The 57,671-nt window shown below is 43.7% G+C and carries 39 protein-coding genes and 1 pseudogene (1 of these 40 cut by a window edge); 21 read left to right on the forward strand and 19 right to left on the reverse strand.

Going from position 1 to position 57,671, the window contains the following annotated elements:
* The 3 genes in view from QUA54_RS05170 to QUA54_RS05180 are tightly spaced (at most 58 nt apart) and all read left to right on the forward strand, a layout consistent with a single transcriptional unit that may run on beyond the window.
* Positions 1-202: the 3' end of a hypothetical protein gene (locus QUA54_RS05170; RefSeq protein WP_333413665.1), read on the forward strand. The gene continues 410 nt to the left of window position 1, outside the view; only the last 202 of its 612 coding nucleotides appear in the window; its start codon lies beyond the left edge, outside the window; it ends in the stop codon at positions 200-202.
* A complete protein-coding gene (locus QUA54_RS05175) occupies positions 199-960 on the forward strand; it encodes a DUF1822 family protein (RefSeq protein ID WP_333413666.1) in 762 nt (253 codons plus the stop codon). Before QUA54_RS05170 ends, QUA54_RS05175 begins: the two co-directional genes overlap by 4 nt.
* 58 nt (positions 961-1,018) lie before the next feature.
* On the forward strand, positions 1,019-5,956 hold the full coding sequence (locus QUA54_RS05180; protein WP_333413667.1) for a CHAT domain-containing tetratricopeptide repeat protein: 4,938 nt from the start codon (positions 1,019-1,021) through the stop codon (positions 5,954-5,956).
* 422 nt (positions 5,957-6,378) lie between these two features.
* On the opposite strand, the gene QUA54_RS05185 is transcribed toward QUA54_RS05180, so the two are convergent.
* Entirely contained in the window at positions 6,379-7,353 is a 975-nt protein-coding gene (locus QUA54_RS05185) for a tyrosine-type recombinase/integrase (protein WP_333413668.1), read from the reverse strand.
* 734 nt (positions 7,354-8,087) lie between these two features.
* Between QUA54_RS05185 and QUA54_RS05190 the strand changes: the two genes are divergently transcribed.
* A complete protein-coding gene (locus QUA54_RS05190) occupies positions 8,088-8,291 on the forward strand; it encodes a hypothetical protein (protein ID WP_194008883.1) in 204 nt (67 codons plus the stop codon).
* 1,164 nt (positions 8,292-9,455) lie between these two features.
* On the opposite strand, the gene QUA54_RS05195 is transcribed toward QUA54_RS05190, so the two are convergent.
* Both QUA54_RS05195 and QUA54_RS05200 read right to left on the reverse strand, forming a co-directional pair.
* Positions 9,456-9,731, reverse strand: a complete 276-nt coding sequence (locus QUA54_RS05195) for a hypothetical protein (protein WP_333413669.1) — start codon at positions 9,729-9,731, stop codon at positions 9,456-9,458.
* The gene (locus QUA54_RS05200) at positions 9,713-12,694 is read right to left on the reverse strand and encodes a DUF3987 domain-containing protein (protein WP_333413670.1); all 2,982 of its coding nucleotides are present in this window, start codon (positions 12,692-12,694) and stop codon (positions 9,713-9,715) included. Before QUA54_RS05200 ends, QUA54_RS05195 begins: the two co-directional genes overlap by 19 nt.
* A 290-nt stretch (positions 12,695-12,984) precedes the next feature.
* Here QUA54_RS05200 and QUA54_RS05205 point away from each other — a divergent pair, with 290 nt between their 5' ends.
* On the forward strand, positions 12,985-13,350 hold the full coding sequence (locus tag QUA54_RS05205; protein WP_333413671.1) for a helix-turn-helix transcriptional regulator: 366 nt from the start codon (positions 12,985-12,987) through the stop codon (positions 13,348-13,350).
* Positions 13,351-13,697: 347 nt separating this feature from the next.
* Here QUA54_RS05205 and QUA54_RS05210 read toward each other — a convergent pair whose 3' ends face one another.
* The 12 genes from QUA54_RS05210 to QUA54_RS05265 form a co-directional block, all read right to left on the reverse strand.
* Complete coding sequence (locus QUA54_RS05210; protein ID WP_333413672.1) at positions 13,698-14,042, reverse strand: hypothetical protein; 345 nt, start codon at positions 14,040-14,042, stop codon at positions 13,698-13,700.
* An 11-nt stretch (positions 14,043-14,053) separates the two neighbouring features.
* Entirely contained in the window at positions 14,054-18,808 is a 4,755-nt protein-coding gene (locus QUA54_RS05215) for a CHAT domain-containing protein (RefSeq protein WP_333413673.1), read from the reverse strand.
* Between the two features lie 20 nt (positions 18,809-18,828).
* Complete coding sequence (locus QUA54_RS05220) at positions 18,829-20,106, reverse strand: hypothetical protein (RefSeq protein ID WP_333413674.1); 1,278 nt, start codon at positions 20,104-20,106, stop codon at positions 18,829-18,831.
* On the reverse strand, positions 20,103-21,023 hold the full coding sequence (locus QUA54_RS05225) for a MoxR family ATPase (RefSeq protein ID WP_333413675.1): 921 nt from the start codon (positions 21,021-21,023) through the stop codon (positions 20,103-20,105). The genes QUA54_RS05220 and QUA54_RS05225 overlap by 4 nt, the downstream gene beginning before the upstream one ends.
* On the reverse strand, positions 21,008-21,985 hold the full coding sequence (locus tag QUA54_RS05230) for a hypothetical protein (protein ID WP_333413676.1): 978 nt from the start codon (positions 21,983-21,985) through the stop codon (positions 21,008-21,010). The genes QUA54_RS05225 and QUA54_RS05230 overlap by 16 nt, the downstream gene beginning before the upstream one ends.
* A gap of 152 nt (positions 21,986-22,137) precedes the next feature.
* Complete coding sequence (locus tag QUA54_RS05235; RefSeq protein ID WP_333413677.1) at positions 22,138-23,229, reverse strand: hypothetical protein; 1,092 nt, start codon at positions 23,227-23,229, stop codon at positions 22,138-22,140.
* A 3-nt stretch (positions 23,230-23,232) separates the two neighbouring features.
* Entirely contained in the window at positions 23,233-25,647 is a 2,415-nt protein-coding gene (locus QUA54_RS05240; protein WP_333413678.1) for a serine protease, read from the reverse strand.
* A 55-nt stretch (positions 25,648-25,702) separates the two neighbouring features.
* Positions 25,703-29,200 carry a CHAT domain-containing tetratricopeptide repeat protein gene (locus tag QUA54_RS05245; RefSeq protein WP_333413679.1) on the reverse strand — a complete coding sequence of 1,166 codons (3,498 nt, stop codon included), beginning with the start codon at positions 29,198-29,200 and terminating at the stop codon, positions 25,703-25,705.
* Positions 29,201-29,202: 2 nt separating this feature from the next.
* Positions 29,203-32,139, reverse strand: a complete 2,937-nt coding sequence (locus QUA54_RS05250; RefSeq protein ID WP_333413680.1) for a CHAT domain-containing tetratricopeptide repeat protein — start codon at positions 32,137-32,139, stop codon at positions 29,203-29,205.
* A 26-nt stretch (positions 32,140-32,165) separates the two neighbouring features.
* Positions 32,166-35,306 carry a CHAT domain-containing tetratricopeptide repeat protein gene (locus tag QUA54_RS05255; protein ID WP_333413681.1) on the reverse strand — a complete coding sequence of 1,047 codons (3,141 nt, stop codon included), beginning with the start codon at positions 35,304-35,306 and terminating at the stop codon, positions 32,166-32,168.
* Positions 35,303-38,530 (reverse strand): CHAT domain-containing protein, encoded by a 3,228-nt coding sequence (locus tag QUA54_RS05260; RefSeq protein ID WP_333413682.1) that lies wholly within the window; start codon positions 38,528-38,530, stop codon positions 35,303-35,305. The genes QUA54_RS05255 and QUA54_RS05260 overlap by 4 nt, the downstream gene beginning before the upstream one ends.
* A 56-nt stretch (positions 38,531-38,586) precedes the next feature.
* The gene (locus tag QUA54_RS05265; RefSeq protein WP_333413683.1) at positions 38,587-39,129 is read right to left on the reverse strand and encodes a CHAT domain-containing protein; all 543 of its coding nucleotides are present in this window, start codon (positions 39,127-39,129) and stop codon (positions 38,587-38,589) included.
* A 425-nt stretch (positions 39,130-39,554) separates the two neighbouring features.
* On the opposite strand from QUA54_RS05265, the gene QUA54_RS05270 reads away from it, so the two are divergent.
* The 13 genes and pseudogenes from QUA54_RS05270 (at position 39,555) to QUA54_RS05330 (ending at position 51,961) form a co-directional block, all read left to right on the forward strand.
* Positions 39,555-39,905 carry a hypothetical protein gene (locus QUA54_RS05270; RefSeq protein WP_333413684.1) on the forward strand — a complete coding sequence of 117 codons (351 nt, stop codon included), beginning with the start codon at positions 39,555-39,557 and terminating at the stop codon, positions 39,903-39,905.
* Positions 39,895-40,191 (forward strand): helix-turn-helix domain-containing protein, encoded by a 297-nt coding sequence (locus tag QUA54_RS05275; protein WP_333413685.1) that lies wholly within the window; start codon positions 39,895-39,897, stop codon positions 40,189-40,191. The genes QUA54_RS05270 and QUA54_RS05275 overlap by 11 nt, the downstream gene beginning before the upstream one ends.
* Before the next feature lie 925 nt (positions 40,192-41,116).
* Entirely contained in the window at positions 41,117-41,587 is a 471-nt protein-coding gene (locus QUA54_RS05280) for a hypothetical protein (RefSeq protein WP_194060234.1), read from the forward strand.
* A gap of 10 nt (positions 41,588-41,597) precedes the next feature.
* The gene (locus QUA54_RS05285; RefSeq protein WP_194060235.1) at positions 41,598-42,062 is read left to right on the forward strand and encodes a hypothetical protein; all 465 of its coding nucleotides are present in this window, start codon (positions 41,598-41,600) and stop codon (positions 42,060-42,062) included.
* Positions 42,062-42,859, forward strand: coding sequence for a hypothetical protein (locus tag QUA54_RS05290; protein WP_333413686.1), 798 nt, complete (start codon positions 42,062-42,064; stop codon positions 42,857-42,859). The genes QUA54_RS05285 and QUA54_RS05290 overlap by 1 nt, the downstream gene beginning before the upstream one ends.
* A gap of 133 nt (positions 42,860-42,992) precedes the next feature.
* Positions 42,993-43,349 (forward strand): DUF3768 domain-containing protein, encoded by a 357-nt coding sequence (locus QUA54_RS05295; RefSeq protein WP_194060237.1) that lies wholly within the window; start codon positions 42,993-42,995, stop codon positions 43,347-43,349.
* On the forward strand, positions 43,339-44,127 hold the full coding sequence (locus QUA54_RS05300) for a hypothetical protein (RefSeq protein ID WP_333413687.1): 789 nt from the start codon (positions 43,339-43,341) through the stop codon (positions 44,125-44,127). The genes QUA54_RS05295 and QUA54_RS05300 overlap by 11 nt, the downstream gene beginning before the upstream one ends.
* Before the next feature lie 44 nt (positions 44,128-44,171).
* Positions 44,172-44,804, forward strand: coding sequence for a Mov34/MPN/PAD-1 family protein (locus tag QUA54_RS05305; RefSeq protein WP_333304813.1), 633 nt, complete (start codon positions 44,172-44,174; stop codon positions 44,802-44,804).
* Positions 44,776-45,681 carry a ThiF family adenylyltransferase gene (locus QUA54_RS05310; RefSeq protein ID WP_333413688.1) on the forward strand — a complete coding sequence of 302 codons (906 nt, stop codon included), beginning with the start codon at positions 44,776-44,778 and terminating at the stop codon, positions 45,679-45,681. The genes QUA54_RS05305 and QUA54_RS05310 overlap by 29 nt, the downstream gene beginning before the upstream one ends.
* A 655-nt stretch (positions 45,682-46,336) precedes the next feature.
* A pseudogene (locus QUA54_RS05315) lies at positions 46,337-46,462 on the forward strand (IS1 family transposase); the annotation flags it as partial.
* A gap of 139 nt (positions 46,463-46,601) precedes the next feature.
* Positions 46,602-47,150, forward strand: a complete 549-nt coding sequence (locus tag QUA54_RS05320; protein ID WP_333413689.1) for a GIY-YIG nuclease family protein — start codon at positions 46,602-46,604, stop codon at positions 47,148-47,150.
* Positions 47,151-47,379: 229 nt separating this feature from the next.
* A complete protein-coding gene (locus tag QUA54_RS05325) occupies positions 47,380-48,699 on the forward strand; it encodes a response regulator (protein WP_333413690.1) in 1,320 nt (439 codons plus the stop codon).
* Positions 48,700-48,790: 91 nt separating this feature from the next.
* Positions 48,791-51,961, forward strand: a complete 3,171-nt coding sequence (locus QUA54_RS05330; RefSeq protein WP_445301527.1) for an ATP-binding protein — start codon at positions 48,791-48,793, stop codon at positions 51,959-51,961.
* A 22-nt stretch (positions 51,962-51,983) separates the two neighbouring features.
* Here QUA54_RS05330 and QUA54_RS05335 read toward each other — a convergent pair whose 3' ends face one another.
* From QUA54_RS05335 to QUA54_RS05350, 4 genes are all read right to left on the reverse strand, one after another.
* Positions 51,984-52,895 (reverse strand): SDR family NAD(P)-dependent oxidoreductase, encoded by a 912-nt coding sequence (locus QUA54_RS05335; protein WP_333413692.1) that lies wholly within the window; start codon positions 52,893-52,895, stop codon positions 51,984-51,986.
* 35 nt (positions 52,896-52,930) lie between these two features.
* Positions 52,931-53,890: a pyridoxamine 5'-phosphate oxidase family protein gene (locus QUA54_RS05340; RefSeq protein WP_333413693.1), complete on the reverse strand. Its 960-nt coding sequence runs from the start codon at positions 53,888-53,890 to the stop codon at positions 52,931-52,933.
* A gap of 33 nt (positions 53,891-53,923) precedes the next feature.
* On the reverse strand, positions 53,924-54,523 hold the full coding sequence (locus tag QUA54_RS05345) for a glutathione S-transferase (protein ID WP_333413694.1): 600 nt from the start codon (positions 54,521-54,523) through the stop codon (positions 53,924-53,926).
* A 66-nt stretch (positions 54,524-54,589) separates the two neighbouring features.
* On the reverse strand, positions 54,590-55,342 hold the full coding sequence (locus QUA54_RS05350; RefSeq protein ID WP_172191177.1) for an SDR family oxidoreductase: 753 nt from the start codon (positions 55,340-55,342) through the stop codon (positions 54,590-54,592).
* A gap of 277 nt (positions 55,343-55,619) precedes the next feature.
* Between QUA54_RS05350 and QUA54_RS05355 the strand changes: the two genes are divergently transcribed.
* The 3 genes from QUA54_RS05355 (at position 55,620) to QUA54_RS05365 (ending at position 57,302) form a co-directional block, all read left to right on the forward strand.
* Positions 55,620-56,093, forward strand: a complete 474-nt coding sequence (locus tag QUA54_RS05355) for a hypothetical protein (RefSeq protein ID WP_333413695.1) — start codon at positions 55,620-55,622, stop codon at positions 56,091-56,093.
* Positions 56,094-56,175: 82 nt separating this feature from the next.
* Positions 56,176-56,538, forward strand: a complete 363-nt coding sequence (locus QUA54_RS05360; protein WP_333413696.1) for a hypothetical protein — start codon at positions 56,176-56,178, stop codon at positions 56,536-56,538.
* A gap of 221 nt (positions 56,539-56,759) precedes the next feature.
* On the forward strand, positions 56,760-57,302 hold the full coding sequence (locus tag QUA54_RS05365; RefSeq protein WP_333413697.1) for a hypothetical protein: 543 nt from the start codon (positions 56,760-56,762) through the stop codon (positions 57,300-57,302).
* Positions 57,303-57,671 lie beyond the last annotated feature (369 nt).

Below are 57,671 nucleotides of genomic sequence, written 5' to 3' on the forward strand. Positions count from 1 at the left end.
CCCTCGCTCTTACCCGGAGTGCAACTGCCAATTCCTCAGCAAAAGAAGAGTGTTAAAAGACCCTCCTGACAAGTTTCAAGACTTAGCAGAAGAGTTAAACGTTAAGTATACAACCCTGAATTCTCACTGGAAGAGAAAATGCGAACCATCGTTGCAAGAAATAGCTCGCACTCTAGGATATAAACAGGAACCACAACCATGAACATCGCAGAACTACCTCTGTTAACAGTACCGCTAGAATTAAAAGCTCACGAAATGGCGCGACAGTTGGCAGCCGTTCAAAGTACAGTCCAAAAAGGAAAACGAGTTTACTTGAATGCACTGGCAGTTTACGCTGTTCACAGCTATTTAAAATGGCTGCAAATTGAAACAGATTTGAATTCTTCCGATAGCTTCAATCCCGCCAAAACGGCGCTAGCTAATGTCGCTGACTTGGTAATTCCTGGCATTGGCTCCTTAGAATGCCGCCCAGTTTTACCTGGTGAAACAACCATTCTATTACCCGAAGAAGTAATAGAAAATCGGATTGGATATGTGGGAGTACAGTTTAGCGATCGCCTTGACTCCGTGCAACTATTGGGATTTGCTCCCAGCTTAGATAGCTCAAATCCACCGCAACAAATAGCAGTAGCAGAACTGATGCCCATTGACGCTTTAATTGAACAGATTACTCGTTTAGAAGAAGCGATCGCCTTCTTAGAAACAGACGATCCAGTGGCGGTACAGGTACGCTCTACGATCCACACTCAATCGCAGAGCAATATTGTTGCCCAATTAGAGCGTATTTATCGAACTTGCGACGAGTACGAGTGGCGGTACGCAGGGGGAGAGATGTTAGCCGGGAGTACCGCAGGAGGGGAGTTTACTCGTGAAAGTGCCGATAGCGCCGACACTGATTTACAAGATTTAGCCGAAGCACTGCTGGAAAAGTTAGCAGAAATATGGAGGGATGCTGCGTAATTTTGGAATGAATAGCTGATGTGTATATGTAGTATCCCCTTCGTAACCTGTAAAGAATATGGCAAAAGGATTCGGCCCAGCGGTGAAAACTCCCCCAGCGACAAAACGCCAGAAAGCTTATTTCAAGCTGATTCAAGCGCTCCTCCAATGTCCTCGCGGTAAGGAACTGAAGATTTTAAGGAAGCACCCGGACTTGGTGGATGTTGGTTTGGTGGAAATGATGGAAATGGTAGCTACAATTCTGGTAGCACAGAGGGAGATTTCTGGTGCTAATTTGCTAATCGATTTGGCTGATTTTTTATACAGGTCTTACATAGGAGCAGATGGCTCACCAGTAACAGGCACTTTTGTTAAAGCTCCGGCTTTATTGTGGGAAGTATTGCGGACAATTTTATTAAAAGGGGATGAACAAACAGCTTACCAGATACTAGCAATTAACTCAGACAAACTCAATGAATATTTTTTGCTGCAATTTCGCCTCTGGATAGATTGTACGCTCCTGAGAACCCAGCAAAAACTAAAAAAACCGCTCGCACTTTTTCTGATATCTTTCTGCAAAATGCTCTGGCTGTTTCCACTGGGCAACCGAGCAATTAACCTGGAAATTGCCATTGCCGGTTTTGAAGGAACTGCCAAGATTTTGACTCGTGAGGTTTTACCCCAAATTTGGGTGCAAATCCAAAGCGATTTAGCCCCAGCATACCGCAATCGGATTTGGGGCGATCGCTCCGAAAACCTTGAAAAAGCCCTAACCGCTTGCACCAATGCTTTGCAAATTTTCACTCGCGATACTTCTCCCCAAGAGTGGGCGATGGTACAAAATAACCTCGGTCTTGTTTACAGTGACAGAATCGTCGGAGATAAAGCTGAGAATTTAGAAAAGGCGATCGCCTGTTATGAAACAGCCTTACAAGTTGTTAGCCGCGAGCGAACTCCTGAACTTTGGGGAACACTGCAAAATAACCTGGCACTTGCTTACACTCGCCGAGTTGAAGGATCTCGCGCACAAAATTTCGAGCAAGCGATCGCTTGTTATCAAGTTGCCTTAAAAGTTCGCACTGATTCCGATTGGGCTAGCAGCCAATTTCACCTCGGTCTTGCCTATAGCGAAAGGATTTTAGGGGACAAAATCCAGAACCAGGAACGGGCGATCGCAGCCTACCAAGCAGCCTTACAAATTTATACTCCCGAAACCTATCCAGAAAGATGGGCTAAAACCCAGTTAGATTTGGGTTTTGCTTACCGGAAATTGGCACAAATTGCTAATGCTTTAACCTGTTTTCAAGCTGCCTTAAAAGTCTTTACACCTGCTTCATTCCCTAGAGAGTGCATCGAAACCGGACTTGAGTTGGGAAAGGTAGCATTTGCTACTGGCAAAAAGGCAGAAGCTTTTGAAGGTTTTGAGACTGTAATTGAAGCTGTAGAGATGCTCAGCCGTTGGGGTGATTCTGAATCTTTACATCAAGAAATTCCTGCAAAGATTTCGGCTTACACACAAATAGTAGCGCTTTGCATGGACTGTGGAGAACTAGAAAAAGCCAGATCATATGCTGAACGCTCAAGTTCTCCTGTTATTTTAGACCTACTAGAAAATGTTCAGATCCAGCAAACAACTTCAACTTCACAGTTTCTTATTAAAGTTTTAGACACCGTTGCCCAAAGCGAAAATAATTCGCAAGCTTTGTACCAGCTTCTAGAAGCCAACCTAGATAAACTGGACAACAGTTTTGTGGAAAGATTAAACCTAATAAAGTTTGATATATCTCAATTAGGACCAGGGGAAGCAATCAATTTAGCGGCAAGAGTTCTCAACTTTAGCAGCCTGATTGAAGATTTTCCCGAAGGCAATGCAGAAAACAACTGGAAGATTGCTAAGACAGGCTACGAAGTTGCTGCTACTGTTTTTACCGAAGAAGACTTCCCCGAACAATGGAATTTTATTCAACATAAAATCCGCCCTAATTTACCATTGGAATTATTGGAAGTTATTTCCGAAACTCAAGGTAAAATTCGAGTTGATACTTTACTTGAACATGAGCGAGAGCAACTTGAAAAGTATTTTGTTAAAATAGCGCAAAAACTTATATCGTTGAAAGCTGATCCAGAACCCATAGACGAACTTTTGATCAAGTGGGTACAGAAAATATTGCTTGACGCTAACCAAGAGCAACTTGACGAAATTTTTGTTAAGGAGATGCCAGATGAAGCCGATGCTATGCTATCTGAAGTCCCACCTGAAAAAAGAAAAGAAATTGCTTCTGGTATTTTGGCTTTAAGTTTGCACATCCACCAATTAAAAAAAGGGAATGAGGCTAATAATTTAGAAATTGCGATCGCAGGTTACGAAATTGCTTCCACAGTCTTTACTCGTGAAGCTTTTCCAGAAGAGTGGGCATTTTGTCAGATGTTCCTCGGTAACACTTGCTACCGTCGTTTTAAGGGCGATCGCGCCGACAATCAAGAACAAGCGATTGCTTACTGTCAAGATGCCCTACAAGTATATACCCGCGAAGCTTTTCCGATACAGTGGGCAATGATTCAAAATACATTGACTCTTGCCTATGACAACCGAATTCGAGGAGATCGGTTAGAGAATGCAGAATTAGCGATCGCGGCTGGCGAAGCTGCAATGGAAGTTCGCACCCGCGAAGCAATGCCTGAAGAATGGGCGGAAGTGCAAAACAATTTGGGCATCGTTTACTGTGATCGCATCTACGGCAACAAGGTGGAAAACTTGGAACAAGCGATCGCTTGTTATCAAAACGCCCTGTTATTCCGCACCCGCGAAGAATTTCCTCAACTTTGGGCGCAAACTCAAATGAATCTTGCCTCTGCTTACCGCCAGCGACTTCATGGCGATCGGGTAGAAAATGTTGAAAAGGCGATCGCAGCTAACAAAGAAGCATTACAAGTTTACACTCAAGACGAGTTTCCCGTAGATTGGGCTAGAGTAAAAATGAATCTGGCTAATGCTTATTTGCATCGACTTCAGGGCGATCCAAATGAGAATTTAGAAATAGCTATTGCCACCCATAAAGCTGCCTTACAAATCTTTAACCAGGATGAGTTTCCTACAGAGTGGGCTATGGTTCAAATGAATCTGGGCAATAGCTACCTCAGCCTTGAGCGAAACGAAGAGGCGATCGCCTGTTATCGAAAAGCAATGGAAGTCTTCACGCCAACAGCTTTCCCATTTGAGTGCCTGAAGACTGGAGAAATGCTAGGAAACAGAGCATTTGTAATGGGAGATTGGCAGTTAGCCATTGAGGGATACGGTATCGCGATCGAAGCCGTAGAAACCAGCCGTACTTGGGCAACTTCTGAATTTCGCCGCCAAGAAATTATAGCAGAGGCGATCGACATTTATGCAAACATCGTGCAAGCTTGCATCAATAATAAGCAGTTAGATAAAGCTGTTGAATACGTAGAGCGCTCGCGCTCTAAACGCCTCGTAGACTTAATGGCAAGCAATGATCTCTACTCAAGTGCAGAAATTCCTGCTGAAATTCAAGAGTATTTACAGGATTTTGAACGCCTACAGCAACAAATTGACAAGGAACGAGGGCGCAATCAACCTAGCAACGACTTTGATAATAGCAAACTTGATAACAGCCGTGCAGCCCTAGCAGCTTACAATCAAACAATAGCTGATCTGGAAGCTGAAAAACTCCTAATTTGGGAACAACTCCGCCGCCTAGATCCGGTGCTTGCGGGTCAAATTCGAGTCAATCCTCTCAAAATCCCATCCATCCAGCAGCTTATCGACAAACCCACCACTGCAATTATTAGCTTTTACACCACTGTTAGCGACACCTTTATCTTCGTCGTGCGGCAAAACGAGATTACCCTGCAAAGTTGCGCTGATTTAGGATTTGAGACTTTGCACGGATGGATTTTCCAAAATTGGTTAGGACAATATGTTGAAGATAACAATTCTTGGAAAGAAGAGTTCGTTGGGATGTTAACTAAACTGGCACAACAGTTAAATTTAAACGATCTAATCTTATGGCATTTAGAAGGAATTTCGGAACTGATTATAGTTCCTCATTTTGCCCTTCACCAAATCCCCTTCGCTGCACTACCCATTGGAGACAACCGATATTTGGGTGACAAGTTTTTGATTCGTTACGCACCTAGTTGCCAAGTGCTAGAGTTCTGTCAGCAGCGCCCTTCCCCCGGCAATAACCTAAACTGTGGCACTATTGAAGATGCGACGGGCGACTTGCCTTGCGCCAGCTTTGAAGGAGAGCAACTGGCAGTTCTTTATAGTATCCCAGACAATCAACGCTTAAAAGGTCGCCGTCAAGCCACGGTTAGTAACTATCGAGAACTGGCGCAAACCGTCCAAATCCTCCACTCTAGCCACCACGCCCAGTCGCGCTTTGACAATCCCTTTGAATCGACATTAATTTTAGGAGATGGCTGCATTACTTTAGGTCAGCTAATGACTCCTGCATGGCGTCTCCCTCAGTTGTCGGATGTATTTCTTTCCTGCTGCGAAACAGGATTGGGATTGAGTGAAATTACTGGTGATATCCTCACTTTTTCAACTGCTTTTTTGTCGGCGGGAGCCAGAAGTGTTATCAGTACGCTTTGGGCTGTCGATGATTTAGCTACGGCGCTTTTCTCCATTTTTTACTATCAAGAGTGGCAGCAGGGAAAGAATCGCCCAGAGGCTATTAGACAAGCTCAAGTTAAGTTGCGAGAGCTTACGGGCAATACCTTAGCTGCTAGTTATAAACCCCAACTCACAGAACTTTTGAAACAGAAACGTGAAGAAACCCACACGCTCCGCAAAATATCCGAGGCAGAACGAAAAGCTTGCTCCTCCGGTTCCTCAGAATATCAGCAATGGGATGAAGAATACAAAAAGTATGATAAAATTGGCAAACAAATTTATCTATCTCTCAAAAATTTAGATAAATATTGTCAAGAATTAAAGCCTTTTTATCACCCTTTTTACTGGGCCGCTTTTACCTGCACTGGGATTCGGTAAAATAGACTATTAAAGAGGAATTTAGCCACACCTGAATAAACCAGTATAGCAGTTCGAGCATTAGTTAGGAAAGTTCAACTAATTCCGCAGGAGCCTCACGTCTCACCGCAACGGGAGAGTGTGAGAGGAATGAGGGTAAAAGTTGGGGGTTCGATACCAGGTGCAGGTTTGGGTTCGACTGCTTTAACAGTAGTGAGAGGAATGGGGATAAAAGTTGGGGGTTCGATACCCCCAACTTTTACAATTTCTTAGCTAGTATTCGCAGATAATCTCGCTCACAAATCATTTTGAGTCCTAAATACTGTATCGCAGTATTTCAACCATATTTCCTTGGACTAGGAGTGTGAGACGAGAGTTAACAGTTTCGGTAAGTTTCCCCATAGTCTTGTATTCGATTATTATCCGAACATATAAATCTAAACTTAGCGCACTAAACTAGCCAGGAGTCCCGACGCTTCCCGCTGCAAACTCTGGCGATTATCATCGTAGCAATTAAGGACGTTCGAGCTGGTATGGCGACTCAACTTCTGCGCCATTCGCGTATTACCGTTGCTTGCATCTAACAGCGTCGTAATTGCAGCGTGGCGTATTCTGTGCGGGCTGATTCTTTTAGGAATTCCCGCAGCGGAGCAAGTTGAGAAAACAAGCTTGTAAATAGCGTACCCGCTCAACCTCAACCCATATTCCCGCTTTGTCAAAGCAATAAATAAAGGATCGAGGGGCATTGCAGTTCCCCGCACGCTCAGCCAATCAGAAATCGCATCTGCCGTCGCGCTATGCAAGTCAATTAGCTGCGCTTGAGTTCCCCTACCTTTGCCGTAAATGTTCAGAGTTCGGGCTAGCGGGTCAAAGTCGCCTATATTGGCTCCGCCGAGCTCCCCCCGGCGCAACGCATTGTCCCACAGCAGCCGGAGAACTGCATAGTCGCGCTTTCCCTGGGGTGTACTCCTGTCAGGAATGGACAACACCGACTGCATCGCCGCCACATTCTCAGAAGCAACTCGGCCAAACCCTGTAGTATCCCGGTAAGGAACCACCTTCTCTCCCTCAACATCTACCAAACTCCACTCGCACTCGCCCACCTTCCGAGCAAAATTCACCAAACTTTTGATAGCCGCCAGCCGCCGATTAATCGTCGCTTCCTTAAGTCCCTTGTCGATTAGTTTGGCTTTATACTTGAGAACCACCGCGACAGCGGCGAAGCGGTTCAGCCGTAGGAACTCGCGCACTAATGCCGGATGCGGTTCCTGCCCCGTCATTGTCATAAAAAAATCGTACAAATCTTTCTCATAAGCCCCCCTTGTGTTGACAGAGCGCTTGGCAGCTAACAGCTCTGCCACTAGGTCGCGCGTCGAAGCTATCTCTCCAAAGGAATTAGCAGCGTGTTCTAAGTCCATAGCCGGCCTCATAATGTGCCTTTCCAGACCAGATTACCCGATCGAGAGGTGCAAATAGCACAAGATTCAACCTTGAAAGACAACTTGAATACGTGCAGAAAATTTGCTGGGCTGTAAAAATACTCAGTTTCAATTTTGAGTCTCAACACTACTTATAACTAAAATTTATTGACGATTTGACGATTCTCCTGAACTTCCCTGTTTGTAAAGGTTTCAACTTCTAAGCTTCATTGACGATTTTTGACATTGTTTTTGACGATTCTCCCCAAATGCTTTCCAACTATAAGTTTGGGGAATAGCCGCTCTGTTTTTGACGATTCTGACGATTGGTTGATCGACCTGTCGCGATCGTCATTGACGACTTGCGCCTGACATGATCCGGTCGCCACTGCTATCTGATTGACAATCGTCAATGACGATTCTGAATTGTCAAAGCTGTTATTGACGATTGAAGTGCTTATGGAGTAGAAGTTTTAGGGAATCGTCAAATCGTCAACGCTAATTTTAAGCTTTTGCAAAAAAGGGATCGGCAGGCATTCGCGATCACACTCGGGAGCAACTAACTTCCCTGTAGCGTTTTGAACCAGCATCCGACATAACCTTGGCTTTTGAGGACTTGATGCCTCACGAGTGTCCTAACTCAAGGTCACGACAAATTTTCTTTGACGATTTGACGATTCTTCTAAACTATCGTATTTATAAGGCTTTCAGCTTCTAACTTTCATTGACGATTATTGACATTGTTTTTGACGATTCTCCCCAAACGCTTTTTCAGCATGGATTTTGGGGATATACTGCAAATTTTTGACGATTTTGACGATTGCTTGACGCCCATCGCCCTATCAAGCTGGCAGGGAAGCGGATTGTCCTTGTTATCGCGGGAGCGGGCGATCGTGAATTTATTGGGATGTGGCTGGGGAATCGTCAATGACGATTGAAAATCGTCAAAGCTGCTATTGACGGGGGAACTGCTTGATGTGTAAGAGTTTCAAACTATCGTCAAATCGTCAACGCAATTTTAAAACTAGTGGTAAATTTAGATGCCGGATAGTCCGTCGCGATCGTCCACAACCAACTTGCACAAGAGCATTTTCCGCTTTTCTCCTAACACAGCTTCTACAAAAGCTGGGATTCAGTGTCAAGCTGTTAACCAGAGCGCGACTAAAAAAAGAAATTTTCTTTGACGATTTGACGATTCTCCTAAACTCTCCTATTTATAAAGCTTTCAGCTTCTAACTTTCATTGACGATTATTGACATTAATTTTGACGATTCTCGATAAACGCTTTCTCTGCAAGGGCTGTGGGAATGTACTGCGAGTTTTTGACGATTCTGACGATTGCTTGACAACTTTTTGTAAGTCCCGCGAGTAATGTCAACAATGAATCGTCAATGACGATTCAAAATCGTCAAAGCTATTACTGACGATTGAAATGCTTACGGGGCAAGAGTTTTAGGGAATCGTCAAATCGTCAACACAAAAATAGGAGACTATAGGCGCTTGATGTGATTACCGTGAGTAACGTCAACAGTGAATCGTCAATGACGATTCAAAATCGTCAAAGCTATTACTGACGATTGAAGTGCTTACGGGGCAAGAGTTTTAGGGAATCGTCAAATCGTCAACACAAATTTTGGTGTTCTGCGAGTTTTCTACGATTCTGACGATTTTGACAAGTCCGGCTTGGCGAACTAGCAGTTTGTAGGTTGCCACTGTTACCAGTACGCTCACCTGCGGGCGATCGTAAATCTCTTGGGATGTGCTGAGGAATCGTCAATGACGATTTTCAATCGTCGAAGCTGCTATTGACGAGGGAACAGCTTGTTCTGCGGGAGTTTCAAACTATCGTCAAATCGTCAACGCAATTTTTAAACTAGCGGTCATTAGGTATCCGGTGACAATTGCGATCGCCCACAACCGACAGTGCAAATACTTTCCAAGATCAGATTTCTATCATGCGGTTTGAGGAATGCCCTGCCTGGTTTTGACGATTCTGACTCCGGTACGAGCAGCCCCACCGTATAGAGCGCTCCAGGCGGGAAGCGCGATCGTCAATGACGGTTGAGAATCGTCACAACTGTCATTATTGATAACGTAATCGCTTACTCTGGAAAACTTTGGAAGAATCGCTGCTGTCGGAGGACGGCATTTTTTGCAAGTTGCCACAAATACCCTGGACTGCACTTGCAACTCGGTTCGCGCGATCGCTCTGCGGGCTTGCAACTAATACCATTTCCGAAAAATTCTGCAACAGTAGCAACTTTTTTGTTGGCTTTGACTTGCGAATCAACCCAACGCTCGTGTTTGTAGCAGGGTTTTTCGGAAATGATATAACCGCCAAAACGTGGCCGAGCAACAATTATCTTAGAATCCGCCACTTGAAAGACTTGCCGACCTTTTTCGTTTCACCGAGGTTCATCGAAACCATTTGGTTGAAGACCGCAGCCGTAAAGTCCGTGTTCGACATCTGGCGCAGTTTAGCTCCTGCAACGAGTTCGCGACAGTTGCGGTATGCTTCACGGGTGCTGATCCAACCTTCAGCAACCGTGTCCCGCAACTCTTCTGATTTCTGAATCAGTTTCTGGATGACCGGAACTGTATCGTCCTCATCTTGCTGCTGCCCTTTGTAAAGCACTTCAGCCTGGTTGATGTAGAAGTAGCTGGTGGCGATCGCCTTTTGAATGATGTCGGCCCCAATCAAGGTAGGGATTTCAATCTCAAAAGGCTTCTCGGAATGTTCCCTGCCTGAGAGCTTCCACTCTTCTTTCAACTGCAAGTAAGTTTTGAGGGTGCCATCCGGGTTTTTCAACTTGCAGATTTCGTGCAAGCAATGCAGGATGAGGGCAATCCGCAGGCAGTACCCACTCCACTTGGACATGGCTAGCTGGAAGCCTTCATTCAGTTCAGCTTCTTCGCGCTCGACCATCGGGTTGAAAAAGTGCTGTTCGTAGTAGTCGGCAGCCGAGTCGCTGAGGTGGTAAGTGATGGGAAAACCCTGGTAAACAGTGCGGTTCGTTTCATCTCTGAGCACTTCGCCTGTCTCCTCATTTTGAACGGGACGATAGTGCATTTTGAGGACGGAAAGTTTGTGGTAGATGTCTTTGAGAAAGGCGTCAATGTCGGGGTAGGGCAGTCGCGTCCGCCGCCGTTTGGGCATCTGGGCCAAGCAGATTACCCACCGGGCCATCCAGCCGCTGGAAATTTTGCGGGGCGTCATCTCTTCGTCAAGCGTCTTGCGCTGGATGGTGCCGGTGATGGGGACGCACGATCTCTCCACCTCGACTCGGCGATCGCGATCAATGAGGATGACTTTGGGACCGCCGCCGTTGTTGAGGGTGAGGTAAAAAGCTTCGTCGTCCCCCTTGCCAGCCCGATATTTGTTGAGGGCTTTGAAGAAGCCATCGATTTCATCGCGGTGGACGAGGAAGCCGCGCGGATTTTCGTTGATGGTGCGGATCAGGGCTTCTACGGTGATGTGTTCGACCCAATACTCGCGGGGAACGGGTGGGGGTGGGAGTTCTTCTGGCGGGTTGTCAGGGGCTCGATTTTGCTGGGTGGCTTTTTGTGCTTCTTTGTAGCTTTTGAGGGCAATGCAATATTCGCTGTTGGCGTCCTGCTGCAAGAGCCGGATGGGATTGACCATAACTTCTTGAGTTTGACTTTTGAGCTTCCCCGACCGGGCGGTGCTAATCGTCCACAGCACGCAGGACTTTTGTTTGAATCCAGACCAAGCAACAACTTCAGCGGCTGTGCCGATCGCGCAGCCGAAGGTTGACCAACCTACTGTCAGCAGGTGTTCGGCGCTGGTGGGCATTGCAGCAGCGATTTGTGCCAGGATGCAGGCAATTTCAGGCGGTAAAATTTGGTGCAAGTCGAGACTCTGCTTGCGCTTGCTAACTAAATCTTCAATAAGGGTTTTTTCGCTTTCGACTTCTGCGAACTGCCATTCTTGCAGTCGGGTTAAAACGATTTGTTCGACGTATTTGGGGTCGAGTTCCAAAGCTTGAGCGATTTGGGCACACTCGGATCTTCGTTCTGACAGGGGAATGTTGCCCCGTTCCAGGAGCCGATCGATATATTTGAGGAGCAGGTTTTCTTTCTGTTTGCTGTCAGAATCCGGCGGGTAAAAATTATCTGTAACCTCACCGTTGTTTGGCGGGATGCTCTCTGGCGCATCTGCTTGTAACTTTTGAGAATTGAGCTGCTGCTGGCTCGCGGTCGGTGATGCCCTGGGGCGCTTGTCGATACCCCATTCTCCTAAAATCCTGTCTTTAATGTGAGGGGGGCATGAAGCCTGGAAGGTTTCTCGATCCAGCCGGTAAATCTTTTTCCAGCAATTTTCAGAGTCTCCGCTGTGATATTCGGCGGCGGTTTGGCAAGCGGAGGGGCTAATGGTTTTGAGGATGCGCTGCCATTTGTAGGGATCTCGGCTGCTGTCTTCCATTTGCCCCCAGGCGTACTCGGCTAAGATTTCAGTGGTGCCGGAGTAGGAGATACTGTAGCGGTGGCAGAACTCTTCCCAGCCGTAGCATTCGGAGGCGAGAGCGGTCAGGGCGTCGGAGCGATCGCCTGTTTTGGCACCACCTGTCAGAATGTCTTTGGCGCGGTGGGAGAGGAGGTCTTCCAGGCGAATTGCGCCGGGGACGTAACTTCCTGCAGAACGGGGCGAGGTGTTGGCAGGAATAGACGGGTGCTGTTGCCGTGTCGGGTAAATACCAACATCTTCCGGTTTGGCAACGGTAGGCGGATATGCAACAAAATATTCCCAGCGGTACGGGATGCCGTTCGCGCCGACAGTAGGGGGTAGCAGGGTGTGACCGCCGTTTCGGGCAAGCAGTTCGCCCATTCGGGACCTGTCTCGATCTAGGCTGAAGGCTGTCCAATCTGGTTCTTCTGTGAAGGCGAGGATGACTCGGTATCCGCCCGAAGGGGTGCGAAATCGAGGGGCGACATTCAGGAGGGGGTAGTCGTTGAACCACTGTTCAAGGCGCGCCTCAAAAGCTTGTGGCGAGGAGAAGACTTTTTCTTTGCGATCTAGATCGACAAAGGCGATGTAGTGACCATGTGCATTAGGTCCGCCGCCGAGAGTGCCGATGCCAGTGGTGCGGGCGAACCACTTCGCTAAGTTTGCCTGAGTTGGCAATTGGTTTTGATAGGGTTTCCAACTGACTTTGACTGCTTTTCCTTTCTGGTTTATCCAAGCAGGCGCTTTGCCTCCGGGAACGTCGCAGTCCCTTTCGCATTCCTTGGGACATTCCGGCAGCGCAGGTCGGCCCAAGCAATTGTGGAGCCAGTCGAGTGTCTGGGCGATCGTCTGGGGAGCCTGATTAATGTCGCTCATCGATGCACCTCCAAGCAATATGAGAGGAATTGGGCGATGCCTGTTTTGACATCTTCCAAGTGCCGGCTCCGGGTTACCGAGAAGTTTTTGCTAAAAATTTGGCAATTTGTGTTGGCAAACCTCCTAATTTTGCTAAAGTTAAATAGCACCCAATTTTGCTTCCCCAGCCAAAAAGCTTGATGCGGCTGTGGATGCAGGTCAGTCTCCATCAAAAACCTCCAATTTGACCCCAATTATTTACCAATGGTAAATCTAGATTCACCCACAGTGAATTAAGGTGACAAATCTTAATGCTAATTTATGAAGCCTTCCACAATACTTTGAAACGTTATGACATCAGTGGCAAAGCCCTAGCTCGAGTTGCTGGGGTCAGCGAGAGTCTGGTGTCGCAGTTTAGGCACGGCAAGAAGGGTGTAACTGACGAGATGCTCGACAACCTGTTGGAGGCGATGCAGAAGATTGCTCCGGGAGCACGCAAACATTTTTGTTCGCTGGTAGCTGGGGAGCTGGTGGAAGGAGCGGGTGTGGAGAATGCAATTAAGGAGATTTCTGCTGAGGAGATTCCTGAATTGTTGATGGCGATCGCGCGTTGCTGGAAATCAGTTGACCATCCATCAATTTATGCAACAAGTGCGTTGATGCAGATCCCTCGCTAGGATGGTACCAATCTAAGATAGATGTAGCGCCAAACTTTTAATAATTTTATACCTGCAAAATTCATATTTAATGAAAATTAATATTTAATGTGATATGGAATTAATTTAACTACTTATTTAACCCAAATATAGTAACAAAAAGTAGTCATTTATCAACTACCACTACCATTTATTTACTAGATTTGTGCCGAGTTGTACCTGCTTAATTGATATTGAACGCATTCGTAAAGATTTTCCCTACCAGCCTGGAGACTCGAACAGTTTGTGTTGCAATATCAGCACTGACAGTTCAGGGCTACTAAAAGCCCACACTGTAGCCGCTTCGGGTCAGTGTGGGTAGTTTACCACTATCCTGGTTTCTGGGGAGAAGATTTTGGTTGTGGGGGAGGGCTGCTCTCGCGAACTGTATTTTCGATCGCATCCTTAGCCTCTTTACCCGTGAGGGGAGTATTGCGACCACCTGCTGCTCGAAGGCTGGCTTCTTCAACAGGTAGGGCAAAAATGGCATCTAGTATGTGAGGATGGGTATCGCACCAGATCGCGATCGCATTGGAAATTTCTTCCACATCCTCTGGGAGTGTTGCTAGCAATTTGGCAAAATCAGTACGGTCTTCTGCTGTAAATAGTTCGGGTTGGTTTTGGGTAATATAGATAAAATCTAGGATAGTTTCTTCGTAAGGGGACAGTGCCATTTTTTTTATTCCTATTGACCTATAGCGCAGAATGCAGCCCAGTGGAAAGGTTCGCGGAATGGCTGCTCATCATCCCGAAATCTAGAAAAACGACGACGCAGATTCATCCTAACTGCTGGGTTTAGTGGCAACTGATTTGCGTTTATCAATTGTTCAAGTTCTATTTTTGTGATATCTCTGAGCCATAATTGGGCTTGGTTGAGAGCAACTGCTACTGCCAAACCTATTTGTATATTTTGGTAAAACTTAATCATCAATAAAGCTGTTGATAAGTCGTTAATAGCCCAAAGACTGCCCACTACACTGGCGCTGCCTGCAAATAAAAAAGCACTAGGAAAGCCAATGTACTCATCACTACTATTTGTCCAGTCAGTTAGGGCTGTTTCAGAAGCAGAAAGAGTAACTAAGCGACATTGGCTCAAGTCGAGCTTAAAAATTTCTTCTACAGTAAGGCATTTGCTTAGGTCAATGACTTCATTTGCACCTAATGGGAGATACCGAATGGGATCGGAATTGGTAGGAGCGTTAGGCATAGGAGCATCTGCTAAGATTAAAGCTGACAGTAGGGGAGAGCTAGTATTGAAGTAACTCCCACTAGAGAAATGCAAGCAATGATATAAACTCAGTGGTTTGTTACTAAGTGCATCCTTTGTCGCAGCAGCTTTAGCTAAAATATCTGCATAGGGGAAGAATTGCTTAATCGCTTCTACTTCGATATCAGTCCAAGCTAGGTTATCGTTAGGATTTTGGATAGCGAAGAAATGGCTAAACTCAAAACGTTGCCTAGTTTGAACCAATTGTAATAGCTGGCAACTGGGAGCATAGCAGACTCCACCGGGAAAACGGTCGAGCAGATATGACTCATCCGCAAGTGGAAGCGCATGGAGAGGGATACAGTGGAGGAAGCGATGAGGAATCAAAATTAATCGATCGCAAGTTGTAGGCAAGTAGTTCAGTATCTCATCAAAATGTAGTATTTGAGTCAAGTTCTGAAGTCGCAGCGAGAGTTGTTCTTGCCAATGTTGTTTATTTTCTTGGTAATCTTGGAAGTATTCATTAGCCCATTCAATTAAGGCTGAACTATCCAACGTTGAAGCTTGCCAAACTGAAGGAACATCAGACTGTGGGGTAATGATGAAAGTCTGGAAATTATCATCTTGTAGATACCACTCCAGAATTGCGGTTCTTTCATTGGGGATAATAGATTGGATTTGACCAAAAGTTATAGGTTTAACAAGTTGAGTATGATTGAAATTTGGATCTATTGCTAAAATTTCACGATTAATTAACTGATCTAACTGCTGCTGCAATTGAATGAGTCGAATCCGTTTTTGTGGAACAAGCGAACTATCACCTAACAATAGACTGCCATCTAGAAGGGTTTCACCATCAAGGAATCGATTTTTTTCTTTGGTTTCAGGCCGTAGCTGCTCTATTGAAATTTCCAAACGCAGGCGTTGTAACTCGTTCACGATAGAGTTTGGAATATTGCCTTTTGGATGAAGATTGTGGTTAGCAATGAGTTCTACCAAGCTACGTGCTTTACTCCGCTCAACGTATTCAATAGCTTTATCGGTATAGCCCAGTTGTAAGCACACTTCCACCATGTGTTGATAAACTTTGTTTAACTGTTCGGTAAATTCTTGCTGTCCCTCTTGGATTTCCCATCCATAAAATGTCCTACATTGAAATAATTCTAGGCTCTCAATGATATTATCAAAAATATCGTAGGCGCTAGTTAGCTGCCGGGTATTTTGATATGCAAACGCAAGGTTGAATAGAGTTTCTAAATGGTTTTGAGGAAAGGATGAACGAGTATAAATCTGCAAAGCATTTTGAAAAGAGTAGATAGCCCGTCCTAGATTATCTGCTCGATCACCTCCTATACGTTCTAGGTAGGCAATCCCTAAATTATTCTGGGTTTCTGCCCACTTTTGAGGAAATGCCTCAGGAGTATAAACCTGCAAAACCTTCATAAAACAATTAATAGCTTGCTCTAGATTTTCTGAACGCTCTCCTAGGATGCGATCTCGATAAGCAATCCCTAGGTTATTTTGAGTATTTGCCCACTCTTGAGGAAAAGCTTCACAAGTATATACTTCTAAAGCAGCTTCAAAATAACTTATAGCTTGTTCTATATTTTCTTCTCGATAGGCACAACCTAAATTATTCAGAGTTTCTGCCCAGTTAATTGGGAATTCTTCACGAGTATAAACCTGTAAAGCAGCTTTACAATAGTCAATTGCTAGCTTTAATTTTTCTGCTTTTTTACCTCTGATATGTTGTCTGTAAGCTGTTGCTAAATTATTCAGAGTTTCTGCCCAGTTATATGGAAAATTTTCACGAGTATAAACTTGTAAAGTATTTTTTAAATAATCAATAGCTTGTTTTAAATTTTCTGTGCGATCGCCTCTAATACGTTTTGTGTAAGCTACTGCCAGATTATTTTGAATATCTGCCCAACCTTCAGGAAAGTTTTTGCGGGTGAATATTTCCAAAGCTGCTAATAAATAATGGATAGCCATCTCTAAATTTTCGGCTATTTCTCCCCGAATGCGCTGACTATAAGTCATTCCCAAATTATTTTGACTCATCGCCCATTGTATCAAAAAAGCTTCGCGAGTTTGCACTTCTAAAGCTGACTGGAAACAAGCGATCGCCATTTCTAAATTTTCAGCCCTTTCTCCCCTAATTCGTTGGCTGAAAGCTCTACCTAAATTATTTTGAGTCATCGCCCACTGTGTGGGGAAACCTTCGCGAGTTTGCACTTCTAAAGCTGACTGGAAACAAGCGATCGCTCTTTCTAAATTTTCAGCTCTTTCTCCCCTAATTCGTTGGCTGAAAGCTCTACCTAGATTATTTTGAGTCATTGCCCTTTGTTCTGGGAAACTCTTGAAAGTAAAATTGCTCAAAGCCATTTCGTAACCAGTAATAGCAATCTCCAAGTTATTTGCCCTACTTCCCAGTGGGAAATTGGTCAGTAGATTGCTAAGACTTACAATAATTGCTAGAATTACTTGTACTTGTTCTAGTTCTTGTAGTGACACAAAATTTGCTACCCAGCTACGCAATAACGCAGCGAAACTTTCATCAAGCTTGTCTAAGTTCTCTTGTAAGATTGGATAAACTATTTGTGGATCGCCATTACTGTCTGAGATAACCCGTAGCAACTCTAGCAAAAAACCTAGTTCGACTGTAGTTAGAGGAACTTCATCAGGAATTGATAAACTTACTCCGTCAATATCCACCAAGCGATCGCGTCTTGGTAACTTGCTGAATTGTTCTGTTGCACTTTCTACATCTCCAACCGTAAAACTTGCCATGCCACGAGCATAAGTAATCAATAGTGGAGCCAATTCAGCCAGTGGTTCGGCAAAAGTTTCTACTAATGAAGATAAGCGAAATAGTTCTTTCCAATTTGTTTCTTTCAATCTAGAGTTAATGGCTTCTAATAGTTCGCGGCTAAGTTGCTCTGGTTTAGTATAAGCAAGTGCTGTCCAATACTGTCCCTGTGCTAATTTTTTTGTATGAGGATTGTCCCCAGCAAACTGTCGTTCTACATAGGTTGTCAAAAAATCTGCCAATTCCTCTAATCTGGGCTTATCTTGATTAAACTCCTCATTATCCTTGAGTTCTGTTAACAGCAAATTGCGGACAGCAATATCCATCTCGTAAAGCTCATACCCTACCTCACGGCACAAACGAGATAGAAGTACGCGAGCAACTGCTGTCCAAGGTGCTTGTGGTAAGAAGCGCAGCCATATTTGGTAAAGTAAGTCGGGCGTGATTACCAGTGGAAATGCGGCATGACAAGCTAAGTCGAAATGCGCGCGATCGAATTGTTGAAGAAATCCGACAACTCGCTCGACAGCAATTTCATCATCATAATTTTTCGTACTGGTTTCTTCTGCCGATGAACTTGGCAATGTCACGGCAATGCTCTGATTCTTAAGTGGCTCTGATAAGAAGGATTCAGGTTGGACGGGATACAAAGATCTCAGATGTGTCCTGATAAACTTGTTCACACGACGATAGATCAAACTCTCCTTAGACTCCGGACGGCAAATGGAAATGTGGTTGCAATCCATTGGAATAGGCGTTACACCTTTAATTCCAGGATTAGCGCTGGTCTCGTCCACAACGAGAAACCCAGATGTTTTTTGCTTCTCGCAGTAGACCTGTATGGGAATTTGGCTGAGATATTCGTGATTGCGATACACCTCGTTCAGTTCGCGCAGCCGGGAATGATGCGCTTCTAGCTCGTCAATGCTGACAGAGGTTTGGAGAATTCCCCCAATATATTTAATCCAATTCGCCATATTGGAGCCGGAGTGAGGCGTGGATAAAAAAACAATGCCTTTGGTTTGCTCGACGATTAGTTTCCATTCAGGAGTTCCATAATCCCAAGCGTGGCGCAGCATTTGCTTGACCAACAGCCCTCCTAAACTATGAGTAATGAAAATTAGGGGGCGATCGCCTATTGCATGGGAGTCTAGAACAGCTAAAGTGTTGGTCGCCCGATCCACCAACGGCATGGTGTTGCCCTTCCATTTAAAGGGTTCTACCTCGTACCCCAACGACCAAATACCGACATCGGATAATTCTTCTCCCAACCACATCGGCCAGAAATTATCATCGTCGCGTTTCTTTTTGGGATGCCAAGTCTCTCGCGCATCGCCCCCCAGTCCGTGAACAAAAATAACATCACCGATCCGATTGGCATTATCGCAGCCGGAGATAGGAATTAAGCCTGTTGGGTTGCTCACAGATTGACTCTCCACATCATTCAAATGTATTGGGAAACTCTTGTCGGCAGCTTAGCCTGATTTTTTTCTTTTTCCACTACATCGTTCGCAAGCTCTTCTATTAAGATACCTCGAACGGGTTGCTCCCAATAAACATAGCGTCCTCGCAAAGTATTAATAGCCGCATTCAATCCCTCGCGACTCATTTCAAACATTGGTACGAAACAAGCAATTTCGCCAGCAGTGGTATCCTGCCAGCTATCATTCGGCATGGGATTCAACCAGGCATAATAACTTACTGACTGTTCTAGCTGTTTTAAGAATTTTACCGTATAATCTTTTCGTACTTCATTCAAATTTCCCCGTGCCGCTCCTGCATCGCTGACTATCAATACCCCTGTCCTGCTATCGATCGCTCCTACAACGTCTGTCACTAGCTGATATTTGAGCCGATTGGGGTCAGTATATAGATATTTTTCAGGATAGTTATAAAAGTAGTAAACGCGGATTTTAGTGAGATTTCCACCCTGTTGCGCTTTATCTATTAATTGACGGGACAAATGATGAAAAGGCACCATCGAACCGCCTTGGTCAACGAGTAACACGAGTTCGGCTCGATTTTTGTAGCTTGGCATCATCACGGGTTCTAGTAAAATCCCTTGCTGACAAATTTTTTCTACCGTACCTTCCACATCCAATTCTGCTAGCGTACCTTCCCGCACTCGACGGCGGAGAAAACGCCAACTTTGCTTGATCTGTCGGGGAGTAACAGGCAAGTATTCATCGACGGGATTTTGCCGGTAGTAGCTCATTTCTAAGCTGTTATCCCAATTTTGCCGAATTGCTTGAATGACCTGTTCTGGTTCGTCTATGTCTGGTATGTCTGGGGGAATTTCAGCAGGCGAAGTGGGTTCTTCTAAAGCTTCAGATGAGGATAGTTCTGATGTTTGTGAAACGGGTGAAGGTGTGGAAGAAGTGGCAGATTTTTCAGGTTCCTTCGATTGGGTTTGAGTTTGAGATTGCTCAGATGTTTCTCGTTCCCTTTGTGGCGATTCAGTCGGGGTGGATTGAGGGATTTCCACAGGTTGCTTTATGACTTCATCAAGCAGTCGTTTTAACAGACAAGCTTCTGGTTTAGATTTTGTCCACAGCGTGCAGCAAAGTCGTTCTAGGGAGTTGCGATCTCCGATACCAAAACCAGCTTGCAATGCCTGTAACGCCAACATATACTCTTCCACACCTAGAGGAAGACCCCACTTTCGCAACTCCTTAAAAAGACTCAGCAAAACATTCAGTAAATGCACTTCAGCCGGATTCATTTTTTCTCCTCCCCTGGCGTGCTCCCGTAGTTCCGATAATCTTTCCAAGACTTCAGCAAAGCGCCAGCAAAAGGCAGTTCTCCATTGAGTTTAGCTAAGGCTTGGTCTTCAGGATGTTGTCGCAGAATAGTAAACCAATCAATTAACTCGCTGGTACTTACCTTTTTACCCGTTCCGCTATAGTCCTTTTTCATCAGTATTCGGAGGTCTTTAAAGCGCTTAACTGCTTTGTCGATGACTGTTGATGATGAATTGGGAAAGTGAGCGTGAAGAATTTTCACCAATTCTGATTCAGAAGGAAATTCAATATAGCGGAATAAGCAACGGCGTAAAAAGGCATCCGATAAATCTTTTTCGTCGTTACTGGTGATAAATATAATCGGTGGCTGCTTTGCCTTAATTTCCTCTCCCGTTTCCTGGATAGTAAATCTGCCCTCATCTAACTCCTGTAGTAAGTCGTTGGGGAAGTCTATATCGGCTTTATCAATCTCATCGATTAGTAGCACAGTCCGCCGATCGTTTTGAAAAGCACGACCCAAAGAACCCAATTTAATGTACTCACCTATCTTTTTTACTTTAGACCGCTGTTCGTCATCAAACCGTACCAATTGAGCATCGTGAAGGCGACCAACTGCATCGTAAGTGTAGAGTCCTTCTTTTGCTCTAGTTGTAGACTTGATATACCAGGCTTCATAAGGTAATCCTAACTCGCGAGCAACTGCCTCTGCCAGTCGAGTTTTCCCGCATCCAGGTTCGCCTTTCACTAATAAAGGACGTTTCTGTAAAAAGATAGTCAGGTTGACCGCTTCAATCAACTCTTCTGAAGGGTAGTAAGGCTCTATTCCATAAAGTTCCCGCTCTTCTGGAGACGGTTGCTTTGTACCCGTATATACGCGAGGAATCACTGAATCAACCATTGTGCCAACCCTCCTTCCCAACTACAATCGCAGTGATAACAAATTCTTTGATACACAAGTTCTGGAACACCACCTTGAGACTCGTTTAGCAATGTCTCAACAGATAAACTTTCGGGTACGACTTCTGTGGCTACTGCCATTTGCAACCATTGAGAAATTTTTTTATGTAAAAATCTGGTTGTTGGCGGCAAGTGCAGGGGAACTTTGGGGTATTCCGGCTGACAAACTTGCCAAGCTAAAGGCATTCCAGATTTACAGGTTTTTCCTTTATTATCCACTAGAAACATGACCAAGTAAGTTTCCTTTAAATTAACTATATCTACCATAGGTTGCCAAAATTGTTCGATTAATTCAGACATAAATCCGATACAACTACGGTGAACCTCAGTAAAAATGAAAATTAAGTGTTGAGTTTTCAAACATTCAATAACTAAAGCCATCACTTGGTCTGGCGACAAGTAACTTACCTGGTTGGAACCCCCCGTTAATTCAGCAGCAACTGCATTCCATAAATCAGAGACATCATCCATCATAGCCATTTTTATCTTGATGCGCCGACCATTCCGCAATTCTGGTAATTGAGAGAGTCGATGAACTAAAATTTCTTGTCCAAACTTTTCCTCCCCATGAATCAGAAATGCGGCTGCTCTCTTGAGCGATTGTTGTAATTTTAGAGCGTTTGTTACCTCCTCTTGCTGTTCTTCAAAGTCAATTTGGAGAAGAGATTTAAAAAGCCGCCTATTGTCGTCGAATGTATATATATATGTTGATGTCCGCTCCTCCGATCTATGCTGTTCTTGATGTGCTTTTATTTTAGCATACAGGTCATTCAAGCGACTTCGACGATCGTCATTTTCGTCAGGAGGTTTCAAAGCGTCAACAAAAATAGGAAATATCCAGCCATATTGTTTATGTTTCCTTTCCAGTAAAATCGGTAAATTTAATTCAAATAAAGCTGACAAGCTTTCTGCATTTTTTAGCTCAAAATACAAAAAATACAGTGGCTCTAACCCTTTACAAAATAAACGAAGCCTTTCATAACTCTGAAATTGAGGGCAATCCAAAAATACATCTCTGCATACTTTATGCAGTTCGGGTGGTAGTCCTTCCAAACTCAATCTCCTGAAAGATGATACTGTTCCAGCAATCGCTGCGACACCTCTAACGCATCCTGATAGTCTCGGACTAAATTTTGTAAATCTTGCTCGGTTTCTACACCCAAAATATCCTGTAACTCATAAGGAAGTTCATCTTCCGCACCAAAAGATTCTGCTGTAAATTGTGGCCTTAATTTTTGATCCACCTCTCCTTGAGCAGTCGCAATAATCTCTTTAATTTCAGATGATAAAAAATTAGGCTGTTTATTGGCTATCGTTCTAACTTGCTTCAGGGCAAAAAGCCATTCACCTAGTAGTTGGCGACGTTCTCGTTCATCAGTAGAGTCTGTGTCAAGTATATTTTGTTTAACTGTTTGTAATAGTTGCCACCAAGGTTCATCACGAAACTTGTCTTGGTGCAATCGCTTGAGCCCCAATACTTGAATAACCGCATAAGAAAGACGGGAAAGTGAAATTTCCGAACTTCGCTCCATTAAACGACCATTTGCATCAATTCTCAGGAATTGAGGGGAAGGCCAAACTTCATCGCTATGGGAACCATAGACAACATGGTAGCCTGTTTTTAAATCCGCCACGTTGAAATCCATGACTAGGGAAAAAAGGTCTTGTTGGTTGCCTTCTTGCGCTAGAAAACTCAATAATTTGCCAACAATATTAGTAACCTTAACAGCTACTGCCCAATCGGGTCGTAATGACAACTTCGCAACTAAATCCGCTTGTTGCATATGATCTATGAATTTTTGTATGGGCTTACCCTGTAAAACTGTGTATTTGATATTAATCTGCAACGATGCACCAGAGCCTGCGGGCAACCATTCAGTTAAATTAGTGCTAAGACCCAAGCGACAAGGAGTGTTTCTTTGAATCGTAGATATTTTATGCAGGCTTTGGGTAGAAGAATTGGGTTGAAAAGAGCTGGTAATGGAAGAACTAAATATCACTGAATCAGCATTTTTTAAGAAATTAGCCGGAAAAAATGCCTGGGCATCGTGCAGCTTGACCAGAAAGTAGCTGTTCTCTAACTCAAGTTGGAAAGGAGGGGAAGGTTGGTCTTGTAGATAAAAAGGTTGACTAGCACCTGTGGGCATAATTTACTCCTGATTGGGGTTTTGTACTGCTACGATTTCATCGTACAATTCTGGACGATGTTGCTTTAAATCAGCCAAGATAGCTTTAATTGTCGTGGCTTCTCGTAATTTTTCAGCTTCGTTTTCACCATTATGTAATGCCACTACCCGAAAGTTGGTGACATTCAACACGGGTGCTCCTGACGTACCAGGCTCGGTGGGAGCATTATGAAGTATTTTGGTATTTGAGGCTTCTTTTACAAAGAATCCGCTAGAGTGTTGTTGGGGTTGCCCTTTCGGATGCTGGATTACATAAAGTTGAGTTTGAAGTGTCAGGGGTACATCTGCATCTAATTTCAAAAATCCCCATTTTTTTAGGGGAGAATCTGGGCGCTCGCACAACCGCAGCAACGCATAATCTAAATTAACATCCTCATGTTCGAGCCGCTCTATACCGTATTCAATCCCTTCACCGGGCTGTGTAAAGTCAAAAGTAAACGTGCTATTGGTAATTTGTTTCTGGAGGTCGGACGCACGAATTAGGGAATCTTTTCTGGGGTCTCTGGCTTCGATGACGTGCCAGCAAGTTAATGCTAAGTTTGGAGTCACTAACCATCCCGTCCCCGTAGGAATTTTCTTCATGTTCCCGCTCACCATTTGGGTAACGCTCACGCGAGCAACTGCACGAGCGCAATTCAACAGTTTTTCATCGGCTGCAATGAAACGTATTGGTTCGCCTTTCGGGTTAGCTTCGAGCGCCAATTCCGCTTTAGGGAAAATTTCTAAATTTGTATGATTTTTCTGAGAGAAAGAGACTACGTTGGAGTGACTCTGGGAACCTGAAAGTACAGTCGCGAGTTTTTGTAAGAGATCGGATAAAGTTTGATGAAGAGGTTTAATCGGGTCTATCTGGTCTTTTAATAAACTTAGCAGTATTAGTAATACATTCTCTTGAGTATCGCTGCGTTTTTCATTAACTAGAAAGCCAATTACTCTTTCCGCTCGTTCGGTTCGAGTACCAACTTCCGGTAAATCATCGCGCCACGGTTTAAGTGGCTCATTGGCATCAAAGAAATTGAATAGTCTGTCGTGACTCTGAAATTGAGCGCAATCGGACAAAGCTTGTCGCAGTCGGGGACTGATTTCAGGAGGAATTCCAGGCATTTTACTTTTTAAGGTATTATTCCCATAATAATGTAATTCTTTTTGCAAAGCAAGTGCCGATTTACACTCCTGCCCTCCAGACCCCTGACCCGACCAAGGTTCGCTAGCAACAGGTTCAGTGGTAATACTTTCCCAGACTGTAGCCTTTAGACGTTGCAGGCGATCGCGCCCCATCCCCAGATAGTCGCGATCTACTTGAATTTGCCGTTGCAACTTATTGCCGACATGACGCAAAAACTCTTGACAAAAGCTCAATTTAGTGTATGGAAACTTTTTTAGCTTTTTCAAGTAAGTTTTATAATTGATGTAGTTGATGGCGATCGTCTTTTCGTGTTCTGCCAAATCATCGAGGTAGTTCGTATAATCTAGCTCCAACTGTTGTAACTTAGCGTACAAGTTTATTAGATGCGAGCGCCGATTTGTTGCTTCAGAAATTTGACTAAAATTGCTTCTATACTTCTCATAGCTGTCATATATTTTTTTAGCTTGTTTTAAACAATGGCGAGACTGTTGATAAACATAGAGAATTTTATGGCGACACCACAGCAGATGAAGTAGGATTTCAGCTACCCTATCCATGTGGTTTGAACTCATATCGTGGCATTTTAACCAAACTAGGATATGAAGTTTATTGAGTGGATTCGTTAATCCACTTTCATACAAAAAAATTGGATTGCTCAACAAACTGCCTGTATCGACTAAATCGATTGAATCTTTTTCTGGAAATAATTGAGCTACGCAAGCATCTGCTAAGACTTGATAATTATCTTCTTGTGTTTCTAAAGGTTGACCGAATAGCAATATTGTTTGTCCCAAAGAAGCCTGAATATTGTGTAATATAAGGTTTTGAGGATTGAGAAAATTTAATTGTGTGATATTCAAAGTATCTTGAGAAAATAGGGTCAGATCGATCGCATAAGTATCATGTAAACGAAAAGGACAGAGTAATCCTTGAAGCTCCAATCCGCCCGGTAGAAAAGGAACTTGAAACTGTAAACTGGGTTCGTTATTGTGTAATAAGGTTAAGTATTCGGCTCCCCAAAAATCTTCGGCTTCTGGAAAAAAGCGATCGCCCTCATAACATATTAATTGTTGTCGCAGAGTTTGAAGTTCCCGAATGTGGAGAGCGTTTCCCAAATCGACTAACTGTTCCCACAACCGAGGTGCTGTTGGTACGGTTGGCTGTAGTCCCTGATTGATGCTGTTGCGAAGATGGAACGCATAGAGGGTAAGGCTGGGATTACGCAGTCCCATCGTCTGGGGTATTTCGTTCATGATTTAGGCAGCTCGGACTGGTCATATCGGGTTTGTGCTTCTATATTATTTTTCATTACTGTCCGAGCGCACAAAATGCTGCCCAATGAAATGGATTTTGAAAGAGTTTTTGGTCATCTTGAAACCTGTGCAGTCTTTTATTGAGATGCCGCCGCATTGTGGGGTCAAGTGGAAGCGAATTAGTTGCGATCCAAGCTTTTAATTCAGCCTTTGTGAGATCCCTCAGCCAGAGTTGAGCTTGGTTGAGAGCAACTGCGACTGAATCAACGGCTTGCAAATTCTGATAAAACTTAATCATTAAAAATGCCGTGGATAAGTCGTTTACTGTCCATATAGTGCTGACTACACTTGGGCTTCCAGCAAACAAAAAGCCACTAGGCAAACTAATATATTCATCAGTAAGTGTAATGAACTCAGTCAGACCCGTTTCGCAGGCAGAGAGGGTAACGAGACGACAGTTTTTCATATCTAGAGCAAAAATTTCCCCTAAAGTTAGGCACTTTTCTAGATCAATTGCTCCACCATCTTCCGAAAGAAGATAACGTATTGGATTTATAGGGACTTGTTCCTGCGCTTCTGCTGGAGAAAGTTCGCAATCTGCTAGCAGAAGCGCTGATAGCTTGGGTTCTTGAAAGTTGAAATACCCGTGGCACGAGAAATGAGCATAATTAACTTGGCGGAGGCGTTGATTATTAATCTCTGCTTTTCTAGCTGCGCCTTTCACTAAAACCTCATCATGAGGATGGAATATCTGCCGTATGGTGGCAACTTCTACATCGGTATAACTCAAATCGTCTGTAGGGTTCTGGATGCCAAACAACCGTTGTTGGATTAGTGCTTCTATGCTTTGAGCATTCCCAAAGGATGTTGATTGGGTGAGTTGTAGCAGTTGACAGCTAGGGGCGTAACGGACTCCGCCATAAAATTTGTCGAGAAGAGTAAATTGGGAAGAGTTAGCTGCTGACTGTTGGCTGTTAATTGGCAACGCATGTAGTGGCAGCAGGTTCAGAAGGCGACCGGGAATGAGAATTAGCTGGTTACATTCAGGTGGAAGGAAAGAAATTAAGCGCTCGATTTGTAGGAGATTAGCAAGCTGCTTCAGAAGCTCTTCTAGATTAGCTTGCCACTGGTCTTTTTGTTGGGTATAGGCGTCCAGATACTCTCTAATCCATTTATCCATAGCTTTAATCTCCTCCGGCGTGGACGACATCACGATGGGGCGATCACTTCGATGGGTAACAATGAAGGTATCGAGGCGATCGCCCCCTGCACCCCACTCGATCAAGGCAGTTTTGTCATCTGGTAGCAATTCCCGAATCTGCCGGAAGGATATCGGTTCAACTCGTTGGGTAAGGCTGAAGGTGGGGTCAATGGGCTGGATTTGTTGGGCAATCAAATCATCCAACTGTTGTCGCAAGGTGTTTAAGCGAGTGCGGTTTGTGCTTCCTCTAACTGGAAGTTGGCTATGCCCACTGTCGATAGTGACATCAAATTTGCTCAGGTCGATTCGCTGCAGTTCTACGGCAATTTCCCGGCGCAGGCGATCGAGTTGGTTAAGGACAGTTTCAGTAAATTTGCCTTTTGGGTAGAGGTCGCGGGTAGCAAGGATTTCGACCAAGTTGCGTGCTTTGCTGCGCTCAACGTATTCTATAGCTCGATCGGGCTGCTTATTGTTGATATAGGCTTGTACTATTCTGATATAGACTCCGATCGCATCTTGTAAAACTTCTTGCTTGCGCTGGTCTATACCAGCCCAAGCACGACTCTGCTCAACAGCTTCAATCGCAACCCCATACCCTTCAATGGCTTCTGTCCATCGTCCTGCTGTGAAGGCAATGTTACCAAGGTTACGTCCAGTTGTCAGGCAATCAGTCGGAAAAGCAGTGGGCGTGTAGACTTCTAATGCTAATCGCAAACGTTCAATTGCCTCGTCAACCTGCCCTTGGTAGTCGTAGGCATTGCCAAGGTTGGTTTGAGTACCTGCCCATCGTTCGGGAAAAGCCTCACGGGTATAGACTTGCAGAGCAGATTTACCAGAGGTGATCGCTCGTTCTAAGTTCTCGGCACGTTCACCGCGAAGTCGCTGGCAATAGATAGCAACTAGATTAAATTGAAGTATTGCCCACTGTTCGGGGAAAGCTTCGCAAGTATAAACTTTTAAGGCGGCTTGTAATGCTTTGAGGGCACTTTCGAGATTCTCAGCTTTGTCGCCACAAATTCTGTTTGTATACACATTCCCTAAATTATTTTGGATATTTGCCCAGGCATGAGGTAATTCCTCACAAGTGTGAATTTGTAATGCTAATTGATAAGTGGAGATTGCTTGTTCTAAGTTTTCAGCTTTATCTCCTTGAATTCGTTGGGAATAGACATTGCCCAAATTATTTTGGATATTTGCCCATTCTGAGGGAAAAGCCTCACGGGTATACACTTGTAAGGCCTGTTCGTAGTAACCAAGAGCAAGTTCCAGATTTTCATTTCGATCTCCTTTGATTCGCTCCCTGTAAGCTGATGCCAGATTATTTTGAGCTTGCGCCCAGTCATTGGGAAATTCTTCTTGAGCATAAACGGATAGAGCCGCTTTACTGGTAGCGATCGCCTGCTCCAAATTTTCGGCGCGCTCTCCTTGTATTCTTTTGCGGTAGGCAGCAGATAAGTTATTTTGTACTAGCGCCCAATCCTCTGAAAATGCTTCTTCTGTATAGACTGATAATGCTCGGTTATAACAAGTGATCGCTGTCTCCAAATTCTCACCCCGGTTCCCCAAAATCCTCTCAAAATAGGCACTACCTAAGTTGATATGAGCCATCGCCCCCGCTTCGGAAAACTGTTTTAAGGTATAAACTTGCAGCGCCTTTTTAGCGGCAGCGATTGCAGTTTCTAGATTCTCAGCTTTATTCCCCCGAATTCGGTTGCGGTAAGCTATGCTCAAGTTATTTTGCCCCATTGCCCAAGTGGCAGGAGATACCTTACGGGTGAAAACGGTAGCCACCACCTTGTATCCCGCGATCGCAATCTCGAAGTGACTTGCCTTGTTGCCCAAGGGAAAATCCTGTATCCGGTTGCTAAATGTACCCACGACTGAGGCAATGACTTGGGCAATTTCGGGGCTAACTTCCGGCAGATAAGCTGTTACTGAACTGTACAGAAGTTGAGCAAAGTCGTCATTAAGTTTATTCAAATTAGCAATGAGTAAAGGGTAGAGTATTTGCGGAGAACCATTACTCAAGTGAGAGGTTTGCAATACTATCTTTAAAAAGTCGCACTGTGCGGGACTTTGAGTAACTGTTTCGCCTAGATTAGTTGTCTTTGCCCTAATTCCTGTTAGCCAGAGCGATGATTCAACCAGATTATTCGCAATCTCTATTAAGAAATCAGCCTTATCTAAATCCCCCTGTGTTGTCAGGGTTGTTGCCATCTGTTCCATTACCTGCACTAACCCTTCATCAATCAGATATTGGTTAGCACCCAACACTTCTGGTTCTTTTCCGCTGGGGCAGATTAGTAGTGTATCAATTAAATTTAGGTAGGCTGGATAACGTTCTTCATTCATTATTATTGCCCGATAGCACAAAATGCCGCCCAATGCCGAGGATTTTCAAATGGTTTGGCGTCATCATCTAACTGATGTAACCTGTGGCGTAGATTCATTTTCAGAGTAGCATCGAAAAATGTCTCATTTGTTTGCATCCAAACTGCCAATTCTGTCTTGTTAATACCCAGCAACCAGCGTTGGGCTTCATTAAGGGCGATCGCAGCCACCACTCCCTGCTGAAAAATTTGGTAGAACTTCACCATTAACAAGGCGGTGGACAAATCGCCTACTGACCAGAGAGAGACAATTACACTTTTGACCCCAGCAGCGATCAAACAACGAGATAGCCCAACTACTCCATCTCCAGTGATTTTACCCTGTCCGGTGCTGCAAGCGCTCAGCACTACCAGTTCGGCGTTTAGTTTCATATCGTAGATTTCGCCAGCAGTAAGAAAGCCATTATCTTCGTCGCTGGGAGCAAGAGCGATTGCTCCTGGCATACCTAACTGTTTGATATCGCTTAATAACCCATGAGTGGCTAGATGAATCAATCGTGCTTTGAGCATCTGTCGCACAATCTCTACCTTAGTTGCTTGATGACCTGTGAGCGCTTGAGTATTGAAGAATGATGCGATCGCTTTCGCTTCTGTTTCGGCTCCTGGTAAACGCTCTAAGCATTGAGGTGGTTGCGAGAGAGGGATGATTGGCATTATTGGATTGCCGACTATAAGAGCATCGACGAAATTGTCAGCAGCTTGTCCCTTTTTCTGCTGACCGATCGACTCCAACACCAGAATCGATGGAGCCGTTAGAATCGCGTGTTGTTCGATTAAATAATTACCTGTGGCATCTTGCAGTGCTGTGAAGGGAACAAGAAATAAGGCTTCCTGAGGAATGAAGATTATAGGATCATTGGGTTCAGTGGGAAGAAAGTCAGCAATCGGCTCAATTAGGTATTGATGCAGTTGCCGTAAAGGCGGAGAAATATTTGTAGCTAATGAGATAGCGTCAAAGCTATTACCTGTTCCACCATCGCGCAGCCTTTCCTCGATACCAAGGGATTGACGGGCTTGCAGAACTAGATTTAACAAAACTGAGCGAAATGGGATAGTAGAGGAGATATTTAGTGACGGTTCCAGCGGTTTTAAGTTAACTGAGCGAAAGATAATTTCACCACTGGGGCGGATGACCCAAATATAGAGTTCTTGCTCGAAAACAAGTGAATATTCAACGAGAGTTGCATTTTCTGCCTGAGCAATTTTTTGGATTTGAGTAATCGATGGGGTGGGCGCTGTAGTTGAGATTTGCTGTGTTCTTGTGGATAGCCGTTGGTCCAATAACTCTACAAAAGCCCGTGTGCGCCCCCGCTCGGCAATTTCCAGAGCAGTTAATGGTTGATTTTGTGCAACTAAAACGTTTTGCAGCAGGCGGTAAGCAGCGGTCTGCGTATCAAAAATTGACACTTTATTGATATCATTGCTACCCAAGTCTGTCCGTATAGATTCCCAGATTTCTATTGCCTTATGTAGGCTGATCTCCGCTTTGGCTAATTGACTAGATTCCCAAAAGGCCACTCCTAGATTGTTGAGAGATGCACCCTCTTCAAAGCGAGCGCCGATTTCTCGTGCGATGACCAATTGCTGCTCGTAATTCTGAATGGCTTGCTGGTATTGCCCTAAAGCGTAGTAAGTTAAGCCCAAATGACCCAGACAACTAGCTTCTCCACGGCGATCTCTTATCTCCCTAGCAATAGCTAGGGAATTTTCGTGATTCTCAATAGCCTGTTTGTATTGATGGTGGAAGTAGTACACGTTGCCCAGATTTCCCAGACAAGCAGCTTCCCCCGAACGATAGCCTATCTGGCGTGCAATGGCTAGCGACTGCTCATACTTACTAATAGCTTCTTGGTATTGGCTTTGGGCGTAGTAAGTCAAGCCCAGATTTCCCAGAGAAGTTACTTCTCCAAGGCGATCGCCTATTTCTCGCACGATAAGCAGTTGCTGTTCGTAATTCCTAATTGCCCGTCCATACTGCCCTAGAGAACGATAAGTCAAGCCCAAATTTCCAAGGGCACTGGCTTCCCCAAGGCGATCGCCGACCGCTCGTGAAATAGTTAGATTCTGCTCGTGATAATCAATCGCCTGCTGGTATTTTCCCACACAGTGGTAAACCAAACCCAGATTGCCCAGGGTTTTAGCTTCCCCACAATGATCGTCTATTTCTCGTTTAATCACTAATGATTCTTCATACTTTTCGATAGTCTGTTGGTACTTCCCCTCGGAAAAGTAAGCACTGCCCAGATTATTTAGAGAATTGGCTTCCCCAAGGCGATCGTCTATATTTCTTGCAATGACCAGTGACTCGCCATACATTTCAATAGCCTGCTGGTACTTTCCCAAAGAATCATAAGCGGTGCCTAAACTGTTCAGGGCAGTGATTTCCCAACGGGAATTATTTACCTCTCGTGCAATTCCTAGGAACTGTCTGTGACTTTCAATAGCTTCTTGGTATTTTCCTTGAAAATTGTAAGTGTTGCCTAAATTATTCAGTACAGTCGCTTCTACTTGCCAATTGCCTATTTCTCGTGCAGCTAATAGGGATTGTTCGTAATATTCAATAGCCTGTTCGTATTTCCATTGGGATTCGTAAGCTCTCCCCAAATTGTTTAGAGAATAGGCTTCTCCCTCGCGATCGCCTATCTCCCGCGCAAGAATCATATCTTGCTCGTGGTATTCAATAGCTTGCTCGTAATTTCCCTGCAAGTAGAAAGTATTACCCAGATTGCCCAGACATTGGGATTCTCTCTGGCGATTCCCAAGCCTTTGATAAAGTGTTAAGGCTTGTTGCCAGCAGTGTAAGGCATCTTGAAATTGATTTGCCTGAAAGTGCTGAATCCCTTGTTCAAAAAGTTTTTCTGCTTCAGACTCAGCAGGAGTTAACGATGATATATTGTTCATAGTGTCAGCCAGTTATTCATTCATAATTACTGTCCTATCGCACAAAATGCAGCCCAGTGAAACGGCTCTTGAAAGGGTTTTTGGTCATCTTGCAACTTGTGCAGCCTTTTATTGAGATTCTGCCGCATTGCGGGGTCTAGCGGTAGCGAATTAGCTGTGATCCAGGCTTTTAATTCAGCTTTTGTGATATTTCTCAGCCAGAGTTGAGCTTGATTGAGAGCAACTACAACTGAATGAACGCTTTGCAGATTTTGGTAAAACTTAATCATTAAAAAAGCGGTAGATAGGTCGTTCACCATCCATAGACTGCTAACTACACTGGGACTACCAGCATACAAAAAGCCATTGGGCAAACCAATGTACTCATCGCTAAGGCTAGTAAAATCTATAAACCCCGTTTCGCAAGCAGAGAGTGTCACTAGACGACATTGCCCTAAGTCTAGTTGTAAGATTTCCCCCAAAGTCAGCGGTGCATCCGTTAACTTTAACCCAGACTCCAGTGGATTGTCCAAATCAAAATAGCCGTGACAAGAGAAGTGAATGCAGTGAGATTTTTTAAGAGAACTTTCCAGCACTGATACTTTAGTTGCTGCTGTTTGCTTCAAAACGTCAGCCTTTTCAAAATAACCTCTAATTGCAGCTATCTCCACATTTGTATAACTAAGGTCGTTTGTCGGATTTTGTACTGCAAACAAACGAGTAAAATCGTTGCGCTGTCGCGCCTGAGCCAGTTGCAGCAATTGATAACTGGGAGCGTAACGTATTCCTTTAGAAAAGCAATCCAGCAGGCAAGATTGTCCCCTTACTGGTAAGGCGTGAAGTGGAAATAGATGCAATGCCTGATGAGGAACCAATATCAATTCATCGCAATTATGGGGCAACTTACTTAGAATGTCATCGAAACGCAAAATCTCAGCCAGTTTTTGAAGGCGACTTTGGAGTTGAATACGCCACCACTGACTATTTTGCCGAGTGTAAAGCCGCAAATAAGCTCTCGCCCACTTCTCTAAGCGCTCCATAGCGATCGCATCGTAGGACAAAACAATCGGTTGGGTACTGTGGCAGGTGATAATAAATGTTTGAAATCCCTCACTGGTGAAGTACCACTGGATAATCGCGGTAGTCTCCCCAAGCGTTTGCCTAAACGGTTCAAGCTTAAACCCAGCACCAATGGGAAAATAACTATCCTGTAGTGCTTTCTGTTGCTGTCTTAAAAGCTGGAGTCGCTGTACCAAAACAGTTGGTTCATCGGCAGTCCCAGTTTGCAGACGAGATTGACTGCTGGCAATCTCCTGCTGAAGCTGCTGGAGTTGAGTAGCAATTTGTGAAGGAAATAGGCTATTAAAGTCGCGACTAAAGATTAGTTCTACTAAATTGCGAGTTTTGCTGCATTCTACATATTCTAGGGCTTTGTCGTTGTAACCCAATTGTAAGCAAATCTCTACGGTGCGGCGGTAAAGGTCATTCCACGATTCAGCTAGTTTAGTTTTATCGATTTCTCTGCCTACACCAGAGAAAATTTCGCCCCGCAGAAACTCTACTGTATCGATCGCAGCTACAAAAGTATCAAGAGCTTGCGGAAGTTGCTGGGCATCCTGATAGGCAACTCCCAAATTGAATTGTGTCACCAAATAGTCTTGAGGAAAAGCTTCACGGGTATGAATTTCCAAAGCCTTTGAAAGATGGTCAATAGCTAGATGCAAATTTTCTAATTCTTCTCCACGAAGCCGATTTAAGTAAGCAATTCCCAAACCATTTTGAACCATTGCCCAGTCTTTAGGAAAAGCTTCGCGGGTGTAGACTTTCAAAGCCTCTGAGAAATATAAGCTCGCTTCTTCGATGTTTTCAGCTTTGTCCCCATAAATCCGATTTCGATATGCTTCCCCCAGATTGTTCTGAACCATTGCCCACTGTTCGGGCAAAGTTTCACGAGTATAAACTCGCAACGCTTCTCTGTAGCAGCGGACAGCCTTATCTAAATTGTCAGCCCGTTCGTTCTGACAACGATAATAAGCAATTCCCAAATTATTTTTGGTTTCTGCCCAAGCAAAGGGAGATGCTTCGAGGGTACGAATTTCTAGTGCTGCTTGATAACAACGGATAGCTGTCTCTAAGTTTTCCTCCTGTTCTCCTCGAATGCGCTCGCTGTAAATCAATCCCAAGTTATTCTGAGTATCCGCCCAGTGTTGGGGATATTCTTCTCGCGTGCGTACTTCAAGGGCGACTTGATAACAAGCGATCGCTACCTCTAAGTTTTCTGCTTTCTCACCCCAAATGCGCTCCCAATAAGCAATTCCTAGATTATTTTTCGTCGCGGCCCATTGTTCTGGAAAATCCCCACGAGTACGCACTTCCAACGCTGACTTGCCGCAGCGAATAGCTACCTCTAAATTATCAGTTTTTTCTCCCTCAATTCGGTTGCGATAAGCATCTCCCAAGTTGCTTTGAATGTTGGCCCATTCTTGAGGAAAATCTTGCCGAGTATAAACTTCTAACGCAGCCTCATAATACTGAATTGCTCTCTCTAAGTTGCCGGCTCTATTTCCGCAAATTCGATAGTAGCAAGCATTACCCAAATTTCCTTGATTCATTGCCCAATATTCTGGTAAAACATCGCGAGTAAAAACTCGATCGATCGCTTCATACCCTACCAGAGCCATTTCTTGGTTGACAGCTCGATTGCCTAGTGGAAACTGCGATATAAAGCTACTGAGATTTCCAATAACTGAGGCCTTTTCCAAACCTTTCTCAATGTCTGATAGAGTAGTTTCTGCCCATTCTCGCAGAACCGCTACAAATTTATCGTCCAGTTTGTCTAGATTCTCTTGCAGCCTTTGATACAAGGTTTGTGAGTCACCGTCGGCAGTTGCCTGCAATACCTGCATCAGTAAGGCAAATCGAGCATCTTCATCGTGATTTGAAGTCAAATCTAATGCGGAGTATCCTATTACTCCAGTTAGTTGATGAGCCAGATCGCTTAAAAAATCGGCTGCATTTTGCTCGCCGTTCTCTTTCAAAACCTCAATCACCTGAGCGATCGCCTGTAACAATTCCCTATCGATTAAATCTGGGTGGGCTTTCAAAATTTGCGATTCCTCGCCACTAGGACAATTTAGCAGCGATTGAATGAGATTCAGATAAGCGTCTTGACGTTGTTTGTTTATCATTGACCTATAGCACAGAAAGCTGCCCAGTGAAAGGGTAATTCAAAAGGTTTATCGTTGTCAGACATTTTATTTAGCTTACGGCGCAGACTCATGCTGAGAGTTGCATCTATGTGAAATTGATTTTCTACACTCCATACTAGCAGTTCTTTTTTGGTAATATCTTTAAGCCAAAGTTGAGCTTGATTGAGCGCCAAACCCACAGCCAAACCTTTTTGTAGGTTCTGATAAAACCGAATCATCAAAAAAGTAGTCGATAAGTCATTCACCCTCCAAAGAGAACTAACAACACTAGAAGCACCTGCATAAACGAAACCACTGGGCAAACCAATATATTCGTCGCTAGTATTCCGAAAATCAATCAATCCGGTTTCGCAAGCAGATAGAGTGACGAGGCGACATTGTTCTAGATTTAGAGTGAAAATGCTATCTAAAGTTAGACACTTATTGAGGTCAAATACACCACCATTTGTCAAACTGAGATAGTTTTCTGCATCGGATTGTGTGGGTGTAGAATTTAGCTCGGCATTGGCTAGAATGAGGGCTGATTTGCGAGGTTCGCTTCCGTTAAAGTAGCCGTGACAGCTAAAGTGGGCGCAGTGAACAGTATTAAGAGAAGTATCATCAACAGCTTCTTTAGTTGCTATTTTCTGTTTGAGCAGATTACTGGTACTGAAATAGCTTTGAATGGTTTCAACTTCAAGATCGGTATAAGAGAGGTCGCCTGTGGGGTTTTGAACGGCAAATAGATGAGTAAATTCGGGGCGTTGTCGGTTTTGGGCGAGTTGCAACAGTTGACAGCTAGGTGCATAGCTGAGTCCTCCAGGAAATCTGTCAAAAAGACTGGAGTTTTCTATAAGTGGTAAACCATGAAGTGGTAACAAATGCAAGTAGCGATGGGGAATTAGAATTAACCGATCGCACTCTGTTGGAATTTGCTGAATAATTTCATCAATGTGCAGAATTTTTGCCAACAGATGTAGGCGGGTAGTTAGACGGCGCTCCCAGTGCGATTGTTTGTTACTATAGGCTTTCAGATAGCTGTTTGCCCAATTTGCTAATTTCTTCGGGTTTATTAAATCGGGTGATAAAACGATGGGTTGTTGGGTTTGGTTGGTAATAATAAAGACGAGCAGCTTATCGGTTGTAATGTAAAACTCAACAATTGCAGTGCGATCGCTCAGAGCTAACCGGCATGGGTCAAACTGAAAACCAGAACCGATGCGCAGATATCGATCTTGCAATTCGTTGCGCTGCTGTCGAAGCTGTTGGAGCTGTTGGGCTAAAGCAGTTGGATCTTCTGCGGTGGCATTTTGAAGTTCGTACTGACCGCTGACGATTTCGTCTCGAAGTCGATCTAGTTCAGCGACTACTTCTGTGCAAAAGATAGTGTGGCGATAGCGTGTGAGGATAAGCTCAACTAAGTTTCGGGTTTTGCTGCGCTCAACGTATTCTATTGCTTCTGTAGCATTGTCCAGTTTTAGACAAACTTCCACCATACACCCATAAAGGTTATTCCAATCTTCAGCTAACTTCTGTTTATCTTCTTCTCTATCAGAGCCATAAGTAATTTCATTTCGTAGGGACTCAATACTATTAATAGCAGCGAAAAAAGCATTGTATGCCTCAATCCACTGACTCGCTTCTCGGTAGGCTATACCCAGACAAAATTGCGTGTTTATATGGTCTTGGGGGAAAGCTTCATAAGTGCGTACTTCTAATGCTCTACAAAAGCAAAAAATTGCTGATTTCAATTTTTCTTTGTCTATATCTTTGCTTTGCTTGCTGTGGTGGTAGGCTAAATAATAAGCAAGCCCCTGATTTTGCTGGCTTTCTGCCCAATATTGGGGAAAAACTTTGCGGCTGAGTACCTCCAAAGCAGATAAAGAATAGCAAATTGCCTTTTCTAAGTTTTCTTGCTTGTCTCCTTGGATTCGGTAAGTGTAGATTAAACTTAAACTATTTTGACCTCTTGCCCATACTTCGGGAAAATCAGAACGATTAAATACTTCCAAGGCTATAGAAAGATAAGTAATGGCTTCTTCCCGATTTGTTGATTTATTTCCCCGAAGGCGATGAAGGTAAGCAGCACCGAGATTGTTTTGAACCTTTGCCCACTCTTGGGGAAATTTTTCGCGTTTAATAGTCTCCGAAGCAGATGATAAGTAATGGATGGCTTTTTCTAAATTATCAGCTTTGTCTCCTCGGATACGGTGAGCGTAAGCATTACCAAGATTAATTTGAGTTTTTCCCCAATCGTCAGGAAAGTATTCATAGCTGTATACCTCTAAAACAGCTAAACCATATTTGATGGATTTTTCTATATTTTCTGCTTTTTCTCCTAAAATGCGATTTCGATATACCTCACTTAGATTGGTTTTAATATTTGCCCATTCTTGTGGAAATTCTGTTTGGGTGTGTACATTCAAAGCTTCATAAAAACATTTAATTCCTAATTCTAAATTTTTTGCTTTCTGTTCCTGAATGCGTTCGAGATATGCAGTTCCTAAACTATTTTTTGTCAAGGCCCATTGTTTTGGATACTCGTCCCTATTTTGAATAATTAAAGCTCCTAGGTAATGGTTAATTGCTAATTCTATATTCTCTGACTTGTTACCTCGAATGCGTTCGCAGTAAGTATTACCCAGATTATATTGAGTGGTTGCCCAATTTTGTAAAGATTTTGTGTCCCAAAAAATTTTAGCTGCAATCTCGTAGCCTGTGATAACAATTTCTATATTTTCTGCTCGCTCTCCTAGTTCAAATCCAAATAAAAAGTTACTGAATAGTCCAATATCCGCTGCTAATTCATGTGCTGCATTAAGATTTATTTTTTGTAAGATAGAGCTTGTCCATGATTTTAATAAGGACACAAAAGTATTATTAAGTTTATCTACATTATTTTGAAGTAATAAGTATAAAAACTGCTGGTCGTAGCTAACATGATGAGCTGCGACAAAAACCTGCTTGATTAATGATAGATAAGCAGACTGCTCTGATGAAAGCTGGATTGCATCAATTAATCTAGTAGCAATATTCATTAAAAAATCAGCTTCATGGAGATGTCCTCTTTTTTTTATAATTTCAGCTTCTTGCTCCAGCTTCTGTATCAATCCAGCATCAATTAAATGTGAATTTTTCCTCAAAATCGCCTCCTCTAGCTCAGCAGGACTAATGAGTAACTGGTGAATCAAATTTAGATACGCTTCTTGGCGTTGTTTATCCATAATCATTGACCTATCGCACAAAATGCTGCCCAATAAAAAGGAGATTGAAACGGCTGTCAATTCTGCCTAAACCTTCGTTGCAGCGACATCTTTAGTGTTGGATTTAACGACAACTGTTGTTCCTCCATCCACTGTTGTAACTCATCTCCAGTAGCGTCTCGCAACCAGCGTTGAGCTTGATTAAGCGCCACCGCGACGGATAATCCCTGTTGCAAATTATCATAAAACTTGGTTATTAAGAATGTCGTGGATATATCGCTGACTTCCCAAAGGGAACTTACAACGCTGGGAGTACCAGCGTATAGAAAACCACTGGGCAAACCCGTATATTCATCACTGATGCTATCAAGCTCGCTTAAACCTGTTTCGCAAGCTGAAAGAGGAACAAGGCGTGTCTGCTGCAAGTCGAGCGATAAAATTTCTGCTATGGCAAACAAAATCTGGCTCAATCTTTTTCTGGGCAATCGGAGGCGCTTGTTGCAACTCACTTCCCGCTTATTGCTATTCAACTGACTCGAATTCTCGGGAAAGTTGATAATCGGCAAGGTAGCGATCGCGTCTATGAGGTCTCTGAAGGTAACAGGTTCAAGGGCTGTCATAACATCGCGCCACTAAGAAAATTATTAGCCACTAATCTAATTATACTATTGTTTGATTCTACCTGCAACCTTTTTGGCTGGCTGGTTCCATCCTGAAGAACAAGTCATCAATATTCTCCAATAGTTCTTTTACTTCCCGGTGTGGTTCGATTTGGAGACGTTTGTCGATCATCGCACCTCGCTGACGAAAGCAACTACCCCTTTACTATACCAGTCTGCTGCAACCGGACTTGATATCAACGCGATTGGGCGGGATATCAAAAAACTGATAGCCTAGCCCGAGTTGGGCTTTGAAAATAATCCGTCAAATATAAATTCCAATTGATTGATTTAAGGAGATGTCGCGCTGCAATTTCTTTATCAAGAAATTGACCTGAAAACCTATCCAAACAAATCTGTTGCAGTCGATGCACAGTTGAGAACTCATGTCAATCTCAAAAGGAAAGCGAGATTTGATTTCGACCCTGCCACTAAAACAGTTGAAGGATATGCCGCCTGCAATTGAATTGCCTGCCAACTTTGCCAAAATTCATCCCCCGCGCTTTAACTGTGGCGAAATGGTGCGCTGGACGGGTGTTAGCGAAGAAGCTGACAGAGGAATGGTTATCGGCAAATTTTACAACTACGAACAGCGTCAGCGTTGTTGGATGTGGTGTTATATCATTTGCCTTACTCCTGATTCCAAGAGTGCAAAGTGGTGTCAGTTTGATACTGCCTGGGAGGAAGATTTGGAGAAGTTTGAGGATGATAAAAAAGCAGCAGACTTTGACAGATAGAGAACGCAATTTGATTGCAGTTTACAGTGAATGCCAATTGCGAATGACACCGAGGCAGTTTTATGCAAAGTGGGGAGTGAGTTATGAGGAAATTGCTTTTATTTGTTCTCGTTCTGATTCTACAGTGCGGGGTTGGTTTAGAAAGGGGGAAAATCGCCGATTCCCTACTGCTGTCGATTTGCGTCATTTGGCTTTAATGGATTTTCTGCTGGAGCATTTTGAGGAAATTCCAGAGGGATTGGTGGCTTTCCTGTGTCCGCCTTGCGAAGAGAATAGCCTGGATTAATGGCGCGTATAACGGAAAGACTGTTTAGGGCAACGACTGTATACGTTGTCGCAATCATATACTGCTGACTTGTTCTAACAGTTTTGTTGGCTGCTATACATCAAGCTTTTTCAGCATCAAAAAATAATTTGAGCTTGTCTTAGCACAAACCTTGTCAAATATCAATGTCACCGTGACCTGTCTTTGACAAGATTATTCAATTACTGTCTTGGCAAGCAATGAAACAAGAGCACAATCTGTTACTTTTACTGCTGAGGTACTAAAATGACCTACTCTGAAAAATTGCACCCGTGGTGTATCATTAGCCTGCTTCCTAATTGTCAGCGTGTTATTGTGGCACGATTTCGTAAGAGAAACGATGCAGATGATCATCTACGGGTTTTGCAGCGATTAGTGAAAACGCGCACATTTGTGATTATTTTTGACATGCAACCAAAGCCTACTGTGCCTAAAGAATAACGGCGAATGCAGCGAAGGTTTGAATTTGAATTAATCGAGATACCTGCGTTAGTTGAACAAACCGACTTTCCAGCGATTTCTCCCAGCGACAGAACCTACTGATAGCTGGGAGAATTTTTTATATATTTTACCGATCATCTACTAACTACAACTTTTTATCATAGTGTTGATTTACGCTCTAAAGCGATCGCATTTGTACGGATAGTTACAATTGCATAAGTAAATATGCTCTGATTGATAGCTGTGCAATCGTAGATGTGGCTAATAGTAATATAGCTTGCGAGCGCAATAGAGACAAGTGCGACCGCATCTTGTCGGACAGATAATTAATGGGAATTAATTAAGAAATTTCTTGGGAAACACGCTTACCGTTAAAACTTTACAAAAAATAGATCGTTAAAAGCAAGGCCGCGATCGCGGCAATTTTTGAGAATAAGCTGCACTTGCTTGTACTGCGAATCCAGCCATGACCCAAATAGAACCAAATTCCGAACCAACTGGAGAGGATATTCCACTTTCAGCTACTCAAAAAGTGGGTGAAACCATCAACAAAACTGAGAACACTTCACAGAGTCCTGACTTACTTGATGAAGGAGAATCAGAACCTTATGAATTCAATTTTTGTACAATCAAAATCCACATTGTTATGCGACCAGACGATGGGCATCCAGAAGGGCGAATCGTAGAAATTACAGCAACGAGCCATGACGACTTACCACTATTAGTACAAGTTAGAGAAAACTCGATTGGAGCTTGGCCAAACCATTTACAAGAATTGCTCCAGCGGTTAGCCTCTAACCTACCTAACCGAAAAGTGAGCGCTCAAATTCGTTCTTCTGTTGCTCAACCCCGGAAAAAAGCCAAACCAAATCTTCAAAATCCTGCTAACCACCCCGTCAACAAAGGTGAAGCTGGAGTACAAATCCCCCTGTTTTAAAGAGGTAACAATGAGTCTAATAGAATATGAAGGCAGGCAAATCGAACTGCCCAACGAAATTACTGCAAATGATGAAAAATTGCTAGAAGTCCTACTTCCTTACTTCCCTGAATTAAGCTCCGCTACAATTGAACGAAAAACAGGTCAACCCATTAAAATCATCAAACAAGCCAAGACAAAGGGTGTAGAAGAAGATTGGAAAAAAGAACTATGCGTACTGCTCACTCCCCATTCCCCACTCTCCTCACTTATGGCAGCACCAGAAGAACCGAATCAAGCTGTCCAACTCACTTGGGCTCTCCAATGTGAATCTATCAACGGTTATGTTACTCCGCTAACCTTAGCAAGTCGCACTCAAGAAATCTCTCAAGCAATAGCGAGAGGTGAACAAGAACTACAGCGATTTAAAGCAACTCTCAAACAACTGCAACTTGCGCCAGCTATTGCACATCCCCAAATTCCCCTGAATTTTTAATGCCTGCAACCATTTTGTCTGTGTCGCAAGCCATCGCTGGTTTGCGACACTCCTACCCAGTAACCAAGCCAATTGAAGCGATTGAATTTCTCCAGCAAACGCTTAATAGTATTCAAATACTAAACCTTTACCAACACTTTTTTCCAACTGAATTTACCACCAGTACCAGTTCTATTTACTCTGATAGTCCTGACATTCATAGCCCCCGCGAATTAGAATTTTTCAGTCGGCTTGACGAAACAGAACTTATCCCTATCAGCCCCTGGCAATTAGAAATAGCCCAAGAAGAACGCCTCGACGAACTCCTGATAGAGCCTTGGGGGTTAGATTGGTTGAGCTATGAAGATTATGATATTGAGTCATTAGCCCCTGAGTGGCAAATCTTGCTGCCTCTAACTTCTAAAGGACTAGATTGGCTAACTGAAAATGACGCACAAGATTGGTATGAAGAGGAATTTAACGTTTTATTTTCTCACGTTTTACCACCCGATAGTATCAATTATCTGCAATTCCAAGAGCTTTGCTCTCTGGCTGACTTTCCCATAAAATCGGTGCCAATTGTACTAAGTTTCCTCAGTTATTCAACAGGTAACATTTGGCTAGACGGCTGCACTCAAGACGAGTATCAATTTAGAGAATGGACAGTCGAAAACTTGATATCTTTATCAGCGCAATGGCAAAGTGCTAAAGAAGTAATAACCCAAGCTCAACAGGTTATCGACTGGCTTGCTACTGACCGCCCTCGACGTTTTCAGCAAATTCTTGAACTCTGGAACAAGAGCACTTTGTCAATTTGAATTACCTATGAATCCAAATAATTACGATTTAAACTCTCAAGTCTAAAAATGCTGAGCTCCCCGCTTAAGCGTATTCATTGTGAAGCAGCAACCGCTAGTGCGGTTGTAGCTGTTGGAAATTGAGGTCTTAACCATGACTGAAACTCTAACAACAACCGAAAGAATTGCACGTCTCAATGACCAGTTGCGTCAAGGAAATACCAAAATTGGTGAAATTCGGATCACTCAAACTGTAAAAGCTCTTCCTCCTGAATACCAACAAAAATTACTGCAATTAGTAAGAGATTTTAACAGTTTTGAATCGGGCAACGACCCCTACGGAGAACGAGATTTTTTTGCCATTCAACTGGATAGCAAAAACTACTTTTTCAAAATTGATTATTTTGACAGAAAAGCTTGGCTGGACAACCAAGAAGTGAGTTCAGAATGCCCAGAAAACTCGGATAAAACTTGGAGAGTTGCTACCCTAATGAAATCGAATGAATACTAATTTTCAAGTAGGAGCTAACCTTACCTATCGGGTTAGCTCTATAACCTCTATCAATTTTAAGCTATTATGTATGCAACATTTGTCAGGAGAAGCCTTCCGTGAAATTCTGCAAATAGCTCCCCGACAGCTAACAGAAATTGATGCTGAATTACTGTTCATCAAAGAACAATACCTGTTCCATTATCGAGAAGGGACAAAGGAACACTACAAACTACTCTCCTCTGTCAGTTTGAGAACTGCATTTTCTCACGAGCCAATTGATACAGGTTGGATGCCTCCAGGAGTCATAAGGTGGGGAACTAATTCTCAAGGAAATTGGGTAGTAAAATTCATACCTCCTGCTCAATATAACCTCCATTTTGATGATATTGAACCGATTACTATTCCGCTAACCGCTTTGGTATTGGTAGGACAGAACACTCAATATTGGGTATGGGCAACTGATGTCGCCACCTTCAACCCAGAGGCGAAAGCTTACCATACTCCCTTACCAAATATCCACCCAAACGGTTTAATTTGCTGGGGACAAAATACTCCCCCGGTTGCTTCAACTCAAACCATTGATATTGCTTGGCAAACTTTCATCACTACTCCTTTCAATGCTGACTTATCCAGCCAAAAAAGCCGAAAGTTTCCCCAAGATGTCAGAGAACATCTGAAAAGTTTAGCCTTGAGAAAAAGGCGTTCCTATCCTGTTAAAGATTTAGTTGAAAGCAGGTGCAACCAGTCAATTAACTCTTTAATAGAACACCTTTTATTGATTGCTAACCCTATCTAGGGATTGCACTCAACATTTTTCTTTCAACCGCCAAGTTTAAGTTAATGCTAAAACTTTTTAACCACATTCATGCCTCTATTCCCTTGCCTCCCATTGCTACTGGAGTATTCTGCGAATACGTTACAGCTTCTAACGGCGTGTTTGTGCGTTCAGTTCGCCCCGGACTAGAGGCAATGATTCCTGTTGCAAATTCAGCGCCCAATACTATCAAAGGGTTGCCATCTATAGAACCGTACTTGCACCTTGACACTCGTTCAGTACCATTAGAATTAGTCCTTTCTATGTGTACAAAATCTGCATTTAGCAAAGATAATAGTGGGAATCTCACAGAGATTTTATTTCACCTATCCCTTGACAGCCGCAATCAATGGCAACTGACAATTCCACTCCAAACAACTACACGAACAAGCTGCCAACCTCTTGATAATTTATCCTGCTCAACTGCCTTAATTGAATGCCACTCTCACGGAGAAATGCCTGCTTTCTTTAGCAGCACAGATGATGCTGACGAGCGGGGTTTTCGCCTCTATGCAGTATTGGGTAAAGTTAATACCTTGACTCCTGAGATTTTAGTCAGAATCGGAATTTTTGGACACTATAGCTTAATTAAAGCTAATTCTGTATTTGAAGAGCCATATTTTATCACCGATGCTTACCAAAACTCCCTTAAACCTTGACTTTGAGTACGCCAATTCTACCCCTCTCCTCATCAAAGATTACTCTCACCTACACTTGTGGCTCGTTGGCTGTGGGGGCACTGGCTCTTATGTAGCTGAAAGTTTAGCACGATTAGCTTACGTTTTCAAACAACGTGGTAAAAATGTCAATGTTGCCTTTGTTGACCCTGACATTGTTGAAGAGAAAAACTTGGGAAGGCAGAGATTTTGTCAATCTGAACTCGGATTGAATAAAGCCGCTACTCTTGCTTTGCGTTACAATCTTACCTGGGGGCTAGAAATTAGTGCAATTCCTGACTATTTTGACCCCAAATTGGTAAAATCATACTGGAATGATTTGGTAATTATCACTGGCTGCGTTGACAATAGTGCGGCTCGTCGTTCCCTCGGCAAAACACTAGAAAGTAACCGCCACTCTGATATTCCAAGAATCTGGTATCTTGATGCTGGCAATAACTTTGATAGCGGTCAAATTCTACTAGGTAGTCATAATTGTGGTGAGGGGTTAATTACTCACCTAGATCAATTTGAGAAAACAGGCATTATGGGAGCGTTACCCTCTCCTATTTGGCAGTGCCCCAATTTGAGAGAATCCCAGCCTGAAGAACTGGCAAATACCTATTTATCTTGTGCTGAGTTAGCCACTATTAACGCTCAGAGTCTCACAATTAATCAGGCGATGGCCTCCATTATTGCTGACTATTTATTCCGTCTCACTTTGACGAATGACTTGCGGAGGTTTGCCACTTTCCTTAACCTTAAATCTGGTTCTATGCGCTCGGAATTTATCAGTTTTTCATCTCTTAAAAGGTTTGCAAGAGAGGGAGGGGGAAGGGGAAGGGTGGAAAAAGGAAGGGAAGAGGAAGGGGAAGGGTAGAAAAAGCTGATTATTTGGGGAATCGTTTACATAGTTGCGTTTTAAAGCGCCGACTTACTTAGGCGTAAAGAGCGATCGCTAATATATTTCAACAACAAAATAGTTGGCAGTGCCTGTCCCATACCTTACCGCTCTTATTGATGTATTTGGGCTTCAGTCGCGATCATCGCCGTCGTTCCTTATTCTATATCAATAAGGTTTGAACTGCGGGTAAGCAGTATGCTCAATATTCATGGGGGGTGGATATTTTTCGTCTGGACGCATTAGTCACGGTTTGCGATCGCAAAACCATTGCTTGCTACCAAGAGAGAACAGCCATAACCAGTCACAACAGGCAAAGGCACGAACAGCACAAAAAAGCAGTAAAGGGACATGAAATTGCAGGCGTTTGCCGGATATTTTCGGATAAAAACAGGTAGAGGCCAGTCCCTGCAAATGTCTGTATTCTCACGCTCTTTTGTACAGTACACACCTGATTTTGTACAGCAAATGACTGACTTTAGTGCTCCCCAAAAATTAACGGGACTTAAACAACTTTTAAGCCCAAACAAAACCCCAACTGGCTTTATATGCAGCTTGAACGTCCATATTTTGTTGTAGCCAGCGCACAAATCTATAAGATATAGCTGTTCTCAAAGCTTCTAAGACTTCAGTAAAATGTTACTTTTATATCACAGATAGATGGCTAGTTTACCCAAGGTTTATTCCCGATAAAGACCAAATTATCTATAAAAGTTACATGACCAGACTAGAGGGCGAGAATACGCGACTACGACATTACGCACAATGTCATCACTTTGGTATAATTGTGAGAGTATGAGTGCGATATTTGGAGACATTACTACCGTGAGCGTGGCGTTTGGCAGAATTCTATTGAGCTTACACTTTCCAGCAGCGATCGTCCAACAATCTTAAAATCTGTGCAGCAACTCGAACTTTTTCCGCAACCCAAACCCAGCTCCGCTAAATCTCCTCAACTAACGATGAGTTCTGAAGCGCTGCATTCTTGGAAACAACGTATTTTTGAACACCAACAATCTGAAGGCGTTGACCAACCGCGACAGGGAAGTCTATTCGAGCTAGCGCCAAATCCCTGTGACTCCAACAACATAGACCCCTTTGCCCTGGAATTGCACAATCTCTCTTTCTGCGAGAAACCGGATTGGGGCGATTCCAATTGTCTCTATTTTGTCATCGATAATGCGCTTCCATTGCTCCTCTACGTGGGTGAAACAGAGCGCACTCCCAAACAAAGATGGACGAACCACTACTGCCACAGCTACATTGGCAATTACATCGAACTGCACCGACGTTATTCCCTGGATGTGGCTGTAGCCATAGCATTTTGGTACGGCGCACCGAGCAATCGCCAACAGCGGCTGCAACTGGAATTGGAGCTTATTTATAAGTGGAAATCACCTTTTAACAAAGAATGCTGGCAATATTGGGGACAGCCTTTTGGTAAGTGAAACTGCTGCAATTTGGTATTTTAAACCACATTCCGGTTCTTCCTTACTTGGTATGCTAAACATACCTGTCCGCTAGCCTAAAAGCTTCGCTAGGTAATAAGTGTAGTCATTATTTTTAGCGTTTGAGGCTAAGAATACGGGCGATCTACGGCTAGAACCCTTATTGTACAGCAAGCGTTATGATGCTTAATTACAAGTTAAGCATCATATGTAATGAAGAGCCAAATAAATGAACACCGATTCTGAAAAGAAAGATATTGTTTTAATCGTAGATGACAACTCTAATAACTTAGGGGTACTTTATAATTTGTTGGATGATGCCTCCTTTGAGGTTTGGGTGGCACAAGATGGAGAAAGTGCTATTGAAAAGGTGGGCTATGCACTCCCTAATTTAATTTTGTTGGATATAATGATGCCGGGGATAGATGGGTTTGAAACTTGCGATCGCCTGAAAGCAAATCCTTTAACTGCTGACATCCCCGTGATTTTTATGAGCGCTCTGTCTGACACCGTTGATAAGGTTAAAGGTCTGTCTTTAGGGGCAGTGGATTATATAACTAAACCCTTTCAGCAAGAAGAAGTTTTAGCTCGCGTTAAACTGCATCTAAAATTGCATTTTTTGACTCAGAAAATTGAAAAACAAAATCAGGAACTAGAGCAGCGCGTACAAGAACGAACGGCTGAATTATCCCAGGCTTTACATAACTTACAACAAACTCAAGTTCAATTAGTGCAAACTGAAAAAATGTCCAGTTTGGGCCAGTTAGTGGCTGGCGTTGCTCATGAAATTAACAATCCAGTTAGTTTTATTTTCGGGAACCTTACTCACATTTCTGAATATATAAAAGAATTGATTGCCCATTTGAAGCTTTATCAACAAAGTTATCCCAATCGCCTCCCTCAGATTTCCGATCATGCTGAAGAAATTGAGCTAGATTACCTGCTAGAAGACTTGCCAAATGTGATTAGTTCAATGAAGTTAGGAGCAGATAGAATTAGCAACATTAGTGTTTCTTTGCGAAATTTTTCGCGGATGGATACATCAAATAAGGTAGCTGCAAACATTCACGAAGGGCTAGATAGCACTCTTTTAATTTTGCGCCATCGGCTGAAGGGAAGTGGCGATCGCCCCGCGATTGAGGTGGTTAAAGAATACGGCAATTTACCGTTAGTGGAATGCTATGCGGGACAGTTAAATCAAGTTTTTATGAATTTGATTGCCAATGCAATTGATGCCTTGGAAGATAAAATGGTAAATTCCCAATCCGCAAAATCTGCTAATTGTAAGATTACAATTAGCACAGAATTAGCAAATAATAATTTAGTAAAAATTCACATTGCTGATAACGGTATAGGTATCGAAGAGACAGTAGCTTGTAAACTATTTGAAGCTTTTTTTACAACCAAACCAGCAGGGAAAGGTACAGGCTTGGGATTGAGTATTAGTTATCAAATTGTGGTAGAGAAACATGGAGGAAAAATCACTTGTACTTCCACACTGGGTCAGGGTACTGACTTCACTGTTGAAATCCCAATAGAGCAGTCATAATTGCCGATTGTGGTAACAAACAAGCCCAATATTTTACTTGTGTTTTTGTCAAACATAAGATCACATTAATATCACGCTGGACTGTTCTATGATGCGCTTAACTGCTTCTCACTCTAGAAAACTCCCCCTCCGCCTTGTTCTAGTAGGGCCATTTTTACTGCAAATTTTTGCGGCTGTGGGGTTAACAGGATGGCTATCATTACGCAATGGTCAGAAAGCTGTTAACGATGTTGCTGCTCAGTTACGGGGGGAAATTAGCAATCGCATTGAGCAGAACCTGGGGACTTACCTTACGAGCGCTCATCAAGTCAATCAAAGCCTCGCGGCTACTATTAATGTTAACTTGTTGGACGTGCAGAATCAGAGAGATTTGGAGCGTCATTTGTGGCATCAGCTTCAAGTTTTTGATTCAGTAAGTGCTATTTATTTTGGCAATCCTCTCGGAGGAATAGTTGTAGCCCAGCGTCAAGATAATGAGAAATTATATATTTACACAACAGAAAGATTTGTTAGTGGCAAGTTAGTCTGGTACTCTACAGATAGCTTTGGCAATCGCAAAAAGCTGGAAAAAATTATTCCTGCTTTTGACGCGCGAAATCGACCCTGGTATAAAGCAGCGGTTGCAGCAGGAAAACCCAGATGGATCGATCCTTTTCTTGTATTCGGAAGTCATCATTTGGGAATTACTGCTAGTCAGCCAGTCTATGACTCAACTGGTAATTTGATAGGTGTTTTAGGTGCGGAGCTACTTGACAGTCAAACCCGCGACTTCCTACAAAGTTTAAAAATTGGTAAGTCTGGAAAGACATTCATCATGGAACGCTCAGGACTAATTGTAGCTTCCTCAACGTCGGAAAAGCCATTTCTAGTTAGTAAGGATGGGAAGGTTGAGAAGCGGATGAAAGCAACTGAAAGTAGCGTGTCTTTGATTCGCCTTTCATCCCAATATTTGATCGATAAGTTTGGCGACTTGAGCAAAATTAATACTAACCAGCAACTCACGTTTGACTTGGGTGGCAAGCACCAATTTCTACAGGTAACACCATTTAAAAACGGTCGCGGTATTGACTGGCTAATTGTAGTTGCTGTCCCCGAAGCGGACTTCATGGATCAAATTAATTCTAACACCAGGACTACGATTTTGCTGTGCCTTTTATCATTATTGCTGGCTGCCATTCTGGGAATTTTTACCTCTGGCTGGATAGCTGAGCCTATTCTGCGTTTGAGGGATGCAAGTAGAGCAATAGCAAATGGAAAATTAAACCAAAAACTAGAGGTCGAATCGATTGGAGAACTGGATATTTTAGCTGAATCGTTCAATCAAATGGTACAGCAATTACAAGAGTCTTTTACTGCCTTAGAAAAAACCAACGAAGAGTTAGAACAGCGCGTTGATGAACGGACTACCGCACTGCGAGAAAGCAAAGCACTTCTCAACCAAACCCAACAGTTAGCAAAAGTTGGCGGCTGGGAAATCAATCTAGAAACTGAAGAATTGGCTTGGACAGAAGAAGTTTACCGCATTTATGAAGTTGATTCAGGTTTTCAGTTAACTATGGCAGCAGCAAAGGCTTTCTATCCATCTGAGTCCTTACAGATTTTGGAACCAGCACTCGAAAGTGCGATCGCAAATAAAGAACCTTTTGATATAGAGTTGCAGTTCGTTACGGGTAAAAAAAATCAGCGATGGGTTCATATTCTCGGTCAACCTCACTACAAAAATGATGTACCTGTCAAATTTAAAGGAACTTTTCAAGACATTACAGACCGCAAAATTGTAGAACTCGCACTCCAAGAAGCTAAAGTTGTCGCTGATGCTGCCAATCAAGCTAAAAGTGAATTTCTTGCTAACATGAGCCACGAATTACGAACACCTCTCAACGGCATTTTAGGTTATGCTCAAATCCTCCAGCGAGATAGCAGGTTAACTCCCAAACAAATTGCTGAGATTAACATCATTTACCAGTGCGGTTCGCACTTGCTTACTCTGATTAATGATATTTTAGACCTTTCTAAAATTGAAGCTAGAAAAATGGAACTCTATCCCACAAATTTCTATTTTCTAGCATTTCTTCAGGTAGTCAGCGAAATCTGCCGCATTAAAGCTGAACAGAAAGGCATTTCTTTAGAATGCCAATTTGATGCTGCACTACCAAGTATCGTTAAGACTGACGAAAAACGCTTACGGCAAGTGTTAGTCAATCTTTTGGGTAATGCTGTTAAATTTACTGATGCAGGTGGCGTTATTTTTAAAGTGGCTGTAGTAGAATCTGTAGCTGTTGAATCAACTGCGATCGCACCGAAAGCTATCCACAAAATCCGCTTTCAAATCGAAGATACTGGCGTGGGAATGACGAGCGAACAAATGCAGAAAATATTTCTGCCATTTGAACAGGTAGGTGAGGCTCGTCGCATGGCAGAAGGAACTGGTTTAGGATTGGCAATTAGCTTAAAAATTATTGAAATAATGGGAAGTAGCATCCTAGTAAGTAGCAAGCCGCAGATAGGCAGCAAGTTCTGGTTTGATTTGAGTTTATCAATGTCTGATGGAAAGGTTTTACCGACAGTACAGCCAACAAGAACTATAGTCGGCTTTACAGGAAACAAGCGCAAAATTCTCGTAGTAGATGATAGGTGGGAAAATCGCTCTGTGATTGTCAATTTGCTCGCACCCATTGGCTTTATAGTTGTTGAAGCTACCAATGGAATTGAAGGTTTAGAGCAAGCTCGCGAATTAATGCCAGATGCTATTATCACCGACTTGGTAATGCCCCAAATGAAGGGTTTTGAGTTGATGCACCGCCTGCGTGAATTGCCAGAATTGAAAGATATTTTAATAATTGTCTCCTCAGCTTCAGTGTTTGAAACTGACCAGCACAATAGTTTAGATGCTGGGGCGGATGCTTTTCTTCCCAAACCTGTAGAAGCTTCTGATTTGTTTAGATTGTTGCACAGACATTTAGGGCTATCTTGGCTCTACGAACAGTTAGTTGAAGTCTTTCCTCCCCCTGCCAAAAGTATTAAACGAGATAGCGCCTTATCGTCGGCTGCGGCTATAGTTCCTCCACCCCCAGAAGAAATTGATATTTTCTATGATTTAATTATGAAAGGCAATTTGAAAGCGATTATCAAACAAGCCGAACATTTAAAAAATTTGGATGCCAATTTTATTCCTTTTGCTGAGCAGTTGTGTGAATTTGCTCAAAAGTTTCAAGAAAAACAGCTAAAGTCTTTTATTAGTCAATACAAGCAAAAGGATTAATTACCGCTGTTTAAAAACACGGTCAGGCAAGCAGGCGCAATGATTCCTCCCAGAGGCGATCGGCGTTGTCCGAGTTGAGAGCATAGGGTGCAACGCCACTGTAGTCTTCGGTTCGCCGAGGCACGATCGCGGCTTCGTTACAATCCTCGAAGTAGCGACCGCCAATGCCCTTCAGCAAGGGGGAGGTTGCCAGCAAAACTGAGGTGGCAGCACCCTGTTCCGGTGTTTTCTGTCGCTCAGGTGGAGTTTTAAGACCGCCAGTGTAGCGCTGGAGGTTGGTGGCGATCGCCCCCGGCATCAAAGCATTAGCCGTAATGCCATCCTTCAACCAGCGTGAGGCTGCACCAACCGCGAAAAGGACAATGGCAGTCTTGGACTGTCCGTATGCTAACCACGGATCGTAACGGCGAAAGGCGAAGTGGATATCATCGAAGACCACTGGCGAGAGCAGGTGTCCGCTAGAACTGACGGAGACGATACGTGCTGCACCAGCCGCTGCCAGTGCATGATGGAGTCCGAGTGTCAGAGCAAAGTGCCCAAGATGATTGGTAGCAAACTGCATCTCCCAGCCTTCGGACGTGTATTGTTCAGGCAATGCCATTACACCAGCATTATTGACAAGGATATGTAATGGTTCATTCCACGCATCGACAAATGTAGCGATCGAAGCTCGATCTGTCAGATCCAGCAAGGCAACGTGAATGTTTCCATTACCCGTAGTAGTAGTGATGTCAGCCGCTGTCTTTTGACCAGCATTGATGTCACGCACAGCCAGGGTCACTTCAGCACCTGTACGAGCGAGTGCCCGTGCTGTCTCGATGCCGATGCCCGATGCTGCTCCAGTGACGATCGCCCGCTTGCCAGAAAGATCGATTCCCTTTACCACCTCGGCAGCGGTGGAATGTTGCCCGAATGGTGTTTTAATCAGTGACATATATGCTCCTTTAAGAATGTCGAGTGATGCCCTTATCAGAAACCTGTGCGATCCAGAAAAGGCGAGAACGCTGGCGATGACCAGCTCAGCGGGAGGCTGCCCTCTACCCGACAGCCGCGATCGAGGTGGAAGCGAAACAATCGCTCTGCTCCCTCGTAGTCATTGATTTGGGCACCTTCCCAAATCACTTCGGCTGTGCCTGTGAGATAGAGCAGGTTGCCGCGGTCGAAATCCACAAATAGCAGTCCTGCCCTTGGATTCAACTCTAGGTTGCCAAAGGTATTAAACTGACAATTGCCAGAGAAGTCAGGAACCAGCAGCGTACAGTCATCATCCAGCCGCACAAAGCCTGATTTGCCACCGCGATGAGAAACATCTACCCCGCTAGCAATGCCTGCCGATGTATTTTGATAAGCGGTTGCAATGAAGAAGGTATCAGCCCCAGCAATCGTGGCACGTTCTTGGGCTCCAAGCATTTGGAATTGATGGATCGATGGCGGCGTTGCTGAATCTCGATTAATTAGCTCAAACATCCGAGTTTGAATATATTTGGGACAGTTGCCAAAGCTTTGTCCCACTTGCACTTCAAAGCGATCCGAGTCCATTGCTGCGACAGTACCGTTCACGCGATTGCGGCGGCGGGTATGGAGTTCAATTCCCAGCAAGCCGATATCGATGCCATCGGCAAGATTATTTGTGAAAGGATCGCCAAATAGGGGTTTGGCGGCAATCTGTAAGGTACGATCGTCGGGCGTTGATACAAAGCCCGGTTTCCCTACCAAAATTGAAGCCCAGGGGCTGCCTGTCACATCCACCGTACCCACAATTATGTAAGAAAGTTGGGAGAAGAACTGGCGAAACTGATCGGGCAGGTATTCCCGAATCATTTGTCGTCCTTGCCTATCCATCTTGGTCTGCGTACCCATTCGATCTTGAATTGCTAGTTCGCCCGCATGAAACGGCGATTCGGTTCTTGTCCAGCCTGGGATTGCCATACGTTACCTCTGTTTTTAAGCTGTGCGGTTCGCCTACAGTCCAGCCATTGGGATATAGCCGGGGAGTTGTTTGATGCGCTCGATCCAAGCTAGGACGCTGGGATAGGGTGCGAGGTCAATCTTGCCATCGTTCGCCAGAGCAACGTAAGGAAAGACTGCGATATCAGCGATGGTGGGGCGATCGAATTCTAACCAGTTGCGCGTACTCAAATGCCTATCTAATTGAGTCAGGATATTCTCTGCTTGCTGGTGTGCGCGTTCGATATTGATACTGGTAGCCCCAAACAAATAATAAAGTCGGGAATGTTCAGGGCCCTGGCGGATTTCTCCAGCAGTTGTCGATAGCCAGCGAACGACTTGAGCCAACGGGAGGGCATCCAACGGCAGCCAGCGATCGCCGCCATGCTGCCGCGCTAAGTACACCAAAATAGCTTGAGCATCAGCTAGTTTGGTATCGCCATCGACCAACAAAGGAACCTGTCCCAATGGGTTGAGTGCCAAGTATTCCGGCGATTTTTGTTCGCCTTTCATTAAGTCCACTTTGACCCATTCATATTCGATATTTAATAGTTCCAGCAACAGTCTTGGTTTGTAACTGTTACCAGACATTTCGTGACCGTAAAGCTTAATCATGATGTTTCTCTTTTGAGTGTAAATATGAGTGATTTAGGAAAGCACTATTTCCTAATTCACTCATATTCAGATTTGTGCCATACCACCATCAACGAACAGTTCGATGCCATTAACAAAGCTGCTATCGTCTGAAGCAAGAAAGACAACGGCTTTGGCAATTTCATCGGGCGTACCAACTCGTCCTAGCGGAATGGTAACGGCTTGACTGTTCACAAATTCCTGCACCTGCTCTTCGCTCAATCCCAAAAGGGTGTAGCCAGGAGTCGGAACCACGCCAGGACTAATCGCATTGACTCTAATTTTGCGTTCTTTGAGGTCGAGTATCCAATTGCGGGCAAACGATCGCACGGCAGCCTTGGTCGCGCTATAAACGCTAAAGGCTGGGGTGCCTACGGTAGAAGCAGTCGAGGCGTTCAGAATAATAGAAGCGCCCTCTGGCAGCAGTGGTAATGCCTTCTGCACGGTGAATAGCAAACCTTTGACATTTGCGTTGAATGTTTTGTCAAAGTGTTCTTCAGTGATCGATCCCAGTGGAGCAATTTCTCCACCGCCCGCATTGGCAAAGATTACATCGAGGTGCCCTTGCTCTTGCTTAATCGCGGCAAACAGGCGATCGATATCCGCGAGATTTGATACATCACCCTGAACGGCGGTGACATTTTTGCCAATCTGCTTCACCGCAGCATCGAGGTCGTTTTGACGCCGACCCGTGATAAAGACGTAAGCTCCCTCTGCTACAAACCGTTGGGCAGTCGCGAGTCCAATCCCACTGTTCCCACCTGTTACCAGTGCAATTTTGCCTGTAAGTTTACCTGACATAAGATTCCTCCATTTTACGTATTTCGTCTGTACTGAGAGAGGGTTAAGATATTATTACTTGCTTTACGCCAATAGTTCGGACAGTTTTTTAACGATCCTGTAAGCCGAGGGCGAGGAAGCCCTGCCATTTTTAACGAATTTTAGGCAACAAGGGCGCTCGACTTAAACATTGAAAAAATAGTTTACCATATAGCCAGTCTGGGTTTCGGACACTCCACTATATCTAAAACTGTCCGAACTATTGATATATGAACAATCAGCCACCTCCGAATCAAACATGGATCGATTTGAATTTCAGCTAGCAATGCTGCAACAAGGAGCACAGGAACTAGAACAAAAAATAGCTAACTTCACAACAATCCTGATGCAATTAAAAACTGCTGCACTTACCATTTGGGTAGCGTTGATTGGTTGGGTGTTTGCCAACAAAATAAATGCGTTAGTTCCGCTGGGATACGTGATAATATTTGGTTTTTGGTTTTTAGAAGCGACCTATTGGAGGGTGCAATTGTATTATATGCTAAGAGCTGCTGCCGTTACCGAATTCTTGAATGATGAAAGGGCTTTAGAGGAAAGTTTTGATACCCGTTCCATACCGGAAGGACTCGTTCACCCGCTCGGTTCTTTGAAAATCTTTAAGATGCCTTCTTTAGGGAGAGCTATGTGCGCTCCATCAATCTATATTTTTTATACCTTTTTGTTGGCTGTTAATTCGATCGTTTGGTTGATAACTTTTAAAACAGCCTTCTAACTCGGCAATATCCGAACGTGCGATCGATCGAACATTATCTTTCTTCCCAACTAACTAGAAGTAACCGCATCTCCACCGATCAATGAAAAAGTACCTCAACCTCTTTACCGCCGTCATCGCATCACTCAAGCCTAAATCCAAAATACCCGTAATCGACACTTATGGTGAATCCACGCTTAACCAAGACGAGCAGCAAACTCTCATGGAATGGCTCTTTGCTAGTTTGATGGGCGTTGGTTACTTCAGTAAAGCTCACCTCATCTGGGACGATAATCAGGATAGGGAACGAGAGATTTTTACCGCATTGATGAGAAACGAGCCGATATTCCTGTACCGCCAAGGAGCGCGACCTTCACCAATTGTTGAAGGATATGGCTGGCGACTGATTGGCGAACATCCGAGTTTGCGGGTGTATCAGTTGGAGGTGGAAGTTGAGGGAGATTGAGGGCGACTGAAGGCGATCGGTAGCTTATGCGTGATATCTCAACCATTACCTAAATTACTTTGATAGAAACCTTACCTTTTATTGTGGAGCGGTACAAAGCGCAACTCCTATTGTTGTTGATATCTCAATGCCAACTGCTTCCCCAATAAATATTTTTTGTTGAGAGATTCCTGTATACTGCAAGTGGATGCTCGCTAAATCTCTTTCTTGATGCAGGTAAAATGCTCGAATTCAGAATTAGTTTAACCGTGTTGTGTGTGTGGTTTTTTTTATTCAGTGGCAATACTTATTCAATAGCCAAGCAAAAACCTAAATGGCTCAGAATAATCACAGATGAAAACCAAATAGCCAATTATTTAGACGTTGCCTCTCTTGACTCCAGTAAACCGCAAAAGTTTTATACTTCAGCGAGGATATTTCCCCGCGCAGCGGTCAATAATAGGGAAATGCCCCTACGCCGTCCTTATCACGGAGAAAGATGCCCTTGCTCTTACGATTTTGCTATAAATGAATCGCACTGCGGCGGTCGTGCCAGCGGTAAAACTACTTGTTTTACACCTAAAGGAGCTGCTTCGTTATTAATTTCAAATTCAGTAAACTGCAAAACGAAAGTCCGCAGTATATTGAACATTGACATCTACGATAAAAACAACAAGCAAATTACAACCTATTCCGCAGAAACTATAACGGGCGGTGCGTATCCCGCAGCCGTAAAAGTTAGCGACCGAGCAGAGCTGAGTGTTATTAAAGCTGTTTGCAAATAAGACGCGATAGAACGGATGGCGCGGAAAAACTCGGACAGAAAGTAAAGTCAATCCAAGTTTTTGTAGCAATTAAATTACAGTTCCTCATCCCAGCATTTTACTGGGGCTAGATGACTTATTTGAGTTTCAAAGCTCTGGATTGCACTTGAATCAGCAGCCTTTCAGCAGTTTGTTGAATGGCATCGTCCGGGTGTACATCCTGAATGTCGATAAGCCGAATAGCCGTATCCTATTACGGTTAACCAACTTCCACTAGCAACAAACATCACGCAATCTCTATCAGCAGGCTTAAGCAGCCTGCCAGTGAATATGTTTCAAAAGTTGGAGGAAAAGATTGGTTTAGACTTTTAGACTGATTGCGTAGGTTGT

Source organism: Microcoleus sp. MOSTC5 (assembly GCF_036701825.1).
GTDB classification, from domain to species: Bacteria; Cyanobacteriota; Cyanobacteriia; order Cyanobacteriales; family Microcoleaceae; genus Microcoleus; species Microcoleus asticus.

Excerpts from the sequence above, each read along its gene's own strand:
- QUA54_RS05175 (WP_333413666.1), top strand. The coding sequence starts at position 199 with ATGAACATCGCAGAACTACCTCTGTTAACAGTACCGCTAGAATTAAAA.
- QUA54_RS05180 (WP_333413667.1), top strand. The coding sequence starts at position 1,019 with ATGGCAAAAGGATTCGGCCCAGCGGTGAAAACTCCCCCAGCGACAAAA.
- QUA54_RS05185 (WP_333413668.1), bottom strand. The coding sequence starts at position 7,353 with ATGGACTTAGAACACGCTGCTAATTCCTTTGGAGAGATAGCTTCGACG.
- QUA54_RS05200 (WP_333413670.1), bottom strand. The coding sequence starts at position 12,694 with ATGAGCGACATTAATCAGGCTCCCCAGACGATCGCCCAGACACTCGAC.
- QUA54_RS05205 (WP_333413671.1), top strand. The coding sequence starts at position 12,985 with ATGCTAATTTATGAAGCCTTCCACAATACTTTGAAACGTTATGACATC.
- QUA54_RS05210 (WP_333413672.1), bottom strand. The coding sequence starts at position 14,042 with ATGGCACTGTCCCCTTACGAAGAAACTATCCTAGATTTTATCTATATT.
- QUA54_RS05220 (WP_333413674.1), bottom strand. The coding sequence starts at position 20,106 with ATGAATCCGGCTGAAGTGCATTTACTGAATGTTTTGCTGAGTCTTTTT.
- QUA54_RS05225 (WP_333413675.1), bottom strand. The coding sequence starts at position 21,023 with ATGGTTGATTCAGTGATTCCTCGCGTATATACGGGTACAAAGCAACCG.
- QUA54_RS05235 (WP_333413677.1), bottom strand. The coding sequence starts at position 23,229 with ATGCCCACAGGTGCTAGTCAACCTTTTTATCTACAAGACCAACCTTCC.
- QUA54_RS05240 (WP_333413678.1), bottom strand. The coding sequence starts at position 25,647 with ATGAACGAAATACCCCAGACGATGGGACTGCGTAATCCCAGCCTTACC.
- QUA54_RS05245 (WP_333413679.1), bottom strand. The coding sequence starts at position 29,200 with ATGAATGAAGAACGTTATCCAGCCTACCTAAATTTAATTGATACACTA.
- QUA54_RS05250 (WP_333413680.1), bottom strand. The coding sequence starts at position 32,139 with ATGAACAATATATCATCGTTAACTCCTGCTGAGTCTGAAGCAGAAAAA.
- QUA54_RS05255 (WP_333413681.1), bottom strand. The coding sequence starts at position 35,306 with ATGATAAACAAACAACGTCAAGACGCTTATCTGAATCTCATTCAATCG.
- QUA54_RS05260 (WP_333413682.1), bottom strand. The coding sequence starts at position 38,530 with ATGGATAAACAACGCCAAGAAGCGTATCTAAATTTGATTCACCAGTTA.
- QUA54_RS05265 (WP_333413683.1), bottom strand. The coding sequence starts at position 39,129 with ATGACAGCCCTTGAACCTGTTACCTTCAGAGACCTCATAGACGCGATC.
- QUA54_RS05270 (WP_333413684.1), top strand. The coding sequence starts at position 39,555 with ATGTCAATCTCAAAAGGAAAGCGAGATTTGATTTCGACCCTGCCACTA.
- QUA54_RS05280 (WP_194060234.1), top strand. The coding sequence starts at position 41,117 with ATGACCCAAATAGAACCAAATTCCGAACCAACTGGAGAGGATATTCCA.
- QUA54_RS05285 (WP_194060235.1), top strand. The coding sequence starts at position 41,598 with ATGAGTCTAATAGAATATGAAGGCAGGCAAATCGAACTGCCCAACGAA.
- QUA54_RS05290 (WP_333413686.1), top strand. The coding sequence starts at position 42,062 with ATGCCTGCAACCATTTTGTCTGTGTCGCAAGCCATCGCTGGTTTGCGA.
- QUA54_RS05295 (WP_194060237.1), top strand. The coding sequence starts at position 42,993 with ATGACTGAAACTCTAACAACAACCGAAAGAATTGCACGTCTCAATGAC.
- QUA54_RS05300 (WP_333413687.1), top strand. The coding sequence starts at position 43,339 with ATGAATACTAATTTTCAAGTAGGAGCTAACCTTACCTATCGGGTTAGC.
- QUA54_RS05305 (WP_333304813.1), top strand. The coding sequence starts at position 44,172 with ATGCTAAAACTTTTTAACCACATTCATGCCTCTATTCCCTTGCCTCCC.
- QUA54_RS05310 (WP_333413688.1), top strand. The coding sequence starts at position 44,776 with ATGCTTACCAAAACTCCCTTAAACCTTGACTTTGAGTACGCCAATTCT.
- QUA54_RS05325 (WP_333413690.1), top strand. The coding sequence starts at position 47,380 with ATGAACACCGATTCTGAAAAGAAAGATATTGTTTTAATCGTAGATGAC.
- QUA54_RS05330 (WP_445301527.1), top strand. The coding sequence starts at position 48,791 with ATGCGCTTAACTGCTTCTCACTCTAGAAAACTCCCCCTCCGCCTTGTT.
- QUA54_RS05335 (WP_333413692.1), bottom strand. The coding sequence starts at position 52,895 with ATGTCACTGATTAAAACACCATTCGGGCAACATTCCACCGCTGCCGAG.
- QUA54_RS05340 (WP_333413693.1), bottom strand. The coding sequence starts at position 53,890 with ATGGCAATCCCAGGCTGGACAAGAACCGAATCGCCGTTTCATGCGGGC.
- QUA54_RS05345 (WP_333413694.1), bottom strand. The coding sequence starts at position 54,523 with ATGATTAAGCTTTACGGTCACGAAATGTCTGGTAACAGTTACAAACCA.
- QUA54_RS05350 (WP_172191177.1), bottom strand. The coding sequence starts at position 55,342 with ATGTCAGGTAAACTTACAGGCAAAATTGCACTGGTAACAGGTGGGAAC.
- QUA54_RS05355 (WP_333413695.1), top strand. The coding sequence starts at position 55,620 with ATGGATCGATTTGAATTTCAGCTAGCAATGCTGCAACAAGGAGCACAG.
- QUA54_RS05360 (WP_333413696.1), top strand. The coding sequence starts at position 56,176 with ATGAAAAAGTACCTCAACCTCTTTACCGCCGTCATCGCATCACTCAAG.
- QUA54_RS05365 (WP_333413697.1), top strand. The coding sequence starts at position 56,760 with ATGCTCGAATTCAGAATTAGTTTAACCGTGTTGTGTGTGTGGTTTTTT.